The organism is Desulfurella multipotens (assembly GCF_900101285.1).
Lineage (GTDB): Bacteria > Campylobacterota_A > Desulfurellia > Desulfurellales > Desulfurellaceae > Desulfurella > Desulfurella acetivorans.
Map to the genome: position 1 here is coordinate 1 of NZ_FMYU01000001.1, position 57,671 is coordinate 57,671.

Annotated in this window: 58 protein-coding genes, 3 tRNA genes, 1 pseudogene and 1 CRISPR repeat array (1 of these 63 running past the window's edge); of the genes and pseudogenes, 22 read left to right on the forward strand and 40 right to left on the reverse strand. The window is 31.0% G+C overall.

Going from position 1 to position 57,671, the window contains the following annotated elements:
* Positions 1 to 1,514 (reverse strand): 2-isopropylmalate synthase (locus BLQ93_RS00005; RefSeq protein WP_143338629.1); only part of this gene is annotated, 1,514 nt, incomplete at its 3' end.
* Positions 1,515 to 1,906: 392 nt separating this feature from the next.
* Between BLQ93_RS00005 and BLQ93_RS00010 the strand changes: the two genes are divergently transcribed.
* Positions 1,907 to 3,664, forward strand: a complete 1,758-nt coding sequence (locus BLQ93_RS00010) for a LysM peptidoglycan-binding domain-containing protein (RefSeq protein ID WP_092127226.1) — start codon at positions 1,907 to 1,909, stop codon at positions 3,662 to 3,664.
* A complete protein-coding gene (gene ruvC, locus BLQ93_RS00015; protein WP_025392382.1) occupies positions 3,636 to 4,115 on the forward strand; it encodes a crossover junction endodeoxyribonuclease RuvC in 480 nt (159 codons plus the stop codon). Before BLQ93_RS00010 ends, ruvC begins: the two co-directional genes overlap by 29 nt.
* Here ruvC and rlmN read toward each other — a convergent pair.
* The 17 genes from rlmN to BLQ93_RS00100 all read right to left on the reverse strand — a co-directional run bounded on the left by rlmN (position 4,071) and on the right by BLQ93_RS00100 (position 20,174).
* Positions 4,071 to 5,102: a dual-specificity RNA methyltransferase RlmN gene (rlmN, locus tag BLQ93_RS00020; RefSeq protein ID WP_092127229.1), complete on the reverse strand. Its 1,032-nt coding sequence runs from the start codon at positions 5,100 to 5,102 to the stop codon at positions 4,071 to 4,073. The two genes, ruvC and rlmN, sit on opposite strands and share 45 nt — an antisense overlap.
* A gap of 4 nt (positions 5,103 to 5,106) precedes the next feature.
* Positions 5,107 to 5,478, reverse strand: coding sequence for a response regulator (locus BLQ93_RS00025; protein WP_092127231.1), 372 nt, complete (start codon positions 5,476 to 5,478; stop codon positions 5,107 to 5,109).
* Entirely contained in the window at positions 5,475 to 6,188 is a 714-nt protein-coding gene (locus BLQ93_RS00030) for a hypothetical protein (RefSeq protein WP_092127234.1), read from the reverse strand. Before BLQ93_RS00030 ends, BLQ93_RS00025 begins: the two co-directional genes overlap by 4 nt.
* Positions 6,189 to 6,203: 15 nt before the next feature.
* Entirely contained in the window at positions 6,204 to 6,677 is a 474-nt protein-coding gene (locus BLQ93_RS00035) for a chemotaxis protein CheX (protein ID WP_092127236.1), read from the reverse strand.
* Between the two features lie 9 nt (positions 6,678 to 6,686).
* Complete coding sequence (locus BLQ93_RS09705; protein ID WP_092127239.1) at positions 6,687 to 7,658, reverse strand: chemotaxis protein; 972 nt, start codon at positions 7,656 to 7,658, stop codon at positions 6,687 to 6,689.
* On the reverse strand, positions 7,655 to 8,107 hold the full coding sequence (locus BLQ93_RS00045; protein ID WP_025392386.1) for a chemotaxis protein CheW: 453 nt from the start codon (positions 8,105 to 8,107) through the stop codon (positions 7,655 to 7,657). The genes BLQ93_RS09705 and BLQ93_RS00045 overlap by 4 nt, the downstream gene beginning before the upstream one ends.
* A gap of 10 nt (positions 8,108 to 8,117) precedes the next feature.
* Positions 8,118 to 8,978, reverse strand: a complete 861-nt coding sequence (locus BLQ93_RS09710) for a methyl-accepting chemotaxis protein (protein WP_092127242.1) — start codon at positions 8,976 to 8,978, stop codon at positions 8,118 to 8,120.
* 5 nt (positions 8,979 to 8,983) lie between these two features.
* The gene (locus BLQ93_RS00055; protein WP_092127244.1) at positions 8,984 to 9,763 is read right to left on the reverse strand and encodes an oxygen-binding di-iron domain-containing protein; all 780 of its coding nucleotides are present in this window, start codon (positions 9,761 to 9,763) and stop codon (positions 8,984 to 8,986) included.
* Positions 9,764 to 9,765: 2 nt separating this feature from the next.
* Complete coding sequence (locus BLQ93_RS00060) at positions 9,766 to 12,186, reverse strand: chemotaxis protein CheA (protein WP_092127247.1); 2,421 nt, start codon at positions 12,184 to 12,186, stop codon at positions 9,766 to 9,768.
* Positions 12,179 to 13,318, reverse strand: a complete 1,140-nt coding sequence (locus BLQ93_RS00065) for a HAMP domain-containing protein (RefSeq protein WP_143338631.1) — start codon at positions 13,316 to 13,318, stop codon at positions 12,179 to 12,181. The genes BLQ93_RS00060 and BLQ93_RS00065 overlap by 8 nt, the downstream gene beginning before the upstream one ends.
* A 43-nt stretch (positions 13,319 to 13,361) precedes the next feature.
* Positions 13,362 to 14,396 carry a sensor histidine kinase gene (locus tag BLQ93_RS00070; RefSeq protein ID WP_092127252.1) on the reverse strand — a complete coding sequence of 345 codons (1,035 nt, stop codon included), beginning with the start codon at positions 14,394 to 14,396 and terminating at the stop codon, positions 13,362 to 13,364.
* A 45-nt stretch (positions 14,397 to 14,441) separates the two neighbouring features.
* On the reverse strand, positions 14,442 to 15,740 hold the full coding sequence (gene purB / locus BLQ93_RS00075) for an adenylosuccinate lyase (protein ID WP_092127255.1): 1,299 nt from the start codon (positions 15,738 to 15,740) through the stop codon (positions 14,442 to 14,444).
* 7 nt (positions 15,741 to 15,747) lie between these two features.
* The gene (gene rodA, locus BLQ93_RS00080) at positions 15,748 to 16,794 is read right to left on the reverse strand and encodes a rod shape-determining protein RodA (protein ID WP_159427445.1); all 1,047 of its coding nucleotides are present in this window, start codon (positions 16,792 to 16,794) and stop codon (positions 15,748 to 15,750) included.
* Between the two features lie 65 nt (positions 16,795 to 16,859).
* A complete protein-coding gene (locus tag BLQ93_RS00085) occupies positions 16,860 to 17,765 on the reverse strand; it encodes a GGDEF domain-containing protein (protein ID WP_092127260.1) in 906 nt (301 codons plus the stop codon).
* Complete coding sequence (locus tag BLQ93_RS00090; protein ID WP_092127262.1) at positions 17,762 to 18,727, reverse strand: biotin--[acetyl-CoA-carboxylase] ligase; 966 nt, start codon at positions 18,725 to 18,727, stop codon at positions 17,762 to 17,764. Before BLQ93_RS00090 ends, BLQ93_RS00085 begins: the two co-directional genes overlap by 4 nt.
* Positions 18,724 to 20,007 carry a phosphomethylpyrimidine synthase ThiC gene (gene thiC, locus BLQ93_RS00095; protein ID WP_025392396.1) on the reverse strand — a complete coding sequence of 428 codons (1,284 nt, stop codon included), beginning with the start codon at positions 20,005 to 20,007 and terminating at the stop codon, positions 18,724 to 18,726. The genes BLQ93_RS00090 and thiC overlap by 4 nt, the downstream gene beginning before the upstream one ends.
* A gap of 80 nt (positions 20,008 to 20,087) precedes the next feature.
* Positions 20,088 to 20,174, reverse strand: a tRNA-Leu gene (locus BLQ93_RS00100).
* Positions 20,175 to 20,270: 96 nt separating this feature from the next.
* Between BLQ93_RS00100 and BLQ93_RS00105 the strand changes: the two genes are divergently transcribed.
* Positions 20,271 to 21,851 (forward strand): cytochrome c3 family protein, encoded by a 1,581-nt coding sequence (locus BLQ93_RS00105; protein ID WP_143338634.1) that lies wholly within the window; start codon positions 20,271 to 20,273, stop codon positions 21,849 to 21,851.
* Here BLQ93_RS00105 and BLQ93_RS00110 read toward each other — a convergent pair whose 3' ends face one another.
* From BLQ93_RS00110 to BLQ93_RS00170, 13 genes are all read right to left on the reverse strand, one after another.
* Positions 21,852 to 22,391, reverse strand: a complete 540-nt coding sequence (locus tag BLQ93_RS00110; RefSeq protein WP_092127267.1) for a hypothetical protein — start codon at positions 22,389 to 22,391, stop codon at positions 21,852 to 21,854. It lies immediately after the preceding gene.
* A gap of 68 nt (positions 22,392 to 22,459) precedes the next feature.
* Positions 22,460 to 23,200 (reverse strand): prepilin peptidase, encoded by a 741-nt coding sequence (locus BLQ93_RS00115; protein ID WP_245670432.1) that lies wholly within the window; start codon positions 23,198 to 23,200, stop codon positions 22,460 to 22,462.
* A 5-nt stretch (positions 23,201 to 23,205) separates the two neighbouring features.
* Entirely contained in the window at positions 23,206 to 23,946 is a 741-nt protein-coding gene (tatC, locus tag BLQ93_RS00120) for a twin-arginine translocase subunit TatC (protein ID WP_245670425.1), read from the reverse strand.
* Complete coding sequence (locus BLQ93_RS00125) at positions 23,927 to 24,274, reverse strand: Sec-independent protein translocase subunit TatA/TatB (RefSeq protein WP_092127275.1); 348 nt, start codon at positions 24,272 to 24,274, stop codon at positions 23,927 to 23,929. Before BLQ93_RS00125 ends, tatC begins: the two co-directional genes overlap by 20 nt.
* Before the next feature lie 141 nt (positions 24,275 to 24,415).
* Positions 24,416 to 24,607: a 50S ribosomal protein L28 gene (gene rpmB, locus BLQ93_RS00130; RefSeq protein ID WP_092127277.1), complete on the reverse strand. Its 192-nt coding sequence runs from the start codon at positions 24,605 to 24,607 to the stop codon at positions 24,416 to 24,418.
* A gap of 43 nt (positions 24,608 to 24,650) precedes the next feature.
* Positions 24,651 to 26,843 carry a type I DNA topoisomerase gene (gene topA, locus BLQ93_RS00135; protein WP_092127279.1) on the reverse strand — a complete coding sequence of 731 codons (2,193 nt, stop codon included), beginning with the start codon at positions 26,841 to 26,843 and terminating at the stop codon, positions 24,651 to 24,653.
* Positions 26,840 to 27,856: a DNA-processing protein DprA gene (gene dprA, locus BLQ93_RS00140; RefSeq protein WP_159427446.1), complete on the reverse strand. Its 1,017-nt coding sequence runs from the start codon at positions 27,854 to 27,856 to the stop codon at positions 26,840 to 26,842. Before dprA ends, topA begins: the two co-directional genes overlap by 4 nt.
* Positions 27,843 to 28,493, reverse strand: a complete 651-nt coding sequence (locus BLQ93_RS00145) for a class I SAM-dependent methyltransferase (RefSeq protein ID WP_092127286.1) — start codon at positions 28,491 to 28,493, stop codon at positions 27,843 to 27,845. Before BLQ93_RS00145 ends, dprA begins: the two co-directional genes overlap by 14 nt.
* A gap of 43 nt (positions 28,494 to 28,536) precedes the next feature.
* Positions 28,537 to 28,902 (reverse strand): YkgJ family cysteine cluster protein, encoded by a 366-nt coding sequence (locus BLQ93_RS00150; protein ID WP_092127289.1) that lies wholly within the window; start codon positions 28,900 to 28,902, stop codon positions 28,537 to 28,539.
* The gene (nth, locus tag BLQ93_RS00155; RefSeq protein ID WP_092127292.1) at positions 28,884 to 29,492 is read right to left on the reverse strand and encodes an endonuclease III; all 609 of its coding nucleotides are present in this window, start codon (positions 29,490 to 29,492) and stop codon (positions 28,884 to 28,886) included. The genes BLQ93_RS00150 and nth overlap by 19 nt, the downstream gene beginning before the upstream one ends.
* Positions 29,489 to 29,851, reverse strand: coding sequence for a molybdenum cofactor biosynthesis protein MoaE (locus BLQ93_RS00160; protein WP_092127294.1), 363 nt, complete (start codon positions 29,849 to 29,851; stop codon positions 29,489 to 29,491). The genes nth and BLQ93_RS00160 overlap by 4 nt, the downstream gene beginning before the upstream one ends.
* Entirely contained in the window at positions 29,832 to 30,824 is a 993-nt protein-coding gene (locus BLQ93_RS00165) for a KamA family radical SAM protein (protein ID WP_092127297.1), read from the reverse strand. The genes BLQ93_RS00160 and BLQ93_RS00165 overlap by 20 nt, the downstream gene beginning before the upstream one ends.
* A gap of 3 nt (positions 30,825 to 30,827) precedes the next feature.
* Entirely contained in the window at positions 30,828 to 31,358 is a 531-nt protein-coding gene (locus BLQ93_RS00170; protein ID WP_092127300.1) for an acyloxyacyl hydrolase, read from the reverse strand.
* Between the two features lie 113 nt (positions 31,359 to 31,471).
* Between BLQ93_RS00170 and BLQ93_RS09355 the strand changes: the two genes are divergently transcribed.
* Genes BLQ93_RS09355 through aspS form a run of 10 tightly spaced genes read left to right on the forward strand, consistent with a single transcriptional unit; the run spans position 31,472 to position 41,975 of the window.
* Complete coding sequence (locus tag BLQ93_RS09355) at positions 31,472 to 31,696, forward strand: hypothetical protein (protein ID WP_143338636.1); 225 nt, start codon at positions 31,472 to 31,474, stop codon at positions 31,694 to 31,696.
* 22 nt (positions 31,697 to 31,718) lie between these two features.
* Positions 31,719 to 33,341, forward strand: a complete 1,623-nt coding sequence (locus BLQ93_RS00175; RefSeq protein ID WP_092127302.1) for a glycosyltransferase family 39 protein — start codon at positions 31,719 to 31,721, stop codon at positions 33,339 to 33,341.
* A complete protein-coding gene (locus tag BLQ93_RS00180) occupies positions 33,342 to 34,253 on the forward strand; it encodes a lysylphosphatidylglycerol synthase transmembrane domain-containing protein (RefSeq protein ID WP_025392412.1) in 912 nt (303 codons plus the stop codon). It abuts the gene before it with no gap.
* Positions 34,250 to 35,209: a glycosyltransferase gene (locus BLQ93_RS00185; protein WP_025392413.1), complete on the forward strand. Its 960-nt coding sequence runs from the start codon at positions 34,250 to 34,252 to the stop codon at positions 35,207 to 35,209. Before BLQ93_RS00180 ends, BLQ93_RS00185 begins: the two co-directional genes overlap by 4 nt.
* Positions 35,206 to 36,105, forward strand: coding sequence for a formyltransferase (locus BLQ93_RS09460; protein ID WP_173800994.1), 900 nt, complete (start codon positions 35,206 to 35,208; stop codon positions 36,103 to 36,105). The genes BLQ93_RS00185 and BLQ93_RS09460 overlap by 4 nt, the downstream gene beginning before the upstream one ends.
* Positions 36,102 to 37,118, forward strand: a complete 1,017-nt coding sequence (locus tag BLQ93_RS09465; RefSeq protein WP_173800996.1) for a bifunctional UDP-4-keto-pentose/UDP-xylose synthase — start codon at positions 36,102 to 36,104, stop codon at positions 37,116 to 37,118. Before BLQ93_RS09460 ends, BLQ93_RS09465 begins: the two co-directional genes overlap by 4 nt.
* The gene (locus BLQ93_RS00195; protein WP_159427447.1) at positions 37,111 to 37,959 is read left to right on the forward strand and encodes a polysaccharide deacetylase family protein; all 849 of its coding nucleotides are present in this window, start codon (positions 37,111 to 37,113) and stop codon (positions 37,957 to 37,959) included. The genes BLQ93_RS09465 and BLQ93_RS00195 overlap by 8 nt, the downstream gene beginning before the upstream one ends.
* A gap of 23 nt (positions 37,960 to 37,982) precedes the next feature.
* On the forward strand, positions 37,983 to 38,999 hold the full coding sequence (locus BLQ93_RS00200) for an LptF/LptG family permease (protein WP_281182312.1): 1,017 nt from the start codon (positions 37,983 to 37,985) through the stop codon (positions 38,997 to 38,999).
* A gap of 2 nt (positions 39,000 to 39,001) precedes the next feature.
* Positions 39,002 to 40,216 carry a histidine--tRNA ligase gene (gene hisS / locus BLQ93_RS00205; RefSeq protein ID WP_245670427.1) on the forward strand — a complete coding sequence of 405 codons (1,215 nt, stop codon included), beginning with the start codon at positions 39,002 to 39,004 and terminating at the stop codon, positions 40,214 to 40,216.
* Complete coding sequence (gene aspS / locus BLQ93_RS00210; protein WP_025392417.1) at positions 40,206 to 41,975, forward strand: aspartate--tRNA ligase; 1,770 nt, start codon at positions 40,206 to 40,208, stop codon at positions 41,973 to 41,975. The genes hisS and aspS overlap by 11 nt, the downstream gene beginning before the upstream one ends.
* A gap of 3 nt (positions 41,976 to 41,978) precedes the next feature.
* Here aspS and BLQ93_RS00215 read toward each other — a convergent pair.
* Positions 41,979 to 42,053 (reverse strand) — tRNA-Val (locus BLQ93_RS00215).
* A 46-nt stretch (positions 42,054 to 42,099) separates the two neighbouring features.
* Here BLQ93_RS00215 and BLQ93_RS00220 point away from each other — a divergent pair.
* The 7 genes from BLQ93_RS00220 (at position 42,100) to BLQ93_RS00250 (ending at position 49,637) form a co-directional block, all read left to right on the forward strand.
* A complete protein-coding gene (locus BLQ93_RS00220) occupies positions 42,100 to 44,379 on the forward strand; it encodes a DNA polymerase (protein ID WP_092127312.1) in 2,280 nt (759 codons plus the stop codon).
* Positions 44,380 to 44,381: 2 nt separating this feature from the next.
* Positions 44,382 to 45,353 carry a uroporphyrinogen decarboxylase gene (gene hemE / locus BLQ93_RS00225; protein ID WP_092127315.1) on the forward strand — a complete coding sequence of 324 codons (972 nt, stop codon included), beginning with the start codon at positions 44,382 to 44,384 and terminating at the stop codon, positions 45,351 to 45,353.
* Complete coding sequence (hemH, locus tag BLQ93_RS00230) at positions 45,334 to 46,170, forward strand: ferrochelatase (RefSeq protein ID WP_092127317.1); 837 nt, start codon at positions 45,334 to 45,336, stop codon at positions 46,168 to 46,170. Before hemE ends, hemH begins: the two co-directional genes overlap by 20 nt.
* On the forward strand, positions 46,167 to 47,501 hold the full coding sequence (gene hemG / locus BLQ93_RS00235) for a protoporphyrinogen oxidase (RefSeq protein ID WP_092127320.1): 1,335 nt from the start codon (positions 46,167 to 46,169) through the stop codon (positions 47,499 to 47,501). Before hemH ends, hemG begins: the two co-directional genes overlap by 4 nt.
* A 73-nt stretch (positions 47,502 to 47,574) precedes the next feature.
* On the forward strand, positions 47,575 to 48,039 hold the full coding sequence (locus BLQ93_RS00240) for a rhodanese-like domain-containing protein (RefSeq protein WP_025392422.1): 465 nt from the start codon (positions 47,575 to 47,577) through the stop codon (positions 48,037 to 48,039).
* 180 nt (positions 48,040 to 48,219) lie between these two features.
* Positions 48,220 to 49,515: an ammonium transporter gene (locus BLQ93_RS00245; RefSeq protein WP_092127323.1), complete on the forward strand. Its 1,296-nt coding sequence runs from the start codon at positions 48,220 to 48,222 to the stop codon at positions 49,513 to 49,515.
* 46 nt (positions 49,516 to 49,561) lie between these two features.
* Positions 49,562 to 49,637, forward strand: a tRNA-Ala gene (locus tag BLQ93_RS00250).
* A gap of 63 nt (positions 49,638 to 49,700) precedes the next feature.
* Here BLQ93_RS00250 and BLQ93_RS00255 read toward each other — a convergent pair.
* Positions 49,701 to 50,414 carry a sulfite exporter TauE/SafE family protein gene (locus BLQ93_RS00255; RefSeq protein ID WP_342670531.1) on the reverse strand — a complete coding sequence of 238 codons (714 nt, stop codon included), beginning with the start codon at positions 50,412 to 50,414 and terminating at the stop codon, positions 49,701 to 49,703.
* 730 nt (positions 50,415 to 51,144) lie between these two features.
* Positions 51,145 to 51,863: a CRISPR direct-repeat array (repeat unit 35 nt; unit sequence GTTGCATTCTTTCCCGTTTTGAAGGGAATTACGAC).
* A gap of 302 nt (positions 51,864 to 52,165) precedes the next feature.
* Here BLQ93_RS00255 and BLQ93_RS00260 point away from each other — a divergent pair.
* Entirely contained in the window at positions 52,166 to 52,939 is a 774-nt protein-coding gene (locus BLQ93_RS00260) for an oxygen-binding di-iron domain-containing protein (RefSeq protein ID WP_092127328.1), read from the forward strand.
* On the opposite strand, the gene BLQ93_RS00265 is transcribed toward BLQ93_RS00260, so the two are convergent.
* Both BLQ93_RS00265 and BLQ93_RS00270 read right to left on the reverse strand, forming a co-directional pair.
* Positions 52,928 to 53,707, reverse strand: a complete 780-nt coding sequence (locus tag BLQ93_RS00265; RefSeq protein ID WP_092127330.1) for an ABC transporter permease — start codon at positions 53,705 to 53,707, stop codon at positions 52,928 to 52,930. The genes BLQ93_RS00260 and BLQ93_RS00265 overlap by 12 nt on opposite strands.
* On the reverse strand, positions 53,691 to 54,329 hold the full coding sequence (locus BLQ93_RS00270; RefSeq protein ID WP_092127332.1) for an ABC transporter ATP-binding protein: 639 nt from the start codon (positions 54,327 to 54,329) through the stop codon (positions 53,691 to 53,693). The genes BLQ93_RS00265 and BLQ93_RS00270 overlap by 17 nt, the downstream gene beginning before the upstream one ends.
* A gap of 84 nt (positions 54,330 to 54,413) precedes the next feature.
* Here BLQ93_RS00270 and BLQ93_RS00275 point away from each other — a divergent pair, with 84 nt between their 5' ends.
* Positions 54,414 to 54,998 (forward strand): GGDEF domain-containing protein, encoded by a 585-nt coding sequence (locus BLQ93_RS00275; RefSeq protein ID WP_092127334.1) that lies wholly within the window; start codon positions 54,414 to 54,416, stop codon positions 54,996 to 54,998.
* Here the strand turns inward: BLQ93_RS00275 and BLQ93_RS00280 are convergent.
* The 5 genes and pseudogenes from BLQ93_RS00280 to BLQ93_RS09515 form a co-directional block, all read right to left on the reverse strand.
* Complete coding sequence (locus BLQ93_RS00280; RefSeq protein ID WP_092127336.1) at positions 54,986 to 55,645, reverse strand: hypothetical protein; 660 nt, start codon at positions 55,643 to 55,645, stop codon at positions 54,986 to 54,988. The genes BLQ93_RS00275 and BLQ93_RS00280 overlap by 13 nt on opposite strands.
* A 23-nt stretch (positions 55,646 to 55,668) precedes the next feature.
* Positions 55,669 to 56,312 (reverse strand): annotated as a pseudogene (locus tag BLQ93_RS09830) (hypothetical protein).
* Entirely contained in the window at positions 56,294 to 56,440 is a 147-nt protein-coding gene (locus BLQ93_RS09395; RefSeq protein ID WP_159427450.1) for a hypothetical protein, read from the reverse strand. The pseudogene BLQ93_RS09830 and the gene BLQ93_RS09395 overlap by 19 nt, the downstream one beginning before the upstream one ends.
* A gap of 9 nt (positions 56,441 to 56,449) precedes the next feature.
* Positions 56,450 to 57,100, reverse strand: a complete 651-nt coding sequence (locus BLQ93_RS09510; protein ID WP_216818709.1) for a heterodisulfide reductase-related iron-sulfur binding cluster — start codon at positions 57,098 to 57,100, stop codon at positions 56,450 to 56,452.
* On the reverse strand, positions 57,091 to 57,671 hold the 3' portion of the coding sequence (locus BLQ93_RS09515) for a 4Fe-4S dicluster domain-containing protein (protein WP_216818710.1). The gene runs 247 nt beyond the window's last position; only the last 581 of its 828 coding nucleotides appear in the window; its start codon lies off the right edge, out of view; the stop codon is at positions 57,091 to 57,093. Before BLQ93_RS09515 ends, BLQ93_RS09510 begins: the two co-directional genes overlap by 10 nt.

Below are 57,671 nucleotides of genomic sequence, written 5' to 3' on the forward strand. Positions count from 1 at the left end.
ATATACATCAGCGCTTTATTAATAGCATCCAGATAAGCTTTGGCGCTTGCTTCTATAACATCTGTTGCAACACCTCTGCCAATTATATTTTTATCAATATCAGGAAAATATACTTTTACAGTTGCTTCACCCAGGGCTTCTCTGCTTTCTGTTATGGATTTGATTTCATAAAATTTAAGTTGACCTTTGACGAATGTAATGCGCTCTAAAGCTTTATAAACTGCATCTACCGGACCATCTCCCAATGCTGCATCTTCAAAGATCTCACCGTTTTTAGATAACTTTATTGTAGCAGTAGGTGTAATGTTTGTGCCAGAGCTTACCTGCAAGCTCACAATTTCATACACTGATGGACTGAATTTTATTTTATCTTCTACGAGTGCATGTAGGTCTTCGTCGTATACTTCTTTTTTCTTGTCTGCAAGGACTTTGAATTTTTCAAATATGTCTTCAAGTTGTTCTTTGGTTAACTGATAGCCAAGCTCAACAAGCCTTTTTTCAAGTCCGTGTTTGCCTGAGTGTTTGCCAAGCACAAGTGAACTTGAGTCAATACCTACATCTTCTGGTTTCATGATTTCGTATGTGCTTTTTTCTTTAATTACACCGTCTTGGTGTATACCAGCTTCATGTGCAAAGGCATTTTTACCCACTATAGCTTTATTGCGCTGGATATCTATGCCTGTTAGCTTGCTTACAAGCCTGCTTGTGCGGTAGATTTCTTTTGTATTTATATTTGTTGAGGCTTTATATATATCGTTTCTAACCTTTATAGCCATAACAATTTCTTCCAAAGAGGCGTTCCCTGCACGTTCTCCTATGCCGTTTATTGTGCATTCTACCTGATCTGCACCAGCCAAAACTGCAGACAGAGAGTTAGCAACAGCCATACCTAAATCATTGTGACAGTGGACAGAAACTTCTGCTTTATCAATATTTGGTACTTTATTTTTTATGTAGGTTATAAGCTCATAGTATTCTTGAGGTGTAGTGTATCCCACTGTGTCTGGTAAATTTACAACGCTTGCTCCTGCATTAATTACACTTTCGACAACTTTGCAAAGGTAATCCCAGTTTGAGCGTGTTGCATCTTCTGCAGAAAACTCTACTTCTTCGCAGCCATTTCTTGCAAATTTCACAGCATCTACTGCTGCATCAAGCACAGCTTCATAGCTCATTTTTAGTTTCTTTTCTACATGTATAGGGCTTGTTGCTATAAATGTGTGCAGTCTTTTGCGTGGAGCTGGTTTTATTGCTTCTAAACCTTTTTCAATATCTTGCTTTACTGCTCTGGCAAGGGATGCTATGGTAGAATTCTTTATTATTTTTGCTATTGCATTTATTGCTTCAAAATCACCTGGACTTGCTGCAGCAAAGCCTGCTTCAATAACATCAACACCTAACTTTTCAAGTTGTTTTGCAATTGCTATTTTTTCTTCAATATTTAAACTGGCACCCGGTGATTGTTCTCCATCCCTTAGTGTTGTGTCAAATATTTTTACTATCCTGGAGCTCATGGTTAACCCTCCTGATAAATTTCTACCACACTAACAAATTATTCTGTAAATGTCAATTTTTAAGTTTTATAAAAATACAAATAAAGTTGAATTTAATAAAATAGATAATAAATACTGAAATAATTAATAAACTTCTTTTGGTTTATAAAGCTTTATAATATATTTCAATATAATATATTTCAAAAATTTTATCTAATAATTTACTGATTTTAAATATAACGAAGAATTTAAAATTTAAAAATTACCTGTTTTTTTAATAAATATCGTAAGTAATTATTTTATATAATAAAATTTATAATATATATTATTTTTTAAAATTTTATTTTTTGCTTTACAAAAATCAAAATTTTTGGTATATAAAGTGTAGGTTAATCTATTAAAAGGAGGCTACTATGAGAAAAACTATACTATCCGCCTTCTTGTTTTTAACATTGACAGCAACCTCTCGAGCAGAAGTTTATATAGTAAAAAAAGGCGATACATTAACAACAATTGCTCAAAAATTAGGCTTACCATTAGAAAAATTAAAATACGCAAACCCTGGTATTAAAAGCACGGATCTAAGTATTGGTCAAAAGATACTTATACCCCAAATAAAAACCACTACTTCAAATTCACAAACTGCGTCAAACGTTATTACATCAAAAGTTTATATTGTACAAAAAGGTGACAATGCCTTTAATATATCAAAAAAATTAGGTTGCAGCCTTGATCAATTAAAAAATCTTAATCCCAATATAAACTTATCTAATCTAAACGTTGGCGACAGGATTATTGTACCAAATAACACAAAAATAGTCTCAAATACTCAATTGACCAATATTTATATAGTTAAAAGTGGTGATACGGCATCAACTATCGCCAATAAATACAATGTTTCTTTATCAGAATTAGAAAAATTAAATCCTCAATTAAATTTATCAAATATAAATATCGGCGATAGAATTATTTTACCTAATAATGTTTTAAATGACATCAAGAATACTCAAATTGCAGCCCAAAAGAAGACTTTTAAGAATGAGAACTTCTACACTGTTGAACCTGGGGATACCCTCACGGCTATATCGCAAAAAACCGGAATTAATATGAATATAATAAAAAGCTTAAATCCCAGTATTGATTGGTCAAACCTACAAATTGGTGAAGAAATTGTTTTAAGGCCTTCTTTACAAAAAGAACAAACAAAACTATCCAATAATGATATTTACCCTAAAGAAAATCAAGACATAAACTATATAAAATACACTGTAACACCAGGTGATACGCTTTTTTCTATTGCCAAAACTTTTTCTACTACAATTAATGAACTTAAAAAAATTAATTCTTTAACCAGCAATAATCTATCTATAGGCCAAACAATACTTGTTCCACCCAAAATAATAGCAATAAAATCAATGCAAAACAATAACTCTTCAAACAAAACACCAACATACCAAGCAAAAAATAATACAGACCAGCAACAAAATAATGACCAATCTGTTGCTTTAGATAATAGTGAAACCAATAATTATTCTTTGTATTTAGATCATTATACAGTTCAAAAAGGTGATACTCTTTATCAAATAGCAAAAAAATTCAATATAAGTGTTGATGACATCGTAGCGTTAAATAATCTTCCTAACAAAGAAATTACTGTTGGAGAAATTTTGCTTATACCAAATAATAATAAAAATATTGCCTCCATTCAAAAAAACTACTCAACAAGTGAATATTCTCTTATTAACAAAGAAAATCCTTTAAGCGAAAGATTGGTAAAGTATGCTAAACTCTTTGTTGGTACACCTTATCAATGGGGTGGTACAAATTTAGAAACTGGCGTAGATTGTTCTGGTTTTGTACAAGATGTCTTTGCAAAATTTCATATAGATTTACCTCGAACGAGCTCCGAACAATTCAATGTTGGAAAACCTGTATCGCTATCAGACATCAAACCAGGCGATTTATTGTTTTTTCAAACATATCCGGGAACTTATCCTTCTCATGTTGGTATATATATTGGGGACGATAAATTTATATCTGCATTAAATCAAAATACTGGTGTTGTAATATCACCTTTAGATGGCTATTTCCTAAAGAGATTTGTGGGTGCAAGAAGGGTTTTGCCATCTAACCAAAAATTTAATGATAATACTGGGAATAGATCCGGGTAGTAAAACCACCGCTTTTGGTATAGTGGACTGCTTAAATAAGACATTCGAATACGATTTTATTAGTTTACAAAAGATACAGAATTTTGATGATAAGTTATATGCAGTTTTTTTAAAAACTCAAGAAGTAATAAAAAATCATAATATTAACGAAGCTGCGGTTGAGGATGTATTTTATTCTGTAAATATCAAATCATCTTTGAAGCTTAGCGAAATAAAAGGCGCTATACTTGCTGCAGTAAAGCTTTCTAATATTAATGTTGTTCATTATTCAACAAGAGAGATAAAACAAGCGATATCTGGTTACGGAGCTGCTTCAAAAACTCAGCTTAAATTTATCATTGAAAAAACATTTAACAAAAAATTAGATAATTTACCTCTTGATGTGTCTGATGCTATTTCTATTGCTTTAGCGCATTGCAGCTACAAGCATACCGCAAGCCGCATTAATTGATTCACCTTTAGATTTTCTAACAGTAACAAACATATTTTTATCTCTAAGGCGCTGAGCAAATTCTTCAATAGTTTTGTTGTCACTGGGTAATAGATTGTCTGTAAAGATGTGTTTGTTTAAAGGTATTAAATTTATTTTACACTTAATTGGTTTTAGCAATTTAATTAAATTTTTTATGTCTTCTTGTTTATCATTAAAATCTTTAATCATTACATATTCAAACGTCAGTCTTTTTCGTTCCGGCATAGGAAAATCTTTTACACAGTTAATTAATTCTTCTATTGGATAAATGTTGTTTATAGGCATCAAATAACTCCGCTTAATGTTATCAGCTGCATTTAATGATATTGCAAGATTAATATAAGCTAAATCTTTTTTGAGCATTTCAATTTTTGGTATAACACCACAAGTTGATAGTGTTATGCGGCGTCTTGATATACTCAAGCCAAACTCGCTATTAAGTATTAAGATAGCCTTAATTGTATTATCATAATTATCAAGTGGCTCTCCCATACCCATAAATACTATATTTGGCGTTTTATGTGTTGTCTTTTTAATATAATTATAAATATACCATACTTGATAAACAATTTCCCATGCTTGTAAATTTCTAATAAATCCTAGCTTTGCGGTAGCACAAAATTTACAATTCATTTTACATCCTACTTGAGTAGAAACACATATTGTGTTTTTACCTTCTTTCATGGGAATCAAAACAGATTCTACCGCTTGATTATCAAATAACTTAAACAAAAATTTTGTTGTACCATCAAAATCCTTAGTTTTGCTAAACTCAAGTTTTGGAATTATAAATCTTTCACTCAAAAATTTTCTCTCTATTTTTTTTAAAACACTGATGTTTAAAAAATCATCACAACCTTTAGCATATATAAAACTAAATAGCTGTTTTGCTCTGTACTTTTCCCATCCTAAATTGGTAATATATTCTTCAAGTTCACTTAAAGTAAAATTAAAAAAGTTATACATTTTTCTATTTTAGCCCCATAACAACTTCTATTTTTTCTTTTAATACTTCTGGCGTAAATGGTTTTACTATATAATTGTTTACACCTGCTTTTAGTGCTTCAAGTATATCTTCTTTTGCAGCTTCTGTTGTAACCATAATTATAGGCACATCATCCCACTCTCTCATACTACGTATTTTTTTTACAAAGGTCAACCCATCCATATTTGGCATATTCCAATCAGTTATAATAAGATCAACTTTTGTTTGAGACAGTATATCCAATGCTTGCTTGCCATCTTCTGCTTCCAATACATCACTACCGTATCCTATACGAGATAGTGTATTTTTAATAATTCTTCTCATAGTAGAAGAATCATCAATTGTAATAATTTTCATTTAATCTCCCCCTTTTGAAACCTCTTTACTATATCATCTACTTCTTTGTCAATCTGATCTTTTTTAGATTCATCTACAATTGTTTTTGCGACACGGGCTCTAACTTTTTTACCTGATGAAAACCAGTTGTTTAAATACTCATGCAAAGCCTGAATTACGCTTATTACTTTTTCTATCTTTTGTCTTGTAATATCCTGAAATTGCAACAAATCCATAGAATCAAATATGTAATTTTTTAATTCTTCATGTGTTGCTTGAATTTCATCAAAAATTTTTAAAACATTTGCAAAATACTCATAATTTTGTTTTACTGCTGCTTTTGGAAATGCGCTGATAAAAAGATCCATAAATTTTTTATGTTCGTCAAGGTAAGGTTTAATTTTTTTCAATTCCGCATCCATAGCATCAATTCTGCTTACTGCATTTTCAAGAAGCTCAAATAACTGGTTTACCTTTTCTTCACTTTCTCTTGTAATTTCATCAAGCTTGTCTACAACCCTATGGTCTTCCTGGGGATAAACCACCCCTTTTAGGTGTTCAATATTTTCCGACTCTTTTTGTTGAATTTCTATAGTTGGTTCTTCAAAAGTTTCTTTTTTAAGCGTATTTTGGTTATTTTCTTCAAATCTATCCAAAATATTTTCTATATCTTCTTTTTTTGCTGAATTAAAACTGGCAAGCAATTTATCAATTTCGTCTTGAGTACTCATTTTCCCCTCCAATTTTTAAGCCTTTTTTAATGATGCTTGTATGGCAAAATTTCCAAGCTCAGTTTCAAATGGTATAACTATTGTAGGTATACCTTTGGCTGAGCTAATAGTATGTTCTTTACCTACAATAACATTTGGTATAGATATTTTAATATGAATTTTTTTCTCATAAAAGATCTTTTTCACTCTACCTGCTATAATATTTGTTAATTCACCTATTGCATCCCTTGTGTCTGAAGAAAGTCCAAGCACCTCTTCTCCAATAAATCTTGACACTACTTTTAATGCAGTTTGCTTGGGCAAAGAAAAAGCTATTGAGCCTATTGCCTCACCAGTTATTCCAATGATGCCACTTATGTCAAAAAGTGGTTCATTTGTTTGTTTCACGTATGGTTTTGATAATTTGGGTTCAACACCTACTATATCTTTAAAAATTTCTGTAGTAGCTAATATAAAAGGATTTATCCAATCTGCACTGATTGTTGACATTTTTAAAACCTATTTAACATTGTTTGTAACAGCTCTTACAAACTCTTCTGCAATAAATTTTGTACAAAAATCATCAGCTCCTACAGATTTTGCTTTTGCTAAATTAGCACCCCCAGATAAAGATGTATTAACAACAACAGGCAAAGATTCAAATCTTGGGTCTTCTTTTATCTTTTTTGTCAGCGTAAAACCATCCATGTTTGGCATTTCCACATCTGTTATTACTAAATCTAAAATCGACTTAATATTTCCGTTTGAGGTTTCATACAGTGTGTTTAAAAGATCCCATGCTTCCTGACCGTCTTTTGTTTCATAGAGTTTTTCTGTAATAGGCTTTATGGCTTCTTTGATAATCTTTCTTGCAATAGATGAATCATCTGCTATTAAAACATTGGCTTTTCTGGAAATTTTAACATTTGACATATCTTTTTCTATTCTTTGTACATTTTCTGTTCCAAATATGCCAAGCTCCTCGCAAATTTTTTCAAAGTCAACAATTAAAAGTACTTTCTCTTTATCATCATCATCTATGTTGTTAATCGTTCCTATAATCTTATTTTCATACTGACTGGATAATACATCATTTGGTGGCTTTATATCACTCCAGGCAAATCTTCTTATTCTTTTTGCTTCATGTACTATAAATCCAACTGTTACATTATTAAAATTAGCTACGATAATCTTTTTGTTTTTAGTAATTGATGGATCTTGAGGTTCTTTTATATTTAGCCATTTAGCTAAATTAACAATTGGAATTACCTCTCCCCTTAAATTAATCATACCTTCTAATACATCAGATTTACCATGAATACTTATTATTTCTTTTGGGTCTGGATATTTAATTATTTCTTTTATTTTTGCTACATTTATACCGTAAATGTTTTCTTTAATATAGCCAGATCTATCTTCAAACATTCTAAAATCAACAAACTCAACCCTATTTTCACCTACTCTTAAAACTTCTTTCAATTCATCGTTCATGACTTATACCCACCTTCTTTTAGTATGGTATTGACATCAAGCAAAATAATCAAAGCTTCGTCGAGCTTGCCTACACCTTTGATATATTTTTGAACATTTTCATTTACAGTTTCTGGAGAGTTTTCTATATTTTGATTGTTTATATGGTATATTTTTTTTATCCTATCTACGAGGAAACCCACAGTATTATCTTCAACAGAAACAACTATTATTCTGCTATCTTGTGTTATGTCTTTAAACTTATCAAAAAATTTTTTATTTAAATCAACTATAGGAATAATTTTACCTCTTAAATTTATAACTCCAAGTACAAAATCTAATGTATTTGGTATAAAAGTTATATTTATGGGCTTTATTATTTCTGAAACATTTAAAATATCTATACCGTATGTCTCATTTTCTAGATTAAATCCCACCGCTTGCGTATAATCTGAATTAAAACTCTCCATTTAGCTCACCTCAAAATTTTATCATCTTTTCTATTTTTCTATTTACATCAACCATAGTAGTTATTACATGAACGATTTTTTCTAGTGCAGTATAAATAATATTTATCCTATAAGCCAAATCATCTACAACCTTTATTTGTTCACTTATTGCTAATGAGTTTTGGGCTAAAGCTTCACCAATAGAATTTGATTCTTTTTGAGATTGGCTAAACAAACTTGCAAATTCATTAAAATCATTTGCAAGTGTTTCCAAAAAATTGTTGACATTTTCTACATTTTCAACTGCTTCTTCTATTTTACTGTTAAATGTATCAAGAATTTTGTTAATGTTCTTTGTCATATTGTCTGTTTTTGTGGCAAGTTTTCTTATTTCATCTGCAACTACTGCAAAGCCTTTACCAGCTTCACCAACACGTGCTGCTTCAATGGCAGCATTCAATGCAAGCAGGTTTGTTTGTGAAGCAATATCTGATATTGAACCAATTACTTCACTAATTTTTTCTGACGAAATACTTAGGTTTTTTATACTTTCCACAAATGCGCTTAGGTTTTCTTTTTTTTCTGTTATATCTTTATTGCGTTCATCTATTTTTACTTTTAACGCAACATTATTATTATTAAATTGTTCGAAATCAGTATTTATGGATAGTAAATGCTCTGTCATAGATTTCAAGTTGCCGCTCATTTCTTCTATCGATGCAGCAAACACGTTCATCTGATCTTTAATGCCTTTTACATCGCTGTGAATTATATTAAAACTACCTTCTATAGAATTACTAAGAAGCGAATCTTTAACTACACTTTTTGCAAGTTTTGCTATTGTTTGTTTCTCATTTAGCTTATCAATATTGATTAAATTGTTTTTTTTCATTGGATTCACCTTGATATTTCATCTATAATATCGCTTCCACATTTTAAAGACTCCAACCAGCTTAGAAATGTCTTAGCTTCTTCTTTTTTAAATATAGCACCATGTTGTGGAGCTATCATATTTATATCATACTTTCTTATGCGATTGACAAAATTTTTACATACAGCATTTGATGCCATATAACGTTTATGGAAACCTTCCATTAAAGAAACATGACTATCGAAGTTTTCCACAAAAAGATAAGTTTTGCTCCCAAAAACCGCAGCCCCTATGTCTCCACTAAAAAGTATCTTTGAAGCAGGATCATATAAAACATGCTGGCCTGGTGAGTGCATAAAATGTGCTGGTATTGCTTCAAATGAATCAATTTTATCTCCATTATCTTCAATGGGAATAATACGAGAAACATCAGTTATGCCAAAATGTGGCAAAAATCTAACCCAAAGTTTTGAAATATACACATTAGCGTTTGTTATAGAAAGCCACATTGCAATGCCACTTGAAACATCAGGATCTTGATGAGTATAAAAAATATTCTTAATATCATTAAGATCAATATACCTGCTCACATTCGCAACAACTTTTGGGAATACGTGAACGCCACCTGGGTCAAGTAATGTTCCTTTGCCATTTGATATAATTAAATATTGATTAACCTGGATAAAGCCACCTTTTATATCAGATTCATCCCACCCAAGCCATATAAATTTATGACCTGATTCTTCAAATAGTACTTCACCGTTTGATATATTTACCTGTTCGTTTGACAAATTGATATAACCCATAATTATACTCCTTTTTTAGCAGGATTTATTTTTTTGTTTAATAATTTCTTTATATTTTCTATATTTGACTTCTGATTTAAACCTATTAACGCATTCAAACTTGTATCTTCAAAACGGGATTTATCTGACTGTAAATCTTCACTTAAACCTACAATGTATGATTTTTTAGTTGCAGGAAGCTCTCTTATATCGTTTATTAAATCTATTGCATTTGGCATAGATAGATCTAAAAAAACAATACTTGATGGGTGAGAATACAAGGAAGCAATATTATCACTAAAAAGTATATTGTACTCTGCAAAATTTTCTTTTATAAACATAAATTCTTCAAGATTAGCTTTATTTGAAATAACTAAAGCATTTTGCAAAAATTCTTTTTGATCTGCTGTATGAGAAGCTATATTAACGGATAATTTTGAAGCTTGCTTTACTATTGAAACTACGTCCAATATTAATGCAACGCTCCCATCGCCCATAATTGTTGCACCGGCAATTGATTTAACTTTACCTAAATAATTTCCAAGAGGTTTTATTACGACTTCTTCTTGGTTAACAAGTGCATCAACAACTAAACCTAACTGTTTTTCTGCAGATGAAACAATAACAACATATATCTCATCTTTATTTAGTGTTTTTTTGCCTTGAGATATTCTCAGTATATCACCCAAATAAACAAGTGGTACAATAGAACCTCTTAAGCGTAAAACATCCTTGTTTTGAACATGCTCAATATCTGATAATGCAATTCTTACGGTTTCTATAACATTTGCTAAAGGTATGGCAAATAGACTTCCTGCCACTTTAACAAGCAGTGACTGAATGATCGCCAATGTTAAAGGTATTTTTATAATTATTTTTGTGCCTATGTTTGGTTGTGATTTTATTGTTATAATGCCGTTTAGTTTTTCAATGTTTGTTTTTACAACATCCATACCAACTCCACGGCCAGAAATGCTCGAAACTTGATTTGCAGTAGAAAAACCTGGCAAAAAGACAAGATTAAAAATATCGTTTTCACTCATTAAAGATGCCTCTTGCTCTGTAATAATACCATTTTCTATGGCTTTTTGCTTGATTTTTTCTTTATCCATACCTCTGCCATCATCTTCTACACTAATTACTATATGGTTTCCTTCCTGAGAAGCTGAAAGCTTTAAGGTCCCAATTTTATTTTTACCTTTTTGAATTCGCTCACTTGGAGATTCTATACCATGGTCAATTGCATTTCTAATTAAATGAACAAAGGGCTCATTAATTTCTTCTACAATACTTTTGTCAAGTTCTGTTTCGGCACCTTCTATAACAAGATTTACTTCTTTATTTAAATCCCTGCAAATATCCCTTACAACCCTTGGAAATTTATTGAAAACTTTACCTATTTCAACCATTCTGGTTTTCATTATAGCCATTTGTAAATCAGTAGTAACAAGCGTTATTTGAGACGAAATATTTGAAAGACTATCTGCAATATCGTCATTTTCATTTTGTTCTGAAACAATATTTGCAAGCCTTACAAGCCTGTTTTTTGCTAAAACCAACTCACCCGCCAAATCCATCAAATCATCTAACTTTTTAACATCCACCCTAATAGTTTGCTTGTCAAGGTCCTGTTTTGATTTATCCTGGGGCTCTTTATTGGACATGATTTTTTGAGATTCAACTTCTTCAACCTTGCTTTGTGTTAAGGTTTGCGTATCAATTCTTTCAGATTGTTTGCTGGTTTGAGTATCTTTTGTTTCTTGAGTTTTATTATTTTGTTGTTTAGCTTTCCTTCGTTCTTTATCTTCTTTTATTCTTTGTTCTAAAAGTTTTTGAATTTCAGCATTGAGTTCTTCGTCCGTTAAATTTGTTTTTTTGGCTGGCACAGGTTCTTCTTGAATCTCTTCTATTTGAAGTTTAATTATATCATTTTCGCTTTCAATAACAGATTCTTGCACTTGTTCTTGAAGTTCTTTGGATTCTTGAGGTTGTGAAGGTTCTTCAATAAGTTTTTCTTCAGAGTCTTTTTGTATTGTATCTATCTGGCTTGGTTTATTTTGGGCTTTTAATAGTTTATGTATTTCTTGCTCTATATCTATATCATCAATGGATTGGTTTTGTTTTATTGCTTCAAGCATTGCCTTGAGTTTGTCAACACTCATTAGTATTGCATCCATAATTGATGGTGTTAATTCTAACTCAAAGCGTCTAAGAGAATTCAATAAATCTTCAAGCTTGTGCGTAAGTTCAGTCATCTTTTCAAAACCTAAAAAGCTTGAAGAACCTTTTATTGTATGAAACGCCCTAAAAACTTTGTTTAACAAATCTGCATCTGTCGGTGATTTTTCAAGTGCCACCAAATCTTCATCGAGGCTTTCTAAAAGCTCTGTAGTTTCAACTATAAAATCTCTTAATATTTCATCCATTTCATTAAAACTAGTCATCTTCACTCTCCTTTTTAAGGGTAATATCACCTAAATTAGCCAGCGTTTGAGCTAAAGCATCCATTAAATTATTTACAGATTTAACCAATTCACCTAGTTCATCATTGCTTTCGTATGTTATGCGTTTTGATACATCTCCCATGATAATTGAGTTAATTGTATTTGTAGCATCCAAAATTGGCTTTACTATTTTATTTGATGCCCACATACTGAAAAACAATGCTATCAAAATTGTAATTACACTAAAAAAAGAAAAAATTCCAAGCATCAAAATCGTTTTTGAGTTGATTTGTTTATTAAGTCTAGTAACATCTTCCATTAGACTATTGATTGGTAATGTTAAGCCTAATCCCCACCCCGTTTTAGGTATTGAAGTATATCCAACGTATTTTTCAACACCACGAAATGTATAAGAAGATGTACCGGTTTTTCCTTTTAAAATAAAATTTCTCATTAAATATGCTAATTTATCTCCATTTTCAGGGTTTGTTAAATCTACATGGTCTTTTAATGTAATAAGCGGATGTTCTTTGACTTTTGGATCAAACACAAGCACACCTTTATGATCTGTCATCCATAGATATTTATCACTCATAGGTCTAATTTGTGCACTTTGCAAAATAGAAAATATACCTGAAGGATCTATTTCAAAAAGAATATATCCTTCATCTTTAAATGGAAATAAAAAAGAAAAGTAAGCATTTTTATCTTTCTCTAAATAAAAATCGACAAAGTAATCATTATTTGAAAACCTTTTATATTCTCCTGCTTTAATTTGATTGATAGCGCCTTCAAAAGTTGCACCTTTTGGATATGAATAAATAATAGAAAAATTTTTATCTAACATAGCTATACCTTTTATATTTAAATCTCTACTTGTCACAGTATAAATATTTGGTATGTATTTTGTCGGATCTTTTGCGTTTGACAAAAAATTAACAGTAGAAGCACACATTTTTTCTTTTATATTTAAATTTGCTTCTATAATCCTTGCATAACTTTTAACTTCATCTTCAAGATAATGATTTGCTTGTATTGCAAAAACATTCTTGCTTGAGTTTATAAAAAAGCTTCGAAGAGAAAAGAGGTTATATAATGAAATTAAACTAAAAAGTACAGAAACTATTAACATTATAGAAAAGGTGTACGCTACAATTTTTGTTCTAATACTTTTTTTAAACAATATTCAACCTCTGTATACGCATTCTCGAGCGTTTTTCTATTGGTAAAATTAACTTTACAGTTGTTGTATTATTGCGTGATATTATACGCAGTCTACCTTTGTGAGCTTGTACTATTAGTTTTGATATAAATAAACCCAAACCTACATTTTTGGGTTTTGTGGAATAAAACGGTGTAAATAACATGCTTAGTCTTTCTTTATCAATTCCACCGCCATTATCTTTTATGCTGATTATAATATTATTGTCTTCTTTTTGACAAGACATAAAAATATTACCTTTTTCTTCAATTGATTCATAAGCATTTTTTAAAATTTCTTCTAAAACTAAACCAAAAAGTTTTTTATCCAAAAAAAGACTACTATTACAATTAAAATTATAACTATAATCAATAAACTTTGCGGTATTTTCTTTCCTAAAATTCTCAAAAGCACTATTTAAAAATTCATCAATACTAACTTTTTCTAATTTTAATTCAGAAGCATTGTTTATTATTTCAATATCAAGTACAACTTTCATTATTTTTGAAAACTCATTCTGTATGGATTCAATATAAGGCTCAATCTCTTTCTTTAAATCATTTGGTAATTTCTTTTTGATAAGGTTTAAAAAACCACTTATTGACATTATTGGGTTCCTAAGAACATGTGCAATACCTTGAGAAATATATTTTAAATAACTATAATTAAGATTTTTTTGACTTAAACTAAGTTTACTAAATCCTGAAAGAACTATTATTTCAAAAACAAAAAACTCACTATTTTTAAAAACATTAATATAACAAAACTGTATCTTTTCATTCTTATCAATAAAGCGTATAAAGTTTTTATATGTACCTTCTTTATTTAATACATCTAATAAATTTTCAAAAAATATTTTTCGATCATCAGGTTGAAAAATATTTCTTACATCATCGTCAACCTTGATATTGAAACGCTCCTTAGCTTTAGCATTTGAGTACACAACTTTATTATTTTTATCAAAAACTACTATACAGCTTTCAAGAAAATCAAAAATCTCTACATTCACATAATAACCTCTTGGTTTGACTAAATTAATATAACATAATTTTACTTATTTATCAAATACTCTCTTAAATATTTTATCAATATTCCTTAGAAAATAAGTATAATCAAAACACTCATTAAGTTCTTTTTCGGATAAATATTTACCAATTATTTCATTTTTAGCTAAAAGTAATTTATAATCCAACTTATTGTTCCACGATTCAAATGCCAAACTTTGTGTAATTTTATAAGCAGTTTCTTTATCAAGGCCTTTTTCAATTAGCTTTAGCATTACCCTTTGAGAATATATCACACCTCTTGTTAAGTTAAGATTTTCAAACATTTTTTCTTTATACACAACCAGATTAGAGAGGATATTATTCAGTCTATTTAGCATAAAATCAATTGCTATACTTGAATCAGGTAGAATTATGCGCTCATTTGATGAGTGACTGATATCGCGCTCATGCCATAAAGCCACATTTTCAAGAGCGCATAAAGCGTTTGATCTAACAAGCCTTGCAAGACCGTCTAAGTTTTCACTCAATACCGGGTTTCTTTTGTGCGGCATACTTGAAGAACCCTTCTGACCACCATGAAAGTACTCTTCTGCTTCTTGAACTTCCGTTCTTTGATAATGTCTAATTTGTAAAGCAATTTTTTCAATAGTCGCTGCAATTATAGCAAGGGTAGTCATATACTGGGCATATCTATCCCTTTGGATAATCTGATTGGAAATAGGATCAGGTTTTAGACCCAAAATCTCGCAAGCACGCTCTTCTACTTTTATATCAACATTTGCAAATGTCCCCATAGAACCAGAAATTTTGCCGTATGAGACTATTTGTTTTGCTTGTTCCATTCTTTGCAAGTTTCTCTTCATTTCTTCATACCAAAGCGCAATTACAAACCCAAATGTAATAGGTTCTGCGTGTATACCATGAGAGCGGCCAATCATTGGTGTATCTTTAAACTCAAATGCCCTTCTTTTAAGTGTTTCAAGTAATTGTTTAATATCATCAATTATAATCTCGCATGAACGTTTTAAAAGTAAAGCATTTGCGGTATCAACTATGTCTGACGATGTAACACCATAGTGTAAAAAACTGCCTTCTTGAGGTGTCAAATACTCTCTGACATTTTCATTGAAAGCTACAATATCATGACGTGTAATTTCTTCTATTTCTTCAATGCGTTTTACATCAAATTTTGCCTTTTTTCTAACGCTTTGGGTTATACCAGCTGGGATTGTACCCATTTCTTCATGAGCTTGCATAATTGCTAGTTCTACTTCAAGCCACTTTTGGTATTTATTTTCCAGCGTCCAAACATCCCCCATGATTTTTCTTGTATATCGCTCTATCATACACACCTCATCTGTAAATTTGATTTTTTATTTTTATGTTAATCAAAATACCTATCGCAATAAAATTTGTTATGACAGCAGAACCACCATAGCTTACAAACGGCAACGGCACACCTACAACAGGTAACAAACCTATAGTCATTCCGATATTGAATATCATAGATACAGATAGCATCACAGTAACACCTATTATAACAATTTTTTCAAATATAGAGCTTGCAATATCAATAAATGATAAACATCTAAAAATTATAAAAAGATACAAGCTAATTAAAAGTACTGCACTAATAAAACCCCATTGTTCGCAAAAAGCGGCAAATATAAAATCCGTATGATTTTCTGGTAAAAAATTAAGTATTGTTTGTGTTGCACCTGCAGCAGTTTTACCAAAAAGACCGCCTGAACCTACTGCAATTTCCGATTGGATAATATGATAGCCATATGTGTGTGGAGACAAATAAGGGTTGATAAAAGCAATGAGCCGTTCTTTTTGATAATTTTTTAATAAACTCCAAAAAAAAGGCATAGCAATTAGAAAAAATATAACAGATTTAATCAAAAATGTCTTTTTAACGCCAACACTTAATATAATTGCCAAACCAATAATAAGAATAATCAAAGCAGTACCTAAATCTGGTTGTTTTATGATTAAAACAGCTGGAAACAGTATTAAAGCAAATGGTAGATACAAATCTTTAAAATTATACTTTGAACTTTTTATATACTCATCAAAGTAGGCAGCCAAAACCAAAATTATTGCCAATTTCATAAATTCAGATGGTTGTATATTAAAAAAACCCAAAGATATCCAGCGTTTAGCACCATGTCCTACAAAACCTATAAAAAACACAACTAACAAAACAAACAAAACAAAAATATAAAAAGCAAAAGCATAAGTTTTAATCAGTTTTAAATCAATATTTGCAACCAATAAACATAAAAAAACTCCAATCAACTCCCATAGGATTTGCTTATTATAAAATATTTTACCAGCATCTGTTGTGTAAATTAAAAAAACACTCAAAACACCAAGCAAACAAACCGCTACAAACAATGGATAGTCAAAATATTTAAATTTTCTTTTGTCAATTTGCAACATCTTCAATTAAACCAAATATTTCAATCAAATACAGTTATGGAGTTTTTGCCAGACCTTTTAGAAGAATATAGTGCAGCATCTACCCTTTCCATTATAGATTCAAACGTATCGTCTTTTCTTACACTTGTTAAACCTATGGAAAAAGTAACTTTGAATTCTTCATCTTTTTTTCTAAAAACAACCTTAGACATTTTTTGGACAAATTTTTCTGCAACTTTTTTTGCACTATTTATATCCGTTTCTGGCATTAAAACAACAAATTCATCACCACCGTAACGAATTGGTATATCTGAAGTGCGAATATTTTTCTTTATAAGATTTCCTATCTGACAAAGGACATTATCGCCTATCTGGTGGCCGAATTTATCATTTATATCTTTAAAATCATCAACATCAATCATTTGAAGACTAAAAATACGACCATAGCGTTGCATAAAATATAGGTTTTCTTTTAGTTTTATTTGTAGATATTCCCTTAAATATAAACCAGTTAAGCCATCACGGTAGACTTTTACTTTTATTTTTTCTAATGATTGTCTTTCTTGCTCAATATTGCGCATTGCCTTTTCCAAATTTATTCTAAGGGATAAATTTATCTTTTTAAGTTTTTCTAGCTCCTCATATGCATTACTTGAATCTTCAAGGTTAACATTTTCCTGTGCAGCTATAGTTTCGCTAATATTATTGCTTATCTCTGACATTTCTTTTTTTAAATTTTCAATTATTAGATTAATTTTTTCTTTTATTGGATCTAAAAGTTCATCCTGTTTAGTGTATTCGTCGTATAAATAATTTTTTAAACTATTATGATCAATACCTTTTTGCATAGCAACTTCAATAAATAATTTGTAATAATTGTAGGGTGTTAAACTTACATTTTCTTCTATAGCTTTATTAAGTGTTTCACTAATTAGTTCTTCTATCATAAAAACCTCAAATTATCACAGGTAATAATCCTTTGCATACCATGTTGAGTTTCAACCAACAAAAAACCATACTCATCTATATCTTTTGCTACTCCCTGAATTTTTTTATTATCACTTACAATTTCTACCCTTTTTTTAAGTGTTGTTTCGTATAATTTCCACAATTTTAGTATATTCTTTTTATAATTATTTTCAATTAATTTAATTAATAAAAATAAATAGTACATTATTTTATCTAAAAGATTTAATCTATCTATAATTGTTTTTGTAATTTCATAAGTACTTGTTGCATTTATTTCTTCTGGTATATTTTGCCAATTTACATTAACGCCAAATCCTATTACAAGTTCTTCAATGAAAGACATATCGCTTTTTACATCAACCAAAATACCACTTATTTTTTTGCCATCTACCAAACAATCATTTGGCCATTTTATTTTTGCTTGTACGCCAATATCATTTAGTGCCATACAAACAGCAATGCAACCAGCAAACATCACAAATAAACCATCTTGGGGGCCTAAGTTTTTTGGCAAATAAATATATGAAGCGTATATATTTTGCCCAAATGACAACCAGTGTCTGTTTTTTCTTCCCCTTCCCTCTGTCTGGCTTAATGCAACAATAAGAGTTTTGTGTGCTAAATCTCTACTATTTTGTAGCAATTTTCCTGCTTCATCCATAGTAGAAGTGGTATTTTCAAAAAAAATTACATTTTCTACAGCCTTATTTTCTTTAAGTTTATGAATCTCGTAAACATTTAGTAAATCAGGTGGTTTTTGAATTAACTTATAGCCAACACCTCTTTTTGCTTCTATTAAATAACCTGCATTTTTTAGCTTTTTAATATGTTGCCATATAGCAATTCTTGAAATTTGGGTTTTTGCGCATAAATTCTCACTACTTACAAATTCATTTTTATTATTGGATAGTGTTTCTAAAATTATTTGCGTTATATTCATCTGTTCCGCAAAGCTTTATTTAATAATTTTATGGCGCAAAATTTACCGCACATTGTACACACATCACTTTCTTTTGGCATTGAAGACTCTCTTTGCGATTTTACATAATTTGGGTCGATAGATAGCTCTATCATTTTATTCCAATCAAGATTTTTTCTGGCTTTAGACATTTCTATATCCCAATCAATTGCGCCAGGGATTTTTTTTGCAATATCTGCAGCATGAGCTGCAATTCGCGTAACAATTACTCCTTCTCTTACGTCTTCTGGGTTTGGTAGCCTTACATGTTCTGCTTTTGTTACGTAACATAGCATATCTGCTCCATATGAAGCCATTAAAGCACCACCTATTGCACTTGTTATATGGTCATAACCTGGCGCTATATCTGTGACAACTGGACCTAACACATAAAATGGTGCCCCCTCGCACACTGCTTCTTCAATCTTGGCGTTTGTTATAATCTGATCTATTGGTACATGCCCTGGACCTTCAATCATAGATTGCACACCTGCTTTGAGTGCTTTCTTATGAAGTTCTCCTAAAATAATCAACTCTTCAATCTGAGCTCTATCTGTAGCATCGGCTATTGCGCCTGGTCTGAAACCATCACCCAAAGAAATTGTTACATCATATTTTTTAACAATCTCAAGTATATCATCAAAATATTCATACAATGGATTTTCTTTTTCATGATACAACATCCAGACAGCCAAAAAAGAACCACCCCTAGATACTATGTCTTCTATTCTACCCTGATTAATCAGTCTTTCAAGCGAACTCTGGGTTACACCACAGTGAAGAGTCATGTAGTCTATGCCATCTTGGGCTTGTTTTTCTATTGTTTTTAACAAATAATCCTTCGTTAAATGAACAATCGAGCCTTCTTTCGTTGCTACCTCAACTGCTGCTTGATATATTGGAACATTGCCTACAACTATTGTGGATTCATGTAAAATTTTTCTCCTAAAAAAATCTAAATCACCTCCTGTTGAAAGGTCCATAATTGAATCAGCTTTAGCTTCAATTGCAGCTTTGACTTTAAGTAATTCAGCATTAATATCAACTATATCAGAAGAAGTGCCAATATTAGCATTAACTTTTGTTCTCAAACCTTTACCTACGCCCATTGCTTCAATTTGGTGGTTTATGTTTTTTGGTATAACTATTGTTCCCTTTATCAAACCTTCCATTATAAATTCAGGGCTTCTTTTTTCTTTTAAAGCAACTTCTTCAATTTGTTTTGTAACAATGCCTTTTTGGGCATATTCAATTTGAGTCATAACACCCCCTTAAATTAAATGTATTATTACATTAATTATCAAATTTATCAAGTGGTATATCTAAAAGGCTGTTTTAGAGATGGTGCCGAGGGCGGGACTTGAACCCGCACGAGGAAACCCTCACTACCCCCTCAAAGTAGCGTGTCTACCAGTTCCACCACCTCGGCTCTAAATTTTATTTTTATAATAGTCTTTAACTTTTGTCAAGTAAGTTCAAATTTTACTTTAATAAAAAATTTTTTTATGCTATACTGCAAACAATTATGAGGATTTTGTTTTTTTTAATTTTTTTACTGTTGCCAATTTTAAGTAATGCAACCGATTTCAACAATTGTCTATCTTGCCACAAAGGCATTGAGCAAATGCCAAAGCCACATAATTTTAGTTGCGATCAATGTCATGTATTGCCTCAGGATAGAAATAAACCCATAACTTCGCATAAAATGATCGTAAAAAACCCTTCTTCTCCAAAATACTGGAATACATTTTGTTATAAATGTCATTCAAAACAAATAAACGATGTTGAGCATTCACTACACTACACTGCTTATGGTGAAATAAATAAAACTCTCTTTACACTGATTCATAAAAAAACAAATTACACAGTTCAAGATCTACCTGCAAAGGGTAATAATCTCTTAGAGACACTCTCATTTCAATTTCTTAGACAAAATTGCCTAAAATGCCATATATCAACTGAAGGCGAAAAAGGTACTGGATTATATAGGCCTTCTGGGTGTGCTGCATGTCATATGCCATTATCAAAAGATGGCATATATCTTGGAAACGATAAAGCTATGCATGGCAAACCATCAAACATTGCCTATCATAAATTTATAAAACCACAAATGCAAAACTGCCTATCGTGCCACAATAAACAATACGTAGGAACAGATTATCTTGGTATGTTTCCAAAAGAATTTGGTGAAACCTACAGAACACCAATAAACAAAGAAGGTAATTTCCCACCTGTAATCTATGGAATTGACTATAACTATTTAGCAAAAGATGTACACTACATTGCAGGCATGACTTGCATGTCTTGTCATACAAAACAGGAAGTCATGGGAAATGGCAAATTTTACCACAACGAAACACAAAGCCTGCAAGTAACCTGCCAAACCTGCCATGGAGGCTACCATACAAAACCAAAACGTTTTTTTAAACACATAAAGTTATTTAACCCAAACATACCAGGACACAAGTATCACGAAAATGTCTCATGTAGCGCCTGTCATGCTCAATGGACAATATACGATTTCGGTTTTTATGCACTAAAAGATGACACAAAAGACTACACTAAATGGTCAGCCTTTACACTCACAGGTAACCCTCAGGTAGATAAATTTTTATCACATGCAATAGGTCTCATTGAAGAAGGTAAAAGCGCACCCGCTCTTATGCAAGAAGATTTCTTAACAGGAAAAATGGAGCCAGGATTGTGGCATATTGGGTATTTGTTCACAAGATGGGAATATGTAATATTGGGCAAAATGGGCTCTAAATATGTAATTTTGCGACCAATGTACCAGTATTATTTTAGTTATAAAAATGCCCAGGGTAAAGTCCTTGTAAATAATAAATTTATGGGAGCTGATTGGGAACCATACTTTCCTCATACGATTGGAAAAGCAAGAAACTGTCTTTTTTGCCATGGTAATAAAACCGTGGCTGGAGAAGGTTTTTACCCAATTAAAGACAATTTTGCAACAAACCTCATGAAACCTACTACATGTGCTCAAAGCAATGTTAGGGTTTTAAATAAAAAGGAAAAAGAAAACTTAATAAATTATACACCTTTGTTTAAAAAAGAATATTTAAGGCATTTAAACTATAATAAATAATTATCTTTCGTACAGCAAATTTGAAGGTATTGTTGTATAAGATTTGATTTCGTTTTTATCATTTAAATATATGCTATAGCAATATATGCCAACTTGTGTTAAAAAATCTAGCAAGTACTTATCATTATTATTAAGCTCGCGTCTAATAACTTTATCTATAACAAAAATTATATATATAGAATGCCTGTAGTTTTCATCTGCAATATACATAAAGGTTTGGCCAATTGCATTAACCCATGCAGATTGATTTTTTTGTGTATTAAGCTCCATCTCAATAAATATAGAATTTTTAGGGTCATAAAAATCAGCTTGCCAGAATTTGTAACTTTTTGATGTGAGTGATTTTAGAGTTGTCATGATAGGAATATTTTTATCATTGAGCATTAAGCTATGTTTTTTTGCAATCTTTTTAAATTCATCTTTTATATCTTTCATATTAACTTTTGATGCATCACTAAAAAAATTATACAAACTAGAAAACTTTACTTGATAGTTAAAGTAAGCATTAAAAACGTCAACTATCGGGTACGATTCAACCATTAAATCACCTTTTTGTATTTTAATTTAAAACTTAACAAATTGTTGCCAATCTTGCAAGAAAAAAATAACTAAATTCCATATAAAACATGCATCAATTCTTTACCAAAAAAAATATAAGAAAATGCACTCAAAGCTAAAAATGGACCAAAAGGTATCTTTGCTTTAAATGTTTTACCAAATAATGCAACTAATAAAATCCCAACTATAGAACCTATAAATGATGCAAAAAAAATCGTGTATACTACGCCAACCCACCCTAACCATACGCCTATTACACCAAGTAATTTAACATCGCCAAAACCAAGAGCTTCTTGTTTTAATATTTTTGAAAATATTTCAGCTACACTATAAAATAGTATAAAACCAAAAACACCACCAATTAAACCCTCTGTAATTTTACCATTAAAAATTACAAATAAAATCCCAAAAACCAGTAATAAAATGTTTATTATATCTGGTATAATAAACAATTCTAAATCAATAAAGCTCAAAACAAGCAAACAGTAACCAAAAATAATCCAAAAAATAGTGTTTAAACTTAAACCAAACTTTAAAAATACACCCAATGCAATTAATCCACCAAAAATCTCAATTATTGGATATTTAAGAGATATTTTTGATTTGCAGTTTCTGCATTTGCCTTTTAATATTATATAGCTTAATAAGGGTATATTATCGTACCATTTTATAGGAGTGTCGCATGTAGGACAGCTAGAAGGCGGTGTTATGATGGAAATACCTCGTGGTATTCTGTAAATGCAAACATTTAAGAAACTGCCAAATATTAAACCCATTAAAAATACAAACACATAAATCAATCTTCTTCCTCATTTTTTGGCTTTTGTGCAAGGTAAACTACACCAATACTAACAACATATAGCAAAATCATAGGTATTGCCATCAAAAATTGAGACAATACATCAGGAGGAGCAAGTATTGCTGCTACTATAAATGCAGCGAGTATTGCATAGTCCCATTTTTTTATAAGCCATTTTGCATCTATAATGTCTGCTTTTGCCAAAATAAAACTTAAAACAGGCATCTCAAATATAAGTCCAAATGCAAAACAAATTCTTAAAAAAAATGACACATACTGCTTAATACTTGGCATCGCAGATATTTCCGCGCCACCATAGCTTACTAAAAATTTTAAACCAATAGGCAATATCACTTTATACGCAAACAAACATCCCAATAAAAAAAATATGGTAGCAAAAAGCACAAAAGGCAACACAACCTTCTTTTCTTTTTTCGTTAAACCTGGATTTACAAACATCCATATATGATAAAACACATAAGGCAAACCAAAAAGCAAAGCCGCATACAAGGATACTTCCATTCTAACCCAAAAAGCTTCAGTTATGCCTGTAAATATAACATGGCTTGTTTTAGGTAAAACTTTTATTAAAGGCTCCATGATAAATTGCAGAATTTGCAGTGAATAATGAAATGTAATAAGTGCCAATATACCAAGCACAATTGTTACATATATAATCCTTAGCCTGAGCTCTTCTAAATGCTCAAGCAACGTCATATTATTTGGATCTTTCTTCATTTGTATTGTTTTCTTTTTCTTTATTGGCTTCTTGAGTTTTTGCTTCGTTTAACAAATCTTTCCATTGGTTTTTTAGTTTTTCTGTTGGATTAATGTCTTTAAAATTTGTAAATTTTTTAAGGTCTTTTATTTTTTTGAAATCCTCAATATATTCACTATCAATATCAATATTTTGTTTTATATCATTTTTTGCTTGTTCATAAGCTTTAATAAAAGCTCGATAAAATTTAGCAAACTCTCTTGCAATTTCAGGCAAACGTCTTGGCCCAACAATTACAATTAGTATAAATAATATTACAAGAAGTTCACTATCAGATATACCAAACATTTTAAAAAATTTATTCTAAAAAGCACTAGCCAAAAAATTAGCTATAAACTTTTTTAGATTCATATCCAAAATTAGTGATAGACGAGCAAACCTATTTATTTTTCCTTCAAAACGATTAAATATTTAACGTATAATAAACTTTTATATTACTTTTTGAATTTTACCGGACTTCAAACATGTTGTACAAACAATTATTCTTTTTGGTTTTCCATTTAATAAAACTTTAACCTTTTGAAGATTTGGATACCATACTTTCTTTGTCTTCCTATTTGAGTGGCTTACATTATTTCCAACATGAACACTTTTTCCACATATCTCACATTTCCTTGACATCTTTACAACCTCCTTCAAATACACATACACTATAAACAATATACTATAATTTTTCAAGTATTTCTTTTTCAATGGGTTCTTTATAGTCACAATCAGGATTAGCACATTTTAAAGAGTCTTTTAATATTCTAAACAATTCATAGCCGCACTTTGGGCATTTTTTATTGATTATATTACCTTTAATTGTAAACTTACAATTTGGATAATTACTGCAGCCGTAAAATTTTCCACGCTTTGACGTCTTTTCAACTAAATCTCCCCCGCAGGCAGGACACTTTAAACCTGTGGGATATGGCATAGTGTTTTTACAATCTGGATAATTAGAACAGGCAAGAAATTTACCACCTTTTTTTGAGTATTTAACCACCATTTTAGCACCGCATTTATTGCATACTATATCAACAATTTCTTCGTTTAAAGATTTTGTGTTTTTGCACTTTGGATAATTTGAACAAGCAAGAAATTTACCAAAACGCCCCTGTCTTATAACCATTGGAGCCCCGCAAAGCTCACAAACCATGTCCGTTGGCTCATCTTTTGGTTTTATGCTGTCCATTTGCTCATAAGCTTTATCAAGCATAATACGGAATTTTTCGTAAAAATTTTTTAACAATTGATTCTTATCAACTTTATTTTTTGCTACATTATCCAGGTCCTCTTCAAGTTTTGCAGTAAAATCAACATTTATAATATCTTTGAAATAATCATCAAGCGCCTTTGAAACGATTATGCCAATCTGTGTGGGATAAAATTTTTTGTCATTTAGCACCACATACTGTCTTTCTAATATTGTATCAATGATTGTCGCATAAGTTGAAGGCCTACCAATACCATAAGATTCCAGTGTCTTTATAAGACTTGCTTCACTGTAACGCGGTGGTGGCTCAGTAAAATGTTGTTTTTCTAAAACTTCTTTTAATATCACTTTATCATTTTGTTTAAAACTTGGTGCTTTTTGAAAATCATTATCTGATAAATCCCAAATTTTTAAATACCCATCAAAAACAAGCTCATTAAAACTTGCTTTTGATTTAAAGCGTTTAGAAGAAAAAATTATATTGACAGAATTGATTTTTGCACTTGCAGCCTGACTTGCCATAAATTTTTTCCATATGAGATTGTACAATTTATACTCATCTTGAGTTAAATACTCTTTCACCATATCTGGTAAAAGCGAAGGTTTTGTTGGCCTTATAGCTTCGTGAGCCTCTTGAGCTGTTTTAGATTTTGTTTTGTAAATGTTTGGTTGCTTTGGTGCATAATCTTGTCCATAAAACTTTTTTATTATATCCAGTGCTTCTTCTTGAGCCTGTCTTGCTACATTTAAAGAATCTGTCCTCATATATGTAATAAGCCCCATACGTTCTTTTTGCAAACTCACACCTTCGTAAAGTTTTTGTGCAATTTGCATTGTCTTTTTCGGAGAAAAACCCAGTATTGTTGAGGCTTCGGCTTGAAGTGTGCTTGTGATATATGGTGGCTTTGGTTTTCTTATCAATGTTTTTTTTGTTATATTTTCAACAACAAATTGTTCTTTTAAAATTTCTGATTTAATCTGCGATGCTTTTTCAGCATTACAAATCGAAAACTTATCTAACTCAACATTATCAATAGTTGTAAGAATTGATTCAACATCCTTATTTTTATCAGAAAAAATCAAATGAAGTGTCCAGTATTCTTGTTTTGTGAAATTTTTTATCTCTTCTTCTCTTTCCACTATTAGCTTTAGCGCAACAGATTGAACTCTCCCGGCAGAAAGTCCTCGCCTGATCTTTTTTGCCAGAAGTGGAGAAAGCTTGTAGCCTACTATTCTATCCAAAATACGTCTGGACTCTTGTGAATCCACCATTAATTTATCTATGCTTCTGGGGTTTTTTAATGCATTTAATATAGCTTCTTTTGTAATTTCGTGAAAGACTATACGTTCTACTTTGTCTTTTGGGACTTTGCCAGCTTCAACAATGTGGTAACCAATTGCCTCGCCTTCCCTGTCTTCATCTGTAGCAATATAGACTCTATCTGATTGCTCGCTTAGCGTTTTGATTTTTTCAACTATAGGCTTTTTATCTTTTAAAATAGTATATTTTGGTTTAAAATCATGTTCGATATCAACACCAAAGTTGTTTTTAGGCAAATCCCTTATGTGTCCATAAGATGCTATAACCTCATAGTCTTTGCCTAAAAAACGCGATATGGTTTTTGCTTTTGCAGGAGATTCTACTATAACCAAATTCATAATTTTCTCACCCTATCAAAGTCAAGACGCTTTATTGCACCTTTAAGCTCTAAATCAAATATTACACATGTAAGCTCATCAATTGAAAGATTTACCTTACAAGCAATTTCGTCAAGACTTATCTCTCCTTCAATTGCATCTAAAACATAAGCTTCCTGTTTTGTTAAAGTAGGCTTTTGTTGATTTTCATCGTTGCGGTTTAAAGTAGTTTTTATTTCTCTATAAAAATAAAACACTATATCTGAAGGTTCTTGAGCCAAAAATGCTCCATCTTTAATAAGTTGATTGGTGCCATAGCTTCTTTTTGAAAAAATCTCACCCGGTATTGCAAACACAGGCTTTGATTGTTCTTGGGCATATTTGGCACTAATTAGAGAACCGCTTTTTATATCCGCTTCTACAACAAGTAACCCTTCACTTAAACCCGTAATTATCCTATTTCTTCTTGGAAAATTATATGCGTTTGGTGGTGTTTGTATGGCAAATTCGCTTATTATAGCACCCATTTGAGTCATCATATCAAATAATGGCTGATTTTCTTTTGGATAAACTATATCAATACCACATCCAAGCACACCTACACTGTATCCTTTATTTTCCAAACAGCTTTTATGCGCAATGCTATCAATGCCTCTTGCCAGACCGCTTACAATAGAAAAATTTGATAAAGTTAGTTCTTTTGAAAAAATCAAAGCACATTTTTCACCGTAGCCAGATGGATATCTTGTACCAACTATAGAAAAAAACAACTTCGAAGAATCAAAATGGCCTTTAACAAACAATACTAAAGGCGGATAATCAATATTTTTAAGATTTTGAGGATAGTTTTTATCAAAGTAGTCTATAACTGTAATATTATTTTTGTAAATATAGTCTAAATCAAAATCTATCTTTTTTGTATCTACTTTTGGTTTGTGTTTTTCATAAATTTCTTCTATTGAATGAAATTGGCTTAGTTCCTTTAAAATTATATTTGAATTTGAAAGAGCAATTACAATTTCATTTCTTTGCAACAAGTAACCTCACAAGCCCTTTGTAGTAATAATACTCATAAAAACTTTTAAAACCAACGCTTCTTAAAATTTCTTTAATAGGAGTATTGATGAATTCTACAGCCAAAGGGCACTCAAAGTGGTTAAACAATTTCCTAAACCAAAAAGGTTTACTGTCAAAATCAAATTCATTATAGTCTAAAATACAAAATTCACCATTTGGTTTTAAGTTTGAGTATGCATTTTTTATTATCTTAAGCCTGTCTTTGTGATCAAAACCGTGCAAAACAAAAGATATAAATACTTTATCAACCAAAAACGGCGAAGACACTCTAATATCGTGGTAAAAAATTTTTACATTTTTGTAGGATTTGCACTTTTTATAAGCTCTATAAAGCATGGTTTTGCCAATATCAAAACCAATGATTTGACCTTGAGATAGTTCTGCAAATTTGCATAGTGCCATGCCAGAGCCGCATCCATAATCCACAATACTATAATTTCTGCCAATTTCGTTCATTTTAACTGAAGATCCTTCACATGCGTTGAGGATGACATTTAGAAAATTTTTGTATGTAAAACCACTAATTAAACTAATAAGCTCATCGTAAAAAAGCGCTTCCAAGCCTTTTACTTCAACTTTGCTCAAACTTTTCATAAGCTGGCTATAAACTATAGAAATTTTAAAGAAAAGTCAACCATTATTTTTTAATTGCAGGGCATAATTGCTTTAATTCCTCAATGCTTAAATTCTTCATGCTATCCCAGAAAGGAAAGGTCTTGCACTGACTGGGCCTACTTGGATAGATTTCACACAAACCATCGTTCAAAAAACAACACTTATACTCTCCATTAATTTTTACATTTGCAAGTACAATTTTATCATAGAATTTCCTTGTATAAATCTGAATAAATTGCTCAATTTCTAAATTTAAATAAATAGCAATAGATTCTATATCACTTTGCTCTAAAAACACATAACCCTCGCCTTTGCAACAGTAACCTTTACAAATTTTGCAATAACTGTCATCAAAACAGTAGTTAAAACCTAAATGTTTCTGGCACACAAATCACTTAAAAAACAATTATCACAATGGGCTTTTTTTGCTGTGCAAATATACCTACCATGCAATATCAAACCAGAAAAAAACGCTACCCAGTATTGCTTTTCGCAAATAGATTTAATCGATTCCTCAACTTCTTTTGGGTCAGTGGTTTTTGAAATTCCAAGCCGCTTGCAAACACGCGCCACATGCGTATCTACACCTATTGTGGGCTTTGAAAAACCAAACGCAAGTAAAATATTAGCTGTTTTTTCGCCAACACCAGGCAATTTAATTAACTCATCAAAATCATCTGTAACTTTATTATCAAACTTATCACATAAAATTTTTGACAATTCAAAAATACTTTTTGCCTTAGAATTGTGCATGCTGCATGAGGATATTAGCATGTTAACCTCATCTGGGCTTGAATTTGCTATATCACAAGGGGTTTTAAATCGCTTAAAAAACTCCTTTGTAATCTTATTTGTTGTTTTATCAAGGCATCTTGCGGATAAAATCAAAGCTATAAGTAATTCAAACGGATTTGAGTATTCAAGCTCTAACTTTGGTTCTTTGTAGTGTTCAATAACTCTTTTAACTATTTCATTCATATTTCTTGCTCTTTAACTATATTTTGCTTTATATATTTAATAAAATCTTCAAAGGGTTTTAAAATATTGCTTCTTCTATCACCAGCAACTATAACCAGCATAATATCATCGCCAACATTAAGTTTTCCTGCATTTATAAATGCATAAACATGCTCTATGCCAGGTAAAGTTTTTAATTCATTAACTTTTTTATCCAAAAGTTCTTTATTGTAACTAATAACCATCTCTTTTACAATTTTTGAGCCATCCTTTGAAGTTTTTCTTACAATCCCATTATGGATTAATATCATACCTAATCTTTCAGGGTTTGTTTGTTTTTTTATTTTTTTAATAATTTCATCAATACTTGGCATCTTCATAATATAATTGCCTACCTTCAAAGTTTTTAAATGTATAAATATTATCTTTTTTTGAAATTATACGGTTTGGTTCTAAAATAATTTTACCTCCATCATCGACATCAACTGCAAAAAATGGCATACAAAGACCACTAATATTATTTCTCAAAAGACCTATAATTTTTAGCGCATCTTCTATTTTAACTCTGAAGCGCTCATTACCCACCGCCCTATCGCAACCAAACAAATAATACGGTTTTATACGAAGCCTAACAAGTTTACAAAACAATTCTTTAAGTATAAAAGCGTCATCGTTTATCCCGCGCAATAGCACGGTTTGCGAAACAACCGGAAAACCACTATCAATAATTTTACCTGAAGCTTCAATAAAATCATCCGTTATCTCATCTGGGTGATTTATATGGATTGAAAACCAAATAGGCTTATAAGGCTTCAAAGCTTCAATCAAAGAATCACTTATCCTATATGGTAAAACACTTAAGGCGCGTGTGGCTATTCTTATTAACTCTATATGTTTAATTGACCTAATTTTTTCAATAATGTTAGCTAAGCTTTTGTCCTCAAAAGTTAGTGGGTCTCCCCCGCTAATTAGCACTTCTCTTACTTGAGTCTGGCTATTTAAATATTCAATAGCTTTCTTTAAACTAAAACCTTCATAATTATCCCAATTATTTTTTCTAAAACAAAATCTGCAATTTGCAAAACATTTATTTGTTAAAACAATTAATGCTCTGTCTGGATATCTGTGAATTAACCCCTTTACTTTTGTGAATTTTTTTTCATACAAAGGGTCTTTTAAACCTTTTTCATCTTTTTCATTTGTTTCAATAAATTGATTTAGTATGGCTTTGCTTTGAAACAAACTAAGCAAATACGGCGTAACAAGTGTATCTTCCGTACTTACAAGACCAAGACTTGATACATTTTTTAAAGAATGTTTTACTTGCCAATGCCAGTCTTTAAATCCATCCATTAATTAAAAAGATATCCCAATCATTATTGTATTCGAATTTACAGCTCCGTTTGGTTCTTTTATAGAAGCACAAGACATATGTATAAATCTATCCTCTATAAACATTTTTGTAGATTTGCCCACATTAAATTCTATACCTAAACCTACCTGTGGCATAAATAAGTATTTTGAGGCTTGGTCTGGATACTGCAAAGTATTGTATGAAACACCCAAACCGCCATCAGCAAATGTCCTGAATGTCGTTTCATTTAAAAAATAATACCTCAACAAACTACTCACACCAAAGGACACGCCTTCTGTTGGTCTATTTACATACGCAACAAATGGCTCTGCTATAACGCTAAAATTTTTAGTGTAAAAATGCTCGAAATCAACACTCGCTTTATAATAATCATAATATTTTTTATCCAGTTTGCTAAAACCATTACCAGAATTTAGTAAGCCAAAACCATAACCCAAATTGTATATAATACGAGCGCTAGCTACACTACTAAATGCAAATAAAAACAAAGCAATAAATACAATTTTTTTCATTTTACACCCCCATCTTTTGGATTATAGTTACTTTTTGTTTTTTTTCAATAAATGAACGAAATTTAAGGTTTTTATAATTTTTAAAACAATGTAAGTCGCTAGTTTAATATGTTATGAGTAATTCGAAATTATTTGTTTTGCTGTTTGCTATATTTTTTTGCTTAACTCAAGTACAAAGAAATCATATATACTTCATGCATTATGCCAGAGATGGAGTAAATACACTTGATCATAAGCTCACTCAAAGGCTACCAAGAATTGAACTTGAAACCAATTCTGATGAATTTTTAATATTCAATGAAAAACGAGATATACAAAATCCAAATAAAATGTTATAAATATATTTTGAGGAGCTAAAGTATGGAAGAAAAAAGAGAAAAACTTATTTTTTATGCTTTATTTATAATTATATGCTACTTTGCTCTAATTTGGTATATGCCATACATGGATCCAGATGAAGCGCGATATGTAGAAATTCCGCGTGAAATGATACAGCTTAGACATTATGTTATACCTTATCTAAACTATACGGTATATTTAGAAAAACCTCCTTTGTATTACTGGATGAATATTTTAGCACTTAAAATTTTTGGATTTAACGATTTTGCTGGAAGGTTCTGGACGGTAACAATTTCGTTAATTGGAATTTTTTTAAACTACAAATTTGCAAAAAAAATCATAAATCAAAAAACTGCATTTTGGTCTTCTTTAATCTTAGCAAGCTCAATGTACTATTTTATAATAGGCAGGCTAAATCTCATAGATACGACAAATGCATTTTTTATAACTATGTCAACCTACAGTGGTTATTTATATTTAAAAACTAACAAAAAATATTTTGTATATCTTATGTATATAGGAATGGCACTTGGGTTTTTATCAAAAGCACTCATTGGCATAATTTTCCCATTTGCAATACTTTTCTTGTGGTCAATATTTGCAAAACAATTTAAAAGCTTTTTCAGATTGATATCACCAATAGGCATTATATTGCTTCTTGCTTTATGTCTACCATGGATTTATATGGCAGGGCAACAGGTAAGTGATTTTTACTATTACTTCTTCTTAAAACAAGAATTTTTGAGATACCTAGAGCCTTTAGAACACACACAACCTATCTGGACATTTCTACCTGTTGTAATTTTTGGGTTTTTGCCGTGGATCTTATTTATTTTTAGTATGATAAAAGCGTACAAAATATCAAAATTTAAAGGGATTCAAAAGGATGATTTAATATTTTTGTTGACATTTGGTGGCTTTATATTTGTATTTTATAGTCTATCTCAAAGTAAACTTGTGACATATGTAGCACCTTTATTTTTCCCCCTTTCGATAGTACTTGGCAATATGTTTTCAAATATAAAAAACATAGATAAAAATGATAAGTATATTAACCTTGTGATGTTTAGCATTTTTTTCGTTGCACTTATTGGGTTTTGTTTTGTTCAAAATGTATACATGAGCTTAGAAAAATGGTTTATGTTAATAACACCATCTGCTATAGTTTTGATTGTGTTAGCTATTTTACCGTTTATTGTAAAAGATGCCAAAAAAACATTTTTGAGTATATTTTTTGGTATTATGATTTTTTACAATTTAGCTATTATTCCTACTGCCGCTTATACTATATACTACAAAACCACAAAACCCGTTGCTTTATTTGTTAATAAAATATACAAAAAAGGCGACCTTCTTGGACAATACAAACTCTATAGACAATCTTTTAATTACTACACACAAAAAAGAACAATACAAATCGATAGCGTAAATGAGCTTGGTTTTGGGCGAAGCCACCTATCACCAAAAGAGCAAGAAAAATGGTTTCCAAGCATCGAACAATTTAAAAAAGTATGGGATTCAGACAAAAGGGTAATATTGCTTATCAAGACAAACCAAATACCAAAATTTGCATACAAACATTATTACATACTATTAAAAGAACCATACTTTAGTATTATATCTAATAAGGGGCAAACAGATTAGTTGAAAAAATTTTTTATATTGCTTGTAATACTGTTTATTATAATATCAGCAATAGGTTTTTTCGCAGATTTCAAAAAAGCTGTACAATCTTTGGAATATTTTGATAAAATATATTTGATTGGCGCGGCAATTTTTGGTTTTGGAAACGATTTTATAAAATTTTTTAGGTGGCATTTATATATAAAAAAATTGAGCATTAAAGTAAATTTTTTTACAGATTTAAAAATCTTTCTATGCGGTTTGGCAATGAGTGTTACACCAGTTAAATTTGGCTATACTATAAAAAACTACATTATAGAAAATATAACAAAAACACCGTTCAAAAAAACGCTATCTGCTACATTTGCAGAAATTTATGTTGATTTTTTGATACTTTCTGTGATATCTTTAATTGGTATGTTTTATTTGCAAAAATTTTCTATTTTGGGAGCAATTCTCATAATTGCAGTAAGTATAATCTTTTATCCAAAGATATTTAAACAAATATTTGTAAAACTTAGAACAATTTTGCCATACACCATAAGGAAGTATTATGTTGTTTTAAAAGATATGGTGTCATTTTTTACCATAGGACTTTTTAGTGAAGTGATTTTAATTACTATACTTGCCTGGACAAGCGAGGGTGTCTCGCTTAGTTTGATTTTGAAAGGTTTTGGCTTTGATGTAAATATTATAAAAACAACTGTAATATTTGGTTTTGCAACGCTTGTTGGAAGTTTATCCATGTTGCCTGGGGGATTAATTGTATCAGATATTACTTTGTTTGGTTTGCTTATTTATATAGGTATACCTGCCTATGTTAGCTTACCAGCAACAATTTTAGCAAGGATTTGCACATTATGGTTATCGGTAATTGTCGGAAATACCGCTTTGTTTGTGAATAGAAAAGCTTTCTTTGGAGTAAAAAAATGATATCTGTTGTTATACCTGTTTACAATGAAGAAGAAAATATTTTACCTTTACATGAAAGACTATTGAATGTCTTAAACTCATTAAATGAAGATTACGAGATCATATACGTTGATGATGGCAGCAAAGATAATTCTCTAAACATTTTAAAAAGCTTAAAAGGCAATGTAAAAGTAGTGGAACTTGCAAGAAACTATGGGCAACATGCTGCAATTTTTGCAGGATTTAGTGTGGTTTCAGGCGATAAAGTAATCACAATGGATGCCGATCTTCAAAATCCACCTGAGGAAATACCAAAGCTTGTTGAAAAATTTAACGAAGGCTATGATGTCATAGCAACAATAAGACAGCAAAGAAAAGATTCTATCTTTAGAAAATTTTCTTCTCACTTAAACAATTACATAACAAAAAAAATCACAAAAGTCGATTTAAACGACTGGGGTTGTATGCTTAGAGGCTACAGAAAAAAGATAGTTGAACGCATGCTAAATAATGACGAAAAAACTGTATTTATACCAGCTATTGCAACGTACTATACAAAAAATATTGTTGAGATACCAATACAGCACAGCCAAAGACAGGCTGGAAAATCTAAATACTCACTTATCAAGCTTGTAAATTTAATGTTTGATTTAATGACTTCGTTTTCAAACCTACCGCTTGAGATATTGTTATATGGTGGTATCTTAACTGCAGCTTTTGGTATTTTGCTTGGCATTGTATTGGCGCTTGGAAGGATATTTTACGGTGTTGAGTGGGCTTTAGGCGGTGTATTTTCACTTTTCAGTGTCCTTTTTATTCTTATTGGAGCTCAATTTTTTGCATTTGGCATACTCGGAGAATATATAGGAAGAATTTACAAACAGGTTAAAAACAGACCTGTATTTGTAATTGAAAATATATATGAATCAAAAGATAATTCACTAAAAAAAATTAAAACAACAGAAGAAAACCAATGAAAACGGTTGTTTTTGCATATCATAATATGGGCGTAATTGGTTGTTCAGCCCTCAAAAAACATGGATTTGACATTAAATGTGTTTTTACTCATAAAAATGATGAAAACGAAAATATATGGTTTGAAAGTGTTCAAGCCTGGTGCGAAAAAAATAATATAGAATATTTTACGCCAGAAAATGTAAATACAAAAGAATGGATTGATAAAATTGCAAGCTATAAACCTGATATTATTTTTTCTTTTTACTACAGGAATCTCATATGTGAAGATATTCTAAAACTTGCGCCTTTTAAAGCTATAAATTTACATGGATCATGCCTTCCAGCTTATCGTGGCAGAGCTCCTGTTAATTGGGTTTTGGTAAATGGTGAAAAACAAACAGGCGTTACACTTCATTATATGGTAAAAAAACCTGATGCTGGCGATATTATTGCTCAAAAGTGCGTAGATATAGACTTTTATGATACAGCAAAAACACTTTATGAAAAACTGGAAAAATTAGCCTTTACACTTTTGGATGAAACTTTGCCACATATTAAAAACAATACAGTAAAGCCAGTAAAACAAGATGAGTCAAAAGCAAGTTATTTTGGTAGAAGAACTAAGCAAGATGGTCTAATTGATTTTAATAAAACTTCTATAGAAATATACAACTTAATAAGAGCTGTTACAAAACCCTACCCTGGTGCATTTTGCTACTATAAAGGTAAAGAACTAATTATATGGTGGGCAATACCTTCTAGCATCCAATTACAGCCAAAACAAATTATCAAAATAGACAATAAAGTTTACATTGGAGCAAAACAAGGCTCGTTGGAATTAAAAGAAGTTGAATACGATGGTAAAACATATAAAGAAAAAGAAATTTTAAATCTTTTAGAAGGGGGATATTTGTGAAAATTTTAATTTTAGGTGTAAACGGTTTTATTGGTTATCATTTAACCAAAGAAGTGCTTGCAAGCACAGACTGGGAAGTATATGGCATGGATATAGATGATAACCGCATAAGAGAACTTGAAAATTCTAGATTACATTTTGTTGAAGGCGACATTGAAATAAACAAAGAATGGATCGAGTATCATATAAAAAAGTGCGATGTTGTAATGCCTCTTGTTGCTATTGCAACGCCAAAAATGTATGTGGAAGATCCTTTGAGAGTATTCCACTTAGATTTTGAAGCCAATTTAGATATTATAAAAAAGTGCGCAAAGTATAAAAAACGCATTGTTTTCCCATCAACATCGGAAGTTTATGGTATAAGCCCTGATCCAGAATTTGACGAAGACAAAAGCCCTCTATGTACAGGACCAATAAACAAAGAACGTTGGATTTATTCTGCATCAAAACAATTGCTAGATAGAGTAATTTGGGCTTATGGCAATCATGAAAATTTACCTTTTACACTTTTTAGGCCATTTAACTGGATCGGACCAAAACTTGATTCAATAGAAATTGCCAAAGAAGGTTCTTCCAGAGTTGTTACACAGTTCATAGCATCACTGCTTTTTAAAAAACCTATATATTTAGTAGATGGTGGAAAACAAATGCGTAGCTTCACATACATAAGCGATGGTATTGACGCTTTAATCAAAATTTTGAAAAATGAAAACAATGTATGTGATAAACAAATAATAAATATAGGAAATCCAAATAACAATATTTCAATAAAAGATTTAGCTTACTTAATGAGGGATATTTTTTCAAAACATGAAAAACATAAAAATGACAAAGAGTTTTCGCAAATTATAGAAATAGATTCAAAAGAATTTTACGGAGAATCTTACCAAGATATATACAACAGAAAACCTTCTATAAAAAAAGCAAAAGAATTACTTAACTGGGAGCCAAAAGTTGCATTAGAAGATGCATTAAAATTATCGATAGATGCATTTATAAATGAGTATGAATAACATATGCATTAAAGTAGATGTAGATACTTTTAATGGTCTAAAATACGGCGTTACAAAACTCATTAAGATTTTCAATGAATTTAATATAAAAGCTACTTTCTATGTAACACTTGGACCTGATAATTCTGGAAAAGCAATAATAAACCTCTTAAAGCCAGCTTTTTTAAAAAAGATGTTAAAAACAAAAGCAGTCAGTTCTTACGGTATTAAAACAGCTCTATATGGTACACTACTTAAACCGCCAATGCTTGCGTGGTTGAAAGATATACTTATTCAGATAAAATTAAATGGACATGAAGTTGAGTTTCATGCATACGATCATAGGTTTTGGCAAGATAACATAGAAAAATTAACTTACGATGAAATTAAAGTATGGTTTGAAAAAGGCATCTCAACATACTTTAGCATATACAAAGACTATCCTAAATCATTTGGCGCTCCAGGTTGGGTTTGCTCTAAAAAAGCCCTAAAATACATCAAAAATTTAAAGTTTATCAAATTTTTAAGTATATCAAGGGCGCAAAAACCATTTGTTGAACAAATCACCCAATTGATTGAAATACCATCAAACCTACCATGTCTTGAAGAAAATCCAAAAGATTTTTTAAGTATCGCAAAAAAAACCATTGAAACAACCGAATATGGTGTTTTGCCGGTTCATGCAGAAATTGAAGGTGGCCCATTCATTGACACATTTGTTAAACTATTAAACGCAATAAAACAAAATACAAACTTTTTAACAATGAATGAGTATTTTTTAAAACTCAATAGAAATAATTTAGAAACAAGACAATTTAAATCAAAAATATTGCCAGGGAGGGCTTTTAGCTGTTTAGTATAAAGCTCTTTGATAGGTACATAATTATAAATCTTACAAAGTCTTTCTTTGTAAGTTTAATAATTACCACAATAGTTATGTTAATAGGAGATATGGTTAAATTTTCCGATGTACTTTTTTCTACCGGTACAAGTCTATTTGATATGCTAACGATTCTTGCTTATATGGCATTGTTTTTAGCAATTTTTACAATACCTATGAGTTTAATGCTTTCAATTAACCTTACATATACTCAGATGTCTAAAAACTTAGAAATTGATATCGCAAAAACCATGGGGCTTTCCACGTTTAGAATTTATAAAAGCGCCCTTTTATTTACATTTATTGTTTTTCTTCTTCTATTTTTTATAGTTACATATCTATCCCCAATAGCAAATGCTGCATATCGAACTAAACTTTACAAACTTGCAAAAAATAATGTCCAGGCTGGTTTAACAGAAAATACCTTTTTTAAAACAAAAAATTTTACGATTTATGCAGATGCTTTATCCCCCAATCATAACAAAGCTTATAATGTTTTTGTAGATGTAGAAAATAAAATAATAAAAGCAAAAAGAGTTGAATTTATAGACACAATTGACGGCTTTGCACTTAAATGTTTTGATGGAAATGTTTTTTTTAGAGACAAAAATAGTATAAACAATGCTTATTTTAAAGTTTATACAGTAGTTATAAAATTTTCTGACCTTACTTATAACTTTGCAAGCAATCCTGGTTTTATGCCAATCAATAAATTGATACATTATATTAAAACTCACCCACAAAGCACAGATGCCTTATTTGAGCTTCATCAAATGTTTGTTCTATCTACCAGTGTATTTGTTTTATCTTTAATAGGTTTTGTTTCTGCTTTGAGTTTTTACAGATCCGGAAAAACTTTTGGAATAATTTTTAGCATGTTTTCATTTATAGTATTTTATGTACTTGAAACATTTGGCAAAAGCTTATATTCAAGCAATAATATATATTATGCTATCTGGCTTCCAAACTTAGTATTGTTTCCAATAGCCATAATAGCTTTTGCAATAAAAGCAAGGAGGTAGTTTTGAAAGGTTTCAAAGATATACTACCAGAAACAATAGAAAAATGGCACTTTCTTGAAAAAACAGCTGTTAAAATATTTACTCATTTAGGCTACAAAGAAATCAGAACACCTATTTTAGAAAAAACTTCGGTATTTGAAAGAGGTGTAGGAGATAGCACGGATATTGTAGAAAAAGAAATGTATACTTTTCTAGATAAATCCGGAGAATCTGTAACATTAAGACCAGAAGGCACAGCAGGTATAGCCAGGGCTTTTATAGAAAATAAACTTGAAACATCTGTATTTAATAAACTTTATTATATAGGACCAATGTTTCGCTATGAAAGGCCTCAAAAAGGGCGTTTTAGACAATTTCATCAAATTGGAGCAGAATGCTTTGGTATTAAAAACCCTGCTATAGATGCAGAAATTATATATATAAACACACTTCTGTTTGAAAAATTGAATATTAAAACAAACTTAGAGATAAATAATATTGGATGCCCAAACTGTAGACCCCAGTATTCAAAAGCGCTAATTAGTTATTTTGAGCATTACAAAGAATCCCTCTGCATTGACTGTCAAAAAAGGCTTTATAAAAATCCACTAAGAATTCTTGATTGCAAAAATGAAAAGTGTAAAATAATTGCAAGGAGTGCGCCTAAATTGAAAGATTACGTATGTAAAGATTGCAAAGAGCATTACACAGGTGTAGTAGAGTGTCTAAAAGCTCTTAATATAGAATTTATAGAAAATGAATTGCTTGTTAGAGGCCTGGATTATTACACAAGCTTTGTGTTTGAGTTTGTAAATAATAATTTGACACTATCTGCTGGCGGACGATACGATAATTTGATTCAAGACTTAGGTGGGAATAACATTTGTGGTGTGGGGTTTGCACTTGGAGAAGAACGCATTATTGATATTTTAGATATTAAGCCACAAAACAGTATTGATATTTACATTGCAAACCTTGGCGTTACATTGTACGCATTAAATATACTTCAAAAACTTAGTGATTTACAATTTAAAGTTTATTGCGAATATGAAAATAAAAGTTTAAAAAGCATGTTAAAAAAAGCTGATAGATTAGAAGCTAAAGTTTGCATAATAATAGGGGAAAATGAATTAAAAAGTAGCTCGTGTATTGTAAGAGATATGAAAAATTCAACCCAAAAAACAATTGAATTAAACCAATTAGAAAATACGTTAAAAGGAGTTTTGTATGCCACTTGATAGAACTGCATATTGCGGTAATGTTGATGAAAGCTTGCTTGGAAAAGAAGTTAACCTATACGGTTGGGTCCAAAATTATAGAGATCATGGTGGAGTGGTTTTTATTGATTTAAAAGATAGAGAAGGCATTGTACAAATTGTTTTTGACCCAGAAGAAAATAAAGAGTTACACGAAAAAGCAAGAAGCCTAAGAAGTCAATTTTGTATCAAAGTAAGTGGAATTGTTAGGTTAAGACCCGAAGGCACGCAAAACCAAAATTTAAAATCAGGAAAAGTAGAAGTTTTAGCTAAAAAAATGGATATCTTATCTGTAAGCGAAGTTGTACCTCTTCCTGTTGAAGAATATGTCAATGCCAGCGAAGAAGCAAGGCTTAAGTATCGCTACTTAGATCTTAGAAAGCCAACTATGCAAAGAAACCTTATTACAAGGTATAAGGCTGCATTTGCTGCAAGAAAATATTTAGACTCACAAGGTTTTATTGATATAGAAACACCAATGCTAACAAAAAGCACACCTGAAGGCGCAAGGGATTTTCTTGTACCAAGCAGACTAGAACCAGGCAAATTTTATGCCCTTCCTCAATCCCCGCAGCTTTTTAAACAGTTGCTTATGGTTTCTGGGTTTGATAGGTATTACCAAATAACAAAATGCTTCAGAGATGAAGACCTAAGGGCAGACAGACAGCCTGAATTTACACAAATTGATCTTGAGATGAGTTTTGTTGACGAAGAAGATGTAATGCAAATAACTGAAGGAATTATTTATTCAATATTTAAAGAAACTTTAGGCCTTGAACTTAAAATACCATTTAAGCGTATCTCATACGATGAAGCTATGAGTCGCTACGGTTCTGATAAACCAGACTTAAGGTATTCTCTTGAGCTTAAAGACATTACAGATATTGCACGCGTTTGCGATTTTCAAGTATTTAGCGCAGCTGCCCAAAAAGGCATAGTATGCGCAATAAATGCAAAAGGTTGCGAGTGGTTTTCAAGAAAAGAAATTGATGAATTGACAAAACTTGCAAGTGTATTTAAAGCAAAAGGCCTCGCGTGGATTAAAGTCAGAGAAAATGAACTTCAATCACCTATTGTAAAATTTTTCAAAAAAGAACACATGGATGAGATAATAAAAAGATTAGAAGCAAAACCTGGAGATATTTTATTTTTTGTTGCTGATAAAAAAGAAATTGTCTATAGCGCACTTGGCGCTTTAAGGGTTGAGCTTGCAAAAAGGCTTAACTTAGCAGACAAAGATGAGTTCAATTTCACATGGGTTGTTGATTTTCCATTGTTTGAATACAACGAAGAAGAAAAAAGATGGGATGCCATGCACCATCCTTTTACATCACCAAAGCTTGAAGATATTGAATTTTTAGAAGAACACCCAGAACGCGTTAAAGCTCGAGCTTATGATATTACACTAAACGGCACAGAAATTGGCGGAGGAAGCATAAGGATTCACAGAAGCGACCTTCAAGAAAAAATGTTTAAGGTACTAAATATACCACAAGATCAAGCAAGGTTAAAATTTGGCTTTTTGATTGATGCTTTAAAATACGGAGCACCGCCACATGGCGGTCTTGCCATTGGTTTTGATAGGCTTGTAACGCTTATTTTAAAAGAAGAATCCATAAGGGAAGTCATAGCATTTCCAAAGACACAAAAAGGTATTTGCCCTTTAACTATTGCACCAAACGAAGTAGATCAAAAGCAACTTGATGAACTTTCTTTAAGGATTGTTCCAAAAAAACAATAAAATTGGTGGGCGATACAGGTATCGAACCTGTGACCTCTTGCGTGTGAAGCAAGCGCTCTTCCACTGAGCTAATCGCCCACGTGTTGTTTATTATGATTAAATCTGTTTTGTTTGTCAAATACTTATGAAAGAAAAAGTATACTTAATTGATGGAAGTTCATTTTTATACCGATTTTTTTATGCAATCAAAAATTTATCGTACAATAATTTTCCTACAAGTGTTATATTTGGGTTTGCAAGGCTACTATTGTCTTTAAAAGATGCAAAATATATACTTATTTGCTTTGACTCAAAAGAAAAAACGTTTAGAAAAGAGCTTTTTGACGATTATAAAAAACAGCGTCCTCCAATACCAGATGATTTGGCTATTCAAATCGAGCCTACAAAAGAAATTATTAAAGCCTTTGGTGTAAAATATTTGGAACTAGCTGGATTTGAAGCTGATGATATCATTGCAACGCTTGCAAATAAGTTTAAAAAAGATTTTGATGTGGTTATTGTAACACAGGATAAAGATCTGTTTCAGCTTGTTGATGATAATGTATTTATCTTTGATCCTGTGAAAAATATCACCTATGACTATAAAAAAACAATTGAAAAGTTTGGTGTAAAACCTCAACAAATAAGCGATTTGCTGGCTTTAGCTGGAGACTCATCAGATGGCATACCAGGCGTTGAAAATATCGGGCCAAAAACAGCAGTTAAGCTTTTGACAAGCTATGGCGATATAAATAGCATTATAAAAAATAAAGACAGGTTGCCTCAAAAAATAAAAGAAAATATTGACGAAGAAAAGCTAAAGCTATATAAATCTCTAACAATTTTAGATAAAAATATAAATTTTGACAATATTACAATTGATTCTATAAAAAAATCCGAACCAGATCTTGAATTGCTTACGAAACTCTTTAAACAATACAATTTTAAAAGCCTTATGGATAAGCTTGTACCTAATAAAAACAATAATAAAAATTGTAATCAAGCTAATTTATTTGATGAGCAACTACCTTCTTATCAAACGGACGATTCAGTTTTGCTTGAGCTTGCAGCTTATTTAATCCAGCCAAAAACTGCAGGCAATATTGATAAATGTGCCTTATTTATAGACAAAGGACTCTACGAAAAGGTATCAGAAATGACCTATAGCCAAAAAGTCTCTTATCTTAAGCCTATTTTTCTAGATTTTATAAAAAAACTCGGTCTGGAATTCTTGTTATTTGAAGTTGAGCTTCCCTTATCAAAAATTTTAAAGAAAATGGAAAAAGAGGGTATCGGCGTAGATATAGAAAAATTAAAGCAATATAGAGAAACTATCAATAAACTAATACAGGAAAAACGCTCTTCAATTGAAAGCATAACTGGTTCAATCAACATAAATTCACCAAAAGAACTTCAAGTGGCGCTTTTTGAAAAACTTGGTTTAAAACCAACCAAAAAAAACAAAACAGGTTTTTCAACGGATTCTGATACTTTAGAACAACTTGACCATCCAGTAGCAAAATTAATTATAGAATACAGGATACTAACCAAACTTTTATCCACATATATTGAACCTCTAATTAAAAATGCAGACAAAAATAATCGTATACATACAACATTCAATCAAACTTTAACACTAACCGGTAGACTATCATCTTCAAACCCCAATATGCAAAATCTTCCTCTTGACAACCCATTTGTTAATATCAGAGAAGCTATTGTTGCAAAAAAAGATTTCAGTTTAATCTGTGCAGATTATTCTCAAATTGAATTAAGAGTTTTGGCTGAACTTTCTAAAGATCCGATACTGCTTGAAATTTTTAAAAAAGATTTAGATATACACACACAAACAGCTGTAGAATTATTTAATATTTTGCCGGAAATGGTAGATTCACACACAAGAAGAATTGCAAAAACAATTAATTTTGGTATTATTTATGGGATGGGCGCACAAAGCTTAGCAAAAACGCTTTCAATTCCGGCACAAAAAGCAAGTGAGTATATACAACGCTATTTCGAAAGGTTTTCAAAAGCAAAAGAATTTATAGATGAAACACTTAAAGAAACAAAAAATTTAGGCTACACACAAACATACTTCAATAGAAGACGCTACTTTGAAAATATAAACAGTCCTAATAAGAAATTAGCCGAATTTGAAAAACGGGCTGCAGTAAATGCCAAAATTCAAGGCACAGCAGCTGATATTATAAAAATTGCTATGGTTAAATTAGATAAAGCACTTGAAAATTTTGATGCAAAAATCATTTTGCAAATACATGATGAACTATTAATTGAATGCAGTGATGCTCAAGTTGAAGAAGTAAAAGATATTGTAAAAAATTCAATGGAAAAAGTTGTAAATTTTGAAGTACCACTAAAAGTTAACATTGGCATAGGCAAAAATTGGCACGAGGCTAAAACTTAAAAATGTTTTTTTTGGATAGGTTAAATGGTATAAAAGGACAAGATACGCCTGTATGGCTAATGAGACAGGCAGGCAGGGCGCTAAAAGAATACCGCGATCTAAGACGAAATTACTCTTTTTTGCAAATGTGTACAACACCTGAGCTTATAGCAAAAACTACACTTCTTCCAATTGAAACACTTAATGTTGATGCTGCAATATTGTTTTCTGATATATTGATTCCTCTTTTGGCTTTGAATGCCAAAATTTTCTATCACGAAGGAACATCACCTGTTGTTGATATTGATATCAATAATTTATACTATGATGGTTTATTCAATAAATTAAACTTTGTTTTTGAAGGTATAAAACTAATAAAAACATTGACAAAAAAACCACTAATAGGTTTTGCAGCCGCCCCTTTTACATTGTATTGCTATCTTTTTAACGATGCAAAATTCTATTCGCCTAAAGCTTTTATTTACCAGGAAAAAGAAAAATTCAAAAACATCATGGAAATTTTAACTAATCTCACAATTGATTATTTAAATGCTCAACTTCAAAGCGGTTGTGATTGTTATCAATTATTTGACAGTTGGGCTGGGATATTGGCTGCCAAAACTTATAAAGATTATATCTTTGAATATAATTTCAAAATATTAGAATCTATTAAAAAACCATCTATTTACTTTGCTCACTCAGCAAATCATTTATTGGATTATATTTTAAAATTACCTTCAAGTGCGTATAGTTTTGATTGGAAAGTAGAACTTGACCAAATCTCACAAAAAACTAACAAGTGTCTTCAAGGTAACCTTGACAATACAATCTTGCTCACAGACAAAAATACAATAAAAAAACATACTTTAGAATTACTCAATAGCATGAAAGGTAAACTGTATATTTTTAATTTAGGCCACGGCGTGCTTCCACAAACACCCCAAGATAATTTAAAATTTTTAGTAGATACAATACATGAATATAACAATTGCTAATTTAGGTTATATTTCAAAAAAAACCGAATGTTTTAGCTTTTTGCATAATATGTTTGACGACCCATACATATCAAATATTCAAAATGCCTTAATTCGAAAAATATTTGCAACGCTTATGCTAAGCAGAGCTTTTTCAAGCTGCAAAATATTAAAAGTTGCACCCTCACCATTGCTTGAGATAACAAAATCCCAGGCAAATAAATTGCAAAAAATCCTTAATACTAAAGTAAATTATTGTTTTTCTTATTCAAAACCATTTTGTAAAGATAAAAACACAATAATGTTTCCATTATACACGATCTATTCTAAAACACTATATGGTATTTTGTTTGAAAAAAAACCAAAAAAAATCCTTCCTCCTTTGTGTAGTTTTGCCAAATTTATTGATTTCTACATACAAAAGCTTAAAGCTACACTAAATGAAATTTATCCTGATGCGGTAATTTTTTCTAACCATAATTTACCTTTAAAACTTGCCAAAAAAGATTCCTACGAAAAAGACACATATATCTTTTGCAATTTTTTGGCAAAAAACCTTAACTTAAAAGAATATTATGTGTCTTTTCAATCAAAGCTTGGACCCATTGCTTGGCTTGAGCCTACAACAACTGACACACTTAAAAACCTTAAAAACAAAACTGTTCTTATTGTACCAGTAAGTTTTGTTACAGACAACACGGAAACAATTTATGAGATAGATTATACATATGCTCAATTTGCAAAAAAAATGAATATTAATTTATTTAGGTTTAAATGTTTTAATGACGATGACGACTTCATAGAAGTTTTATCAAGTATAGTATCGAGGTATATATGAAAGCAATTGTAATAGGTGCTGGCATTTCTGGGCTTTCGTGCGCTTATTTACTTAAAAAAGAGGGTTTTGACGTAACCGTTCTTGAAAAAGAAACACAAAACGGCGGTAAAATTCAGACAATTCAAGAAAATGGTCTTTTAATAGAAGCAGGTCCAAACGGCTTTTTATACAACGAAACTACAATTAAATTTATTGAACAAACAGGCTTTTTAAAAAATCTCATAAAAGCCAAACAATCATCAAACAGAAAATTTATATACGATGGCAGGCTATACGAAATACCAACAAAACAACAAAAATTACTTATAGATAACTTCTTGAGTATAAAATCAAAACTGGCTTTATTAAAAGAGCCATTTGTAAAACCAAACCCAAACGATGAAACAGTTGCAGAATTTGTAACAAGGCGCCTTGGCAAAGAATTTTTAGATAAATTGATTGGTCCAATGTCTCTTGGAATATATGCAGCAGACCCTTATAGTATGAGCATAACTTCAAATTTTAAGCGTATAAAGGAAATTGAATTGAAATACGGCTCACTTATCAAAGGTTTGGTAAGTTTGATGAAGCAAAAAAAAGCAAATACCTCTTCAGCAAGTGGTCAATTTGCAAAAGAGCTTTATTCTTTTAAAGAAGGTATGCAATCTTTTACTGATCATATAGCTAAATCTGTTAATGTTTTAAATAAACAAAATGTTGTTTCTATAGAAAAAGCCTCAAAGTATGTCGTGTATACAAATATTGACAGATTTGAAGCAGATATTGTCGTATTTACTGCACCATCATTTGAGGTAGCAAAAATTATACAAAATCTTGATAATAAGCTATCAAAATCTCTTGTAAACATCCCTTATTCGCCAATTGTACTTGTTGCTTTAGCTTTTAGCAAAAAATTTGCAAACAAAGTAGTTGATTCTTATGGATATTTATTTGATTTAAACAAGATTGACAAAACCATTGGTGTACTCTTTGATTCAAGCATTTTTGAAAACAGAAGCCCAGAAGATAGATTTTTAGTAAGAATGTTTTTAGGTGGTGCGCTGAGGCCTTCTGTTGTACAAAAAAGTAATTTTGAGATTTTACAAATTGCTTTAGCCGAACTGCAACGCAGTGCAAAAATTTTCGCTCCTTTTGAATATTACAAAATAATAAAATACACATCTGCAATACCTCAATACTTATTAAATCACAAAGAAATTATAAAGCAAATACAAGAATTTGAATCCAAAAATACTGGCTTATACTTTCTTGGCAATGCTTTTTATGGTGTTGGGTTCAATGATTGTATAAGCAATTCTTATAATTTAATTAAAACTATAAAGTCGATTTAATTAGAAAAATTATTGCATTAAAATAACAAGATTGTATAATATATGTAACAAATTACTACAAGGAGGTTTTAGTATGAAGCGTTTGTTAGTTTTGTTTGCTTTAATTGGTTTTATTGCATCCGTGCCTATTAAGTATGCTTACAGCCTTACGCCTCTGGCTGAAAAAAAGATCAAAGAGGCTAAAACTTGTGTTCACAATGTAAGCGTACAAGAAGCCAAAGAACTCATAAAAAATGGCGCAATAGTTTTGGATGCAAGGGAGTATCCGGAGTATACTGCTGGGCACATACCAGGTGCAATCTGGGCACCAAGAGGATTAATTGATTTCCAAGGACCTACATGGTTTCCAGATAAAAACAAAACTTACCTTGTTTATTGCAAAACTGGCGGAAGAGGTGTCATAGTTGCATATGAGCTAAAAGAATTGGGTTATGACAATGTAGTAAACTTAGATGGCGGATTTAATGCATGGGAAAAAGCAGGTGAGCCTGTAGAAAAAGGTGCACCAGAAGGACCTGGCAAAGGTATAAAAAAATAAAACAATAAGTACCCCCTATTTAAAAACACCCAAGTAATACTTGGGTGTTTTTACAAAATTGTAAAAGTGTTTACAATTTTGTTATTAGTCTTTTAATTTATAAACATTAAAATCTTCCGAAAATCCAATTATATAAACATAGGAATAAATATTGCTATAATTGGGTTCAGGAGGTTTAAAATGTTTATAAAATCCTTTTATAGATTTTTTGGCGTTTTACTTTTTCTTTTAATGCCAAGCATTGCGTTGGCGCAAAACCACCCTTTAAATCAGGCAAACACTGCATGGATGCTTATATCAACAGCACTTGTATTATCAATGACACCTGTTGGGCTTGGCTTGTTTTATGGTGGAATGGTACGCTCAAAAAATATATTAAATACTATTGGCATGTCTTTTGTATCACTTGCAATAGTCAGTTTATTGTGGATAATTATTGGCTATAGCTTAGCCTTTGGGCCTGATATAGATGGACTGATTGGAAGTCTTAAATATATATTTTTGAACAATATCACAATTAACTCTGTTACACAAACAATACCAACATACCTATACTGCACATTTGAACTATCATTTGCAGCAGTTACATTAGCGTTAATTAGCGGAAGTGTCATTGAAAGGATAAAGTTTTCTTCCTGGATTGTATTTGGCAGCTTGTGGGTTTTGCTTGTTTATGCACCTATTGCACATTGGGTATGGGGTGGTGGTTTTCTGCAAAAAATGGGTGTACTTGACTTTGCTGGCGGTCTTGTTGTTGAAGCAAACTCAGGCATTTCTGCATTAGTCTTAGCATTAATTGTAGGAAAAAGAAGAGACTTTAAAAAAACAATAATGCCACCTTCATCAATAGCCCTAAGCATAATTGGTGCTGGTCTTTTATGGATTGGATGGTTTGGGTTTAATGCAGGAAGTGCCATTGCATCAAATAATCTTGCAAGTTATGTGTTTTTAACAACCAATATTGCTGCCTCAGCAGGTGCTTTGAGTTGGATGTTCGCTGAATGGATGTCGCATAAACATCCTACAATGCTTGGTGCGGCAAGTGGTGCAGTAGCTGGACTTGTAGGTATAACTCCAGCATGCGGTTATGTAAGCGTAGTATCAAGCTTATTAATAGGCATTATTGCTGGAATTATAAGCTGGATAGGAGTATCTTATGTAAAGTATAAGTTTTCTTATGATGATTCGCTTGATGTGTTTGGCGTGCATGGACTAAATGGTATTTTTGGGATTTTAGCAGTTGGCCTTTTGGCAACTAAATCTGTAAGTCCAAAAAATGGTTTACTATTAGGAAATTTTCACACGTTTTTTATAGAATTTTTGGCTATTATTATAATTATAGCTTACTCGGCTTTGGGGACTTTTTTATTGGCAAAATTAACCTCAATTTTAACTCATGGATTAAGAGTATCAGAAGAAGATGAACAAAAAGGACTGGATATTGCAACACATACAGAACAAGGCTTTGATATTTAATTTAAAATTGACAAAACATTAAATTTAGCTAAAATGAAAAATGCTTGGGGCTATAGCTCAGCTGGGAGAGCGCTTGGCTGGCAGCCAAGAGGTCAGGGGTTCGATCCCCCTTAGCTCCACCAAAGTTTAATAGTGCATTTTATAAAGTGCGGCAAAGTAAAGGTCCTTTTTTAAATTACAATATGTTAGATTTTAACAATATTTCCTAAAAATAAGAAAAAACCTAAAAATAAAATAATCCACCCCTGATATACTCTTAAAGTTTTTAAATCTAAAGTAGATGAAATATAAGCACCTATCTGAGAACCGGATACCGCACCAATAAATAAAAAAATAGCGTACAACAACCAAACAGACGAATAAGCGTTTGTATTTGTTAAATGTACAATAAACCCAATCAAAGAAGTAACTGTCATTATCATAATCAAAGTGGAAAAAGCTTTTCTTGGAGAAATTTCTTCCACAGCAACCAAATATGTTCCCATTATGCCACCTATCCCTAGACCAAAAAATCCTGACGCAAAACCAGCTAAAAATGAAATGAAACGTAAAAGATTGTTATGTTTAATGATGTTTGTAGTGCTTTGACCATTAAATTTTAGTAAATTTTTTTTAGCACTCACCAAAGAAAAAATACCTATTATTATTACCCATAATGGAAATATGATTGCAAATTGTTGAGTTTTTATAAATTTATTAACAATTGAACCTATAATAATACCAGGCAAAATAAAACTAATAATAACTACAAATAATTTATAATCAATTGTTTTTTGCTTTATAAAAGCATATGTGCCCCCAATTGAACTTACTACAATTGTAAACAAGCTTAAACCACTTGCTATAATTGAGCTTAAATGTAAATAATAAATAAAAAGGCACCAATATGATTCCACCACCAATACCTATTATATTGCCCAATATAGAAACCACTATTGACACTATTAAAACTGCCAAACAATTTAAAATTATCATCTTATTTTCTCCTAAAATTACATAAAATTTTTGCAATTTTAAATATTTCAATTTTTAAAAACAAAATCTCAAACTTCAATAGTATTCTAAAATTAAAAAATGCTACTTATTTTTAAAAGAATATGCCTTCCAACTTAAAAGTAACTATTTTTTTGCCTAATAGCTAACTTAGCCAATATAACAATGTTTTGTCTTTGTCAATAAAAAACAGAAACAGAAAAGTTAGACAATAATATCTTTTTAATAAAAGATTTATAAAATATAATTAAACAATCGATAGCGATAAAAAAATTTTATTTGTTATGCCTTTATAACCGAAAATTAGCATTCAATATCCTCAATATAAGAAAATACATACAAGGATTAATCACCCGATTAATCCTTGTACATAACATTTTTATTACATGATTTTTTTACTTGACAAATTAAAAAGATTATTGTATTAGTAAAATTAGCGGTTTGACAGTAAGCAATATTGGATTTAGATTTGTCAAAAAGTCTGTCAATAACCAAGTTCTTTTAAAAGAAAATAGGCGCTATCCCCTACAAATTTGAATGCAACAAAAATGTTTTTAAAACAAAAGAATCGTTATGTCTAATATAAAAGTATCAAATTTAAGAATGCTGTTATCATAACTTTTATAAAAGGTGACTGTTGCATTCTTTCCCGTTTTGAAGGGAATTACGACAAATCAAAATCGTTTGTTATAATCATTCCAGCCTCCCTGTTGCATTCTTTCCCGTTTTGAAGGGAATTACGACCAATCGGTATTCTTTCTTTGTCGTTTACTGCCCACATCACATCATGTTGCATTCTTTCCCGTTTTGAAGGGAATTACGACATTTTCATACTTTCCTCCTAAAATATATCCCCGCCTGCTTACGGTTGCATTCTTTCCCGTTTTGAAGGGAATTACGACCGAGGTGAAGGGTGGCTTTTGCGTTGTATGTATCTATCGAGTTGCATTCTTTCCCGTTTTGAAGGGAATTACGACAAGATAATTTTTCAATTTTAAATTTATTGTAAGGTAAACCATGTTGCATTCTTTCCCGTTTTGAAGGGAATTACGACTTCATCTAACCCATAGTATTTAACGAGCTTTTTTTCGTTGCATTCTTTCCCGTTTTGAAGGGAATTACGACGATAAAATCGCGGTCATAATAATTTGAATGATAACTCTCGAGTTGCATTCTTTCCCGCTTTGAAGGGAATTACGACATGCCATAGCGTCCTCACGATAAATAATACAATTCTCTTGGTTGCATTCTTTCCCGTTTTGAAGGGAATTACGACATGACTATATAGCCGTATTCCCATCTTTTTGATTTTACTGCAGTGTTGCATTCTTTCCCGTTTTGAAGGGAATTACGGGCATCTTGCCGCAAGCTAGGTGTTAGCTTTGTTAGCAATTTGGGAGTTTGTTGTTCTTTCCCGTTTTGAAGGGAATTGCGGGCGTCTTACTGTAAGCTAGGTATTGGCTTTGCTGGCAATCTAATATTTTTTTATAAGCTTTGAATATAATTTGTTATGTTTTCGTTATTACAAAAGCGTTAACTTTTAAAGAATCTGATAACTAAATCTCCTGAAAAATAAACTATAAAAAAACTTGACAAATTTAGTAAAAAAAATTAAACTAAAATAGTTATTAAAATTAATGAAATACAGGGGATTTGTATGGGTAATAATACATTATTATTTTCAAATGGTATACATCAAAACATATTACTTGAGGATTTTGGTAGAGGCCAGATGGTACAAGCAAATGTTCATTTAATTGTTGATAACAAAAAAAGTATTATATTAGATCCAGGAGGTCATAAAGTATTTAAACATGTCCTAACAGAAATTGGCGCAATAAGTGGTATTGGTAACATTGAATATATTTTTTTGTCCCATCAGGATCCTGATATTTTGTCTGCAATCAACGGCTGGCTAATGACATTACCAAAAACAAAAGCATTAATTTCAAATTTATGGATAAGGTTTTTGCCTCATATTGGCGTTGATTCACTATTTGTAAACAAATTAATTGGGATTGACGATAAAGGCGCTAAAATAAAACTGGCTGAGAATTGTGAGCTCTACATATTACCCGCTCATTTTTTACATTCGCCAGGAAATTTTCAAATATACGATCCAATATCAAAAATTCTATATAGCGGCGACCTTGGTGCATCTTTTGGTCAGGATTATATATATGTGGATAATTTTGAAAATCATACTCAATATATGATTGGTTTTCACAAAAGATATATGTCAAGCAAAATAGCAATTCAAAAATGGATTAATATGGCAAAACAATTGGATATAGATCTCATTGCTCCCCAGCACGGTGCTTTTATAAAAGGTAAAGAAAATATAGAAAAGTTTTACGCATGGCTTGAAAATCTTGAACTAGACATAGACAATATGCACTATGAAATACCGCAGGATTTTTTAAATGTTTAGTTGAGTAAAAGAGTTAAAAAATTTCTTTTGCTCAAAAGAAAGTAATATATATACCGAAAGACAAATTGCTGTATTAATGGCTATAAGTATTATCATCTGGTATTTTACAGCTTCTATTGGGTTTACACCAGAAAGTATTTGGCCTGTCATCATACCAGGAAGGCTAACAATACCCATAGCGCTAACGCTTGCAAGTTGTGGCATAAGGCTTGAGCGAAAAGCTCTTTGTTTAAATTCGATGGTAGCTTCTCTGGCTGTCGCACCAAGTGAAAGTAATTCTTCTATATATTGTTTGTTTTGGTGTATTTCACTAAAAAAACGCTCTATTGCAATAGTTGTAGAGTTCATTGAGTTTCCAACAATCATGCCTGCCAATGGGATAAAATACCTCGCTTCAAATGGATTTTTAAGTCCAATGCTAACAAAAGACATAAAAAGTGTAACAACAAACCCTGCAATAAAAATAGCGCCAAATATAATTATATTTGCATGTGCAAATTTTACTTTTGTTCTTTCTTTGACAATATTTGCTGCAAATAAAACCATTATTGCATAATAGATTAAAATGACGAATGCGTTATTTATCTGGAATATAAATTTTAGAATATATCCAATTAGTAAAAGTTGTACGCTCATTCTGACAAATGAATATATAATATCTTTTGTTAGCTTAAGGTTTTCTGTATAATTAACAAAAAAAGCTACAAAAAGCATGAAGTAAGATATAATAAGCTGCACTAATGAAATAGTTTCAACTTGCGATTGCATAACGATCCTTAATTTCAATTTTTTGTGTACAAAATTCTTTTATAGATTCTGTGTGAAAAGAACTTACTATAAGTTTTTTTTCGGATAGGGATTTTAATAATTGTAGTGTTTTTTGCTCCATTTTAGCATCAAGAGCGCTTGTGGGTTCATCCAGCAATAAACACTCGGGATCAAGCAATAAAGCTCTTATAATTGCAATGCGTAATTTTTCACCACCTGAAAGTTGATTGATGTTTTTTTCTGTAGCATCCTGTAATTCAAAATATTCAAGTAAATCATTTAGTTTTTTATCATCAAAAATTTTATTTGCATTGGATTTAAAACTAAATGGCAATCTAATACAATCCATTACATTCATCTGACCAAGGATGGGCATTTGAGGTACATAAATACACTTTGACCTAAACTCAGGAATGTTAAATTCATAAATTGATACACCCTTATAAAAAATTTCACCGCTAGATGGTTTCTCTAAAGCACACATTATTCTTAAAATTGTTGATTTTCCACTACCCGATGCTCCTTTAAGCCATACCAATCCAGAGTATTCAAGCTTGAATGTTGCATTTTCTATGATTTTTTTGCCATTTTTTTCCATACTTACATGTTTTAATTCAAACATTTTTCAAATTTTATCATTTTTTTATTGATTTATCAAAATAATTTTTATATACTTTTGCAATCAAATATAGATTTGAGGTGTACAATGCAAAATCAGGTGGATAATTATGTGCAATTTTTAAGTCGTTTATGCAGCGAATTTGAAAAAAGACATGCTAATTTGAACCAATATTATGCAATGGTCGACAATCTTATAGATATGGCTTACAAAGACCACTTAACCAAACTTTATAATAGAAGATACTTTGAAGATGCCTTAAATAAAGAAATATGCAGGTTTGAGCGTTATGGGCATATATTTTCTCTTTGTATGTTGGATATAGATGGTTTTAAACAAATAAATGACACATATGGCCACCTAAAAGGAGACGAAGTATTAAAAAGATTTGCTACTTTCTTAACAAACAACTCACGCACAAGTGATATTATATGCAGGTGGGGTGGAGATGAATTTGCTGTAATTTTGCCCAATACCTCATTTAATAAAATTGAAGCTTACATTAAAAAATTTGTTTATGCACTTAAAACTCAAACAGACAGTTTATTAATCCATGCAACAATCGGAGCAACATCAATTAGGTTAAACGATAATAAAGAATCTCTCATTGAAAGAGCAGACGAGGCTTTATACATTGCAAAAAAAGAAAAGAAAACATACTATGTAATATAGTTATCTGAAAAAATCTCATACATAGAACCAATTAGTACTGGAAACAAAATAAGCCAACCTATAATTGATATTGTTGCAATAAAAGCTAGCGGCAGGTATATTATAAACAAAAATACTAAAGGAAAAAAATTTTTTAAACAAACAACTATGCTCTTTCCAATAGCTTCAAGCACACTCATTTTTTTGATTGTAATAAAAGGCATAGCAAGCATAAGAACAAAGTTTATAACAATATCCACTAACATAATTATAAAAATGGGTATATAATTTATTGAATTTATGTGTTTATAGTTGTTAACAAGATCTTTTATATTTACAAACTGAACCAAAAAATAAGATACTATAAAACTTGAAAGCAAAAAAATGATACTAAGTAATATTAAATTATATAAATTATTTGTAAAACCATCAAACAGATTGTCAAATATAATCTTTTGAGAGTTTTTTATCTTGTCAAAACTCATAAACATTCCGGCTACTAAAATTAATTGAATTACATATAAAAATATTGATAAAAGCAATATTTTCATGAGATATGAGACTGTAATGGTAAGAAATATAAATGCTGTTTGCAAAACAAAAGTTACGCCAGCTTTTTTAAAAAGCTCGAAACCTTGCGCAAGCCAATTAAATGCTTTCGAAAACATGTTTTAATTATACGATAATTAATTCAAGAATCAAGTTTATTTTCTTTTATCCAATTATAAAAGAAATCGCTTTTCTCGTCAAAAATATGAGAAAATCCTGCCATCACATTATCTTTGAGAGCATAATCACAAACTCCATTAATCCCATAACCTCTTATCACATCAAAAAAACATTCAATATCTTTAAATTCAGTAAAGAAACCATGGTGAAATTCATGCGCATATATTTTTTTATTTTCTATAAAACTATGCTTTTTTTTGGGGGATAGGATTGTATAGCCATGACCTTTTGGCTTATTTGAAAGTTGGGTTTCCAAATTAAATATACCACACATTTTAGCCTTATTTTCATTGTACTCAATACTATTTGTTAAATACATCAAACCACCGCATTCGGCAAATATTGGTAAACCTTCTTTAGAAGCCTTTTTATTTGATTTCTAAGATCAAAATTTTTTTGTAGCTGATCTAAAAATAACTCAGGAAAACCACCTCCAATATAAATTGCATCGGCTAATGGAATAGACTCATCTTTTATTGGAGAAAATTTTTTTATTTCTACACCCATGGATTGTAAGTTTTGTAAATTTTGTTTGTAGTAAAAATTAAATGCTTCGTCAAAAGCAATAGCAATAACAACCTGTTTTTTTAGTTTTCTAGTAGGCACATTATAATTCTCAACATGAAGTTTTGGCGCATTGTAAGCAATCTTAGTAAAAGGTTATTAATGTTTCCTATTGCTACTTTTAAGGGTTCTATTGCATCAAGTTCAATATGAAACAAAACTTTGTACATAAATACTCCTTACAGTACAATTGCAGCGCTTACCAGCTGATGTATACCGCCAACCCAGTCTCTTTCAAAACCATAAAGAGGAAACATTGCGTAAAACTGTGTTTTGCATATTGCACAAATTGTAGCAAAAAAGTTTACATTATTTTTATCAACAACTTCCTTGAAAGCCTGCATCCTTGGCATTACACCATTTATGCGTGTTTGCATAATTTCGTCTGTTAAAAGTCCGGCGCCTGCACCGCAGCAGAATGTTTTTGCTTTTATTGCTCCTTCCTGCATATCTACAAAATTATTACATACAGATTTAATTAAATCCCTTGGTATGCTAAATTGGTCTCCTGGTTGACTACCCATGCGTGATGCCCTTGCTACATTGCATGGATCGTGGTAGGTTACTATTTTATCGTCGTTTGCGCTTTTATCTACTTTAATTACACCATCTCTAATAAGGCCAAGTGTGAAATCGCATATATGGGATGGCTGCGGGTATTTTGGGTCCAGAAAATCAAATGGTCCGTTCATCGTATTTGAGTAGTTGTAAGCTGCTCTCCAGGCATGACCGCACTCGCCTATAATAACACGCTTTACTTTGAGCCTTTTTGCTTCTTCCCAGATACGTTTGTTTATCTCTTTGGTATTTGTGTAACTTCCTATAAACATACCAAAGTTTGCAGCCTCAGATGCATAAGATGATAATGTATAACTAATACCTGCTTTGTAAAATACCTTCGCATAACCAAACATTGACTCAATATGCGTATGGCAAAAAAATCAGCAGACGGCGGCACAAGCAAAACTTCTGCGCCTTCTTCATCAATTGGTATTTTTATGTCTTTGCCTGTTTCATCTTTTAAATCTTCTTCAAATTCTGCAATTGTATTTTTTAATGCGTTTGCATCTATGCCAATATTGTTACCTGTTCTGTAAACCTGCGTTATTGTGTTTGTAGCATACTTTTCACCAACACCAATAGAGTCCATTATTTCTCTTGCAGCCATTGTAATTTCTGCTGTATCTATACCATAAGGGCAAAAATAAGAGCATCTTCTGCATTCCGAACACTGGTAAAAATAAGACATCCATTGTTTTAATACATGTTCGCTAAATGGCTCTCCTTTTGAGCTAAACGGTGTAAAATAGTACCTGTAAACCTTGCGCATAAGCTCTGCTCTACCAACGGGTGTATTGTTGATATCGCCACTACCTAAGAAAAACTGGCACTTATCCGTGC

Excerpts from the sequence above, each read along its gene's own strand:
- BLQ93_RS00010 (WP_092127226.1), top strand. The coding sequence starts at position 1,907 with ATGAGAAAAACTATACTATCCGCCTTCTTGTTTTTAACATTGACAGCA.
- ruvC (WP_025392382.1), top strand. The coding sequence starts at position 3,636 with ATGATAATACTGGGAATAGATCCGGGTAGTAAAACCACCGCTTTTGGT.
- rlmN (WP_092127229.1), bottom strand. The coding sequence starts at position 5,102 with ATGTATAACTTTTTTAATTTTACTTTAAGTGAACTTGAAGAATATATT.
- BLQ93_RS00025 (WP_092127231.1), bottom strand. The coding sequence starts at position 5,478 with ATGAAAATTATTACAATTGATGATTCTTCTACTATGAGAAGAATTATT.
- BLQ93_RS00030 (WP_092127234.1), bottom strand. The coding sequence starts at position 6,188 with ATGAGTACTCAAGACGAAATTGATAAATTGCTTGCCAGTTTTAATTCA.
- BLQ93_RS00035 (WP_092127236.1), bottom strand. The coding sequence starts at position 6,677 with ATGTCAACAATCAGTGCAGATTGGATAAATCCTTTTATATTAGCTACT.
- BLQ93_RS09705 (WP_092127239.1), bottom strand. The coding sequence starts at position 7,658 with ATGAACGATGAATTGAAAGAAGTTTTAAGAGTAGGTGAAAATAGGGTT.
- BLQ93_RS00045 (WP_025392386.1), bottom strand. The coding sequence starts at position 8,107 with ATGGAGAGTTTTAATTCAGATTATACGCAAGCGGTGGGATTTAATCTA.
- BLQ93_RS09710 (WP_092127242.1), bottom strand. The coding sequence starts at position 8,978 with ATGAAAAAAAACAATTTAATCAATATTGATAAGCTAAATGAGAAACAA.
- BLQ93_RS00055 (WP_092127244.1), bottom strand. The coding sequence starts at position 9,763 with ATGGGTTATATCAATTTGTCAAACGAACAGGTAAATATATCAAACGGT.
- BLQ93_RS00060 (WP_092127247.1), bottom strand. The coding sequence starts at position 12,186 with ATGACTAGTTTTAATGAAATGGATGAAATATTAAGAGATTTTATAGTT.
- BLQ93_RS00065 (WP_143338631.1), bottom strand. The coding sequence starts at position 13,318 with ATGTTAATAGTTTCTGTACTTTTTAGTTTAATTTCATTATATAACCTC.
- purB (WP_092127255.1), bottom strand. The coding sequence starts at position 15,740 with ATGATAGAGCGATATACAAGAAAAATCATGGGGGATGTTTGGACGCTG.
- BLQ93_RS00085 (WP_092127260.1), bottom strand. The coding sequence starts at position 17,765 with ATGATAGAAGAACTAATTAGTGAAACACTTAATAAAGCTATAGAAGAA.
- BLQ93_RS00090 (WP_092127262.1), bottom strand. The coding sequence starts at position 18,727 with ATGAATATAACGCAAATAATTTTAGAAACACTATCCAATAATAAAAAT.
- thiC (WP_025392396.1), bottom strand. The coding sequence starts at position 20,007 with ATGACTCAAATTGAATATGCCCAAAAAGGCATTGTTACAAAACAAATT.
- BLQ93_RS00105 (WP_143338634.1), top strand. The coding sequence starts at position 20,271 with ATGAGGATTTTGTTTTTTTTAATTTTTTTACTGTTGCCAATTTTAAGT.
- BLQ93_RS00110 (WP_092127267.1), bottom strand. The coding sequence starts at position 22,391 with ATGGTTGAATCGTACCCGATAGTTGACGTTTTTAATGCTTACTTTAAC.
- tatC (WP_245670425.1), bottom strand. The coding sequence starts at position 23,946 with ATGAAGAAAGATCCAAATAATATGACGTTGCTTGAGCATTTAGAAGAG.
- BLQ93_RS00125 (WP_092127275.1), bottom strand. The coding sequence starts at position 24,274 with ATGTTTGGTATATCTGATAGTGAACTTCTTGTAATATTATTTATACTA.
- rpmB (WP_092127277.1), bottom strand. The coding sequence starts at position 24,607 with ATGTCAAGGAAATGTGAGATATGTGGAAAAAGTGTTCATGTTGGAAAT.
- topA (WP_092127279.1), bottom strand. The coding sequence starts at position 26,843 with ATGAATTTGGTTATAGTAGAATCTCCTGCAAAAGCAAAAACCATATCG.
- BLQ93_RS00145 (WP_092127286.1), bottom strand. The coding sequence starts at position 28,493 with ATGAAAAGTTTGAGCAAAGTTGAAGTAAAAGGCTTGGAAGCGCTTTTT.
- nth (WP_092127292.1), bottom strand. The coding sequence starts at position 29,492 with ATGAATGAAATAGTTAAAAGAGTTATTGAACACTACAAAGAACCAAAG.
- BLQ93_RS00160 (WP_092127294.1), bottom strand. The coding sequence starts at position 29,851 with ATGAAGATGCCAAGTATTGATGAAATTATTAAAAAAATAAAAAAACAA.
- BLQ93_RS00165 (WP_092127297.1), bottom strand. The coding sequence starts at position 30,824 with ATGGATGGATTTAAAGACTGGCATTGGCAAGTAAAACATTCTTTAAAA.
- BLQ93_RS00170 (WP_092127300.1), bottom strand. The coding sequence starts at position 31,358 with ATGAAAAAAATTGTATTTATTGCTTTGTTTTTATTTGCATTTAGTAGT.
- BLQ93_RS09355 (WP_143338636.1), top strand. The coding sequence starts at position 31,472 with ATGAGTAATTCGAAATTATTTGTTTTGCTGTTTGCTATATTTTTTTGC.
- BLQ93_RS00175 (WP_092127302.1), top strand. The coding sequence starts at position 31,719 with ATGGAAGAAAAAAGAGAAAAACTTATTTTTTATGCTTTATTTATAATT.
- BLQ93_RS00185 (WP_025392413.1), top strand. The coding sequence starts at position 34,250 with ATGATATCTGTTGTTATACCTGTTTACAATGAAGAAGAAAATATTTTA.
- BLQ93_RS09460 (WP_173800994.1), top strand. The coding sequence starts at position 35,206 with ATGAAAACGGTTGTTTTTGCATATCATAATATGGGCGTAATTGGTTGT.
- BLQ93_RS00195 (WP_159427447.1), top strand. The coding sequence starts at position 37,111 with ATGAATAACATATGCATTAAAGTAGATGTAGATACTTTTAATGGTCTA.
- aspS (WP_025392417.1), top strand. The coding sequence starts at position 40,206 with ATGCCACTTGATAGAACTGCATATTGCGGTAATGTTGATGAAAGCTTG.
- BLQ93_RS00220 (WP_092127312.1), top strand. The coding sequence starts at position 42,100 with ATGAAAGAAAAAGTATACTTAATTGATGGAAGTTCATTTTTATACCGA.
- hemE (WP_092127315.1), top strand. The coding sequence starts at position 44,382 with ATGTTTTTTTTGGATAGGTTAAATGGTATAAAAGGACAAGATACGCCT.
- hemH (WP_092127317.1), top strand. The coding sequence starts at position 45,334 with ATGAATATAACAATTGCTAATTTAGGTTATATTTCAAAAAAAACCGAA.
- hemG (WP_092127320.1), top strand. The coding sequence starts at position 46,167 with ATGAAAGCAATTGTAATAGGTGCTGGCATTTCTGGGCTTTCGTGCGCT.
- BLQ93_RS00240 (WP_025392422.1), top strand. The coding sequence starts at position 47,575 with ATGAAGCGTTTGTTAGTTTTGTTTGCTTTAATTGGTTTTATTGCATCC.
- BLQ93_RS00245 (WP_092127323.1), top strand. The coding sequence starts at position 48,220 with ATGTTTATAAAATCCTTTTATAGATTTTTTGGCGTTTTACTTTTTCTT.
- BLQ93_RS00260 (WP_092127328.1), top strand. The coding sequence starts at position 52,166 with ATGGGTAATAATACATTATTATTTTCAAATGGTATACATCAAAACATA.
- BLQ93_RS00265 (WP_092127330.1), bottom strand. The coding sequence starts at position 53,707 with ATGCAATCGCAAGTTGAAACTATTTCATTAGTGCAGCTTATTATATCT.
- BLQ93_RS00270 (WP_092127332.1), bottom strand. The coding sequence starts at position 54,329 with ATGTTTGAATTAAAACATGTAAGTATGGAAAAAAATGGCAAAAAAATC.
- BLQ93_RS00275 (WP_092127334.1), top strand. The coding sequence starts at position 54,414 with ATGCAAAATCAGGTGGATAATTATGTGCAATTTTTAAGTCGTTTATGC.
- BLQ93_RS00280 (WP_092127336.1), bottom strand. The coding sequence starts at position 55,645 with ATGTTTTCGAAAGCATTTAATTGGCTTGCGCAAGGTTTCGAGCTTTTT.
- BLQ93_RS09395 (WP_159427450.1), bottom strand. The coding sequence starts at position 56,440 with ATGTACAAAGTTTTGTTTCATATTGAACTTGATGCAATAGAACCCTTA.
- BLQ93_RS09510 (WP_216818709.1), bottom strand. The coding sequence starts at position 57,100 with ATGTTTATAGGAAGTTACACAAATACCAAAGAGATAAACAAACGTATC.